The 56,807-nt window shown below is 67.5% G+C and carries 56 protein-coding genes, 2 tRNA genes and 1 pseudogene (1 of these 59 running past the window's edge); 24 read left to right on the forward strand and 35 right to left on the reverse strand.

What is annotated here, in order from left to right:
* A partial coding sequence (locus WEE69_11620; protein MEX1145943.1) for a hypothetical protein occupies window positions 1–655 on the reverse strand: 655 nt, incomplete at its 3' end.
* A 94-nt stretch (window positions 656–749) separates the two neighbouring features.
* Window positions 750–824 (reverse strand) — tRNA-Val (locus WEE69_11625).
* Between the two features lie 74 nt (window positions 825–898).
* On the opposite strand from WEE69_11625, the gene WEE69_11630 reads away from it, so the two are divergent.
* From WEE69_11630 to WEE69_11640, 3 genes are all read left to right on the forward strand, one after another.
* Window positions 899–1,282 (forward strand): VOC family protein, encoded by a 384-nt coding sequence (locus tag WEE69_11630; GenBank protein MEX1145944.1) that lies wholly within the window; start codon window positions 899–901, stop codon window positions 1,280–1,282.
* An 86-nt stretch (window positions 1,283–1,368) separates the two neighbouring features.
* Entirely contained in the window at window positions 1,369–2,526 is a 1,158-nt protein-coding gene (locus WEE69_11635; GenBank protein MEX1145945.1) for a hypothetical protein, read from the forward strand.
* Between the two features lie 93 nt (window positions 2,527–2,619).
* Window positions 2,620–2,835: a hypothetical protein gene (locus tag WEE69_11640; protein ID MEX1145946.1), complete on the forward strand. Its 216-nt coding sequence runs from the start codon at window positions 2,620–2,622 to the stop codon at window positions 2,833–2,835.
* 76 nt (window positions 2,836–2,911) lie between these two features.
* Here the strand turns inward: WEE69_11640 and aceE are convergent, their stop codons facing one another.
* Complete coding sequence (aceE, locus tag WEE69_11645; GenBank protein ID MEX1145947.1) at window positions 2,912–5,602, reverse strand: pyruvate dehydrogenase (acetyl-transferring), homodimeric type; 2,691 nt, start codon at window positions 5,600–5,602, stop codon at window positions 2,912–2,914.
* 565 nt (window positions 5,603–6,167) lie between these two features.
* Between aceE and WEE69_11650 the strand changes: the two genes are divergently transcribed.
* Window positions 6,168–7,922, forward strand: coding sequence for a DUF5979 domain-containing protein (locus tag WEE69_11650; GenBank protein ID MEX1145948.1), 1,755 nt, complete (start codon window positions 6,168–6,170; stop codon window positions 7,920–7,922).
* 101 nt (window positions 7,923–8,023) lie between these two features.
* On the opposite strand, the gene WEE69_11655 is transcribed toward WEE69_11650, so the two are convergent.
* The 6 genes from WEE69_11655 to WEE69_11680 all read right to left on the reverse strand — a co-directional run bounded on the left by WEE69_11655 (window position 8,024) and on the right by WEE69_11680 (window position 12,930).
* Window positions 8,024–9,181: an MFS transporter gene (locus WEE69_11655; GenBank protein ID MEX1145949.1), complete on the reverse strand. Its 1,158-nt coding sequence runs from the start codon at window positions 9,179–9,181 to the stop codon at window positions 8,024–8,026.
* Window positions 9,182–9,209: 28 nt separating this feature from the next.
* Window positions 9,210–9,452 carry a hypothetical protein gene (locus WEE69_11660; GenBank protein MEX1145950.1) on the reverse strand — a complete coding sequence of 81 codons (243 nt, stop codon included), beginning with the start codon at window positions 9,450–9,452 and terminating at the stop codon, window positions 9,210–9,212.
* 10 nt (window positions 9,453–9,462) lie between these two features.
* Window positions 9,463–9,864, reverse strand: a complete 402-nt coding sequence (locus WEE69_11665) for an SDR family NAD(P)-dependent oxidoreductase (protein MEX1145951.1) — start codon at window positions 9,862–9,864, stop codon at window positions 9,463–9,465.
* Between the two features lie 3 nt (window positions 9,865–9,867).
* Window positions 9,868–9,941 (reverse strand) — tRNA-Val (locus WEE69_11670).
* Window positions 9,942–9,992: 51 nt separating this feature from the next.
* Window positions 9,993–10,358 (reverse strand): hypothetical protein, encoded by a 366-nt coding sequence (locus WEE69_11675; GenBank protein ID MEX1145952.1) that lies wholly within the window; start codon window positions 10,356–10,358, stop codon window positions 9,993–9,995.
* Window positions 10,359–10,368: 10 nt separating this feature from the next.
* Window positions 10,369–12,930, reverse strand: coding sequence for an ABC transporter permease (locus WEE69_11680; GenBank protein ID MEX1145953.1), 2,562 nt, complete (start codon window positions 12,928–12,930; stop codon window positions 10,369–10,371).
* Here WEE69_11680 and WEE69_11685 point away from each other — a divergent pair.
* Window positions 12,911–13,834 (forward strand): glucose 1-dehydrogenase, encoded by a 924-nt coding sequence (locus tag WEE69_11685; GenBank protein MEX1145954.1) that lies wholly within the window; start codon window positions 12,911–12,913, stop codon window positions 13,832–13,834. The genes WEE69_11680 and WEE69_11685 overlap by 20 nt on opposite strands.
* Window positions 13,835–13,971: 137 nt before the next feature.
* The gene (locus WEE69_11690) at window positions 13,972–14,475 is read left to right on the forward strand and encodes a CAP domain-containing protein (protein MEX1145955.1); all 504 of its coding nucleotides are present in this window, start codon (window positions 13,972–13,974) and stop codon (window positions 14,473–14,475) included.
* A 129-nt stretch (window positions 14,476–14,604) separates the two neighbouring features.
* On the opposite strand, the gene cysC is transcribed toward WEE69_11690, so the two are convergent.
* The 3 genes from cysC to cysD all read right to left on the reverse strand — a co-directional run bounded on the left by cysC (window position 14,605) and on the right by cysD (window position 17,469).
* Window positions 14,605–15,234 (reverse strand): adenylyl-sulfate kinase, encoded by a 630-nt coding sequence (gene cysC / locus WEE69_11695; GenBank protein ID MEX1145956.1) that lies wholly within the window; start codon window positions 15,232–15,234, stop codon window positions 14,605–14,607.
* Window positions 15,231–16,487: a GTP-binding protein gene (locus tag WEE69_11700; GenBank protein ID MEX1145957.1), complete on the reverse strand. Its 1,257-nt coding sequence runs from the start codon at window positions 16,485–16,487 to the stop codon at window positions 15,231–15,233. The genes cysC and WEE69_11700 overlap by 4 nt, the downstream gene beginning before the upstream one ends.
* A gap of 76 nt (window positions 16,488–16,563) precedes the next feature.
* Complete coding sequence (cysD, locus tag WEE69_11705; GenBank protein ID MEX1145958.1) at window positions 16,564–17,469, reverse strand: sulfate adenylyltransferase subunit CysD; 906 nt, start codon at window positions 17,467–17,469, stop codon at window positions 16,564–16,566.
* Between the two features lie 93 nt (window positions 17,470–17,562).
* Between cysD and WEE69_11710 the strand changes: the two genes are divergently transcribed.
* Window positions 17,563–18,702, forward strand: a complete 1,140-nt coding sequence (locus WEE69_11710) for a hypothetical protein (protein MEX1145959.1) — start codon at window positions 17,563–17,565, stop codon at window positions 18,700–18,702.
* Here WEE69_11710 and WEE69_11715 read toward each other — a convergent pair.
* On the reverse strand, window positions 18,688–19,281 hold the full coding sequence (locus WEE69_11715) for a DUF4202 domain-containing protein (protein MEX1145960.1): 594 nt from the start codon (window positions 19,279–19,281) through the stop codon (window positions 18,688–18,690). The genes WEE69_11710 and WEE69_11715 overlap by 15 nt on opposite strands.
* Window positions 19,282–19,552: 271 nt before the next feature.
* Complete coding sequence (locus tag WEE69_11720; protein ID MEX1145961.1) at window positions 19,553–20,212, reverse strand: DUF5317 family protein; 660 nt, start codon at window positions 20,210–20,212, stop codon at window positions 19,553–19,555.
* A gap of 144 nt (window positions 20,213–20,356) precedes the next feature.
* On the opposite strand from WEE69_11720, the gene WEE69_11725 reads away from it, so the two are divergent.
* The gene (locus WEE69_11725; protein ID MEX1145962.1) at window positions 20,357–22,384 is read left to right on the forward strand and encodes an EAL domain-containing protein; all 2,028 of its coding nucleotides are present in this window, start codon (window positions 20,357–20,359) and stop codon (window positions 22,382–22,384) included.
* Here the strand turns inward: WEE69_11725 and WEE69_11730 are convergent.
* On the reverse strand, window positions 22,371–24,029 hold the full coding sequence (locus WEE69_11730; GenBank protein MEX1145963.1) for an acyl-CoA synthetase: 1,659 nt from the start codon (window positions 24,027–24,029) through the stop codon (window positions 22,371–22,373). The genes WEE69_11725 and WEE69_11730 overlap by 14 nt on opposite strands.
* 27 nt (window positions 24,030–24,056) lie before the next feature.
* Between WEE69_11730 and WEE69_11735 the strand changes: the two genes are divergently transcribed.
* The 3 genes from WEE69_11735 to WEE69_11745 are packed head-to-tail and all read left to right on the forward strand — an operon-like array spanning window position 24,057 to window position 26,946.
* Window positions 24,057–25,340, forward strand: a complete 1,284-nt coding sequence (locus WEE69_11735; protein MEX1145964.1) for an aromatic ring-hydroxylating dioxygenase subunit alpha — start codon at window positions 24,057–24,059, stop codon at window positions 25,338–25,340.
* Between the two features lie 34 nt (window positions 25,341–25,374).
* Window positions 25,375–26,103 carry an endonuclease/exonuclease/phosphatase family protein gene (locus WEE69_11740; protein MEX1145965.1) on the forward strand — a complete coding sequence of 243 codons (729 nt, stop codon included), beginning with the start codon at window positions 25,375–25,377 and terminating at the stop codon, window positions 26,101–26,103.
* Between the two features lie 30 nt (window positions 26,104–26,133).
* Entirely contained in the window at window positions 26,134–26,946 is an 813-nt protein-coding gene (locus tag WEE69_11745) for a hypothetical protein (GenBank protein ID MEX1145966.1), read from the forward strand.
* A gap of 3 nt (window positions 26,947–26,949) precedes the next feature.
* Here the strand turns inward: WEE69_11745 and WEE69_11750 are convergent, their stop codons facing one another.
* Genes WEE69_11750 through WEE69_11765 form a run of 4 tightly spaced genes read right to left on the reverse strand, consistent with a single transcriptional unit; the run spans window position 26,950 to window position 29,750 of the window.
* Window positions 26,950–27,201 carry a hypothetical protein gene (locus WEE69_11750; GenBank protein ID MEX1145967.1) on the reverse strand — a complete coding sequence of 84 codons (252 nt, stop codon included), beginning with the start codon at window positions 27,199–27,201 and terminating at the stop codon, window positions 26,950–26,952.
* A complete protein-coding gene (locus WEE69_11755; GenBank protein ID MEX1145968.1) occupies window positions 27,198–28,265 on the reverse strand; it encodes a hypothetical protein in 1,068 nt (355 codons plus the stop codon). Before WEE69_11755 ends, WEE69_11750 begins: the two co-directional genes overlap by 4 nt.
* Window positions 28,262–28,825 carry a hypothetical protein gene (locus WEE69_11760; protein MEX1145969.1) on the reverse strand — a complete coding sequence of 188 codons (564 nt, stop codon included), beginning with the start codon at window positions 28,823–28,825 and terminating at the stop codon, window positions 28,262–28,264. The genes WEE69_11755 and WEE69_11760 overlap by 4 nt, the downstream gene beginning before the upstream one ends.
* A gap of 1 nt (window position 28,826) precedes the next feature.
* Window positions 28,827–29,750 (reverse strand): helix-turn-helix domain-containing protein, encoded by a 924-nt coding sequence (locus tag WEE69_11765; GenBank protein MEX1145970.1) that lies wholly within the window; start codon window positions 29,748–29,750, stop codon window positions 28,827–28,829.
* Window positions 29,751–29,829: 79 nt separating this feature from the next.
* Here WEE69_11765 and WEE69_11770 point away from each other — a divergent pair, with 79 nt between their 5' ends.
* Genes WEE69_11770 through WEE69_11780 form a run of 3 tightly spaced genes read left to right on the forward strand, consistent with a single transcriptional unit; the run spans window position 29,830 to window position 31,922 of the window.
* Window positions 29,830–30,903, forward strand: a complete 1,074-nt coding sequence (locus WEE69_11770; protein ID MEX1145971.1) for a hypothetical protein — start codon at window positions 29,830–29,832, stop codon at window positions 30,901–30,903.
* 1 nt (window position 30,904) lies between these two features.
* Entirely contained in the window at window positions 30,905–31,441 is a 537-nt protein-coding gene (locus WEE69_11775) for a hypothetical protein (protein ID MEX1145972.1), read from the forward strand.
* A gap of 31 nt (window positions 31,442–31,472) precedes the next feature.
* Window positions 31,473–31,922, forward strand: a complete 450-nt coding sequence (locus WEE69_11780) for a DUF6328 family protein (protein MEX1145973.1) — start codon at window positions 31,473–31,475, stop codon at window positions 31,920–31,922.
* A gap of 55 nt (window positions 31,923–31,977) precedes the next feature.
* On the opposite strand, the pseudogene WEE69_11785 reads toward WEE69_11780, so the two are convergent.
* From WEE69_11785 to WEE69_11795, 3 genes and pseudogenes are all read right to left on the reverse strand, one after another.
* Window positions 31,978–32,723, reverse strand: a pseudogene (locus tag WEE69_11785) (metalloregulator ArsR/SmtB family transcription factor).
* 27 nt (window positions 32,724–32,750) lie between these two features.
* The gene (locus tag WEE69_11790; GenBank protein ID MEX1145974.1) at window positions 32,751–33,518 is read right to left on the reverse strand and encodes a class I SAM-dependent methyltransferase; all 768 of its coding nucleotides are present in this window, start codon (window positions 33,516–33,518) and stop codon (window positions 32,751–32,753) included.
* A 35-nt stretch (window positions 33,519–33,553) separates the two neighbouring features.
* Window positions 33,554–34,120, reverse strand: coding sequence for a DUF2231 domain-containing protein (locus WEE69_11795; GenBank protein MEX1145975.1), 567 nt, complete (start codon window positions 34,118–34,120; stop codon window positions 33,554–33,556).
* 132 nt (window positions 34,121–34,252) lie between these two features.
* Here WEE69_11795 and WEE69_11800 point away from each other — a divergent pair, with 132 nt between their 5' ends.
* Both WEE69_11800 and dinB read left to right on the forward strand, forming a co-directional pair.
* Window positions 34,253–34,624, forward strand: a complete 372-nt coding sequence (locus WEE69_11800) for an ATP-binding protein (protein MEX1145976.1) — start codon at window positions 34,253–34,255, stop codon at window positions 34,622–34,624.
* Window positions 34,625–34,660: 36 nt separating this feature from the next.
* Window positions 34,661–35,941, forward strand: a complete 1,281-nt coding sequence (dinB, locus tag WEE69_11805) for a DNA polymerase IV (protein ID MEX1145977.1) — start codon at window positions 34,661–34,663, stop codon at window positions 35,939–35,941.
* On the opposite strand, the gene WEE69_11810 is transcribed toward dinB, so the two are convergent.
* The 4 genes from WEE69_11810 to add form a co-directional block, all read right to left on the reverse strand.
* Complete coding sequence (locus tag WEE69_11810; GenBank protein MEX1145978.1) at window positions 35,883–36,743, reverse strand: ABC transporter permease; 861 nt, start codon at window positions 36,741–36,743, stop codon at window positions 35,883–35,885. The genes dinB and WEE69_11810 overlap by 59 nt on opposite strands.
* Window positions 36,724–37,665 carry an ABC transporter permease gene (locus tag WEE69_11815; GenBank protein ID MEX1145979.1) on the reverse strand — a complete coding sequence of 314 codons (942 nt, stop codon included), beginning with the start codon at window positions 37,663–37,665 and terminating at the stop codon, window positions 36,724–36,726. The genes WEE69_11810 and WEE69_11815 overlap by 20 nt, the downstream gene beginning before the upstream one ends.
* 37 nt (window positions 37,666–37,702) lie before the next feature.
* Window positions 37,703–39,322, reverse strand: coding sequence for an ABC transporter substrate-binding protein (locus tag WEE69_11820; GenBank protein MEX1145980.1), 1,620 nt, complete (start codon window positions 39,320–39,322; stop codon window positions 37,703–37,705).
* Window positions 39,323–39,399: 77 nt separating this feature from the next.
* Window positions 39,400–40,428, reverse strand: coding sequence for an adenosine deaminase (gene add, locus WEE69_11825; protein MEX1145981.1), 1,029 nt, complete (start codon window positions 40,426–40,428; stop codon window positions 39,400–39,402).
* An 83-nt stretch (window positions 40,429–40,511) separates the two neighbouring features.
* On the opposite strand from add, the gene WEE69_11830 reads away from it, so the two are divergent.
* Complete coding sequence (locus WEE69_11830) at window positions 40,512–41,567, forward strand: zinc-binding dehydrogenase (GenBank protein MEX1145982.1); 1,056 nt, start codon at window positions 40,512–40,514, stop codon at window positions 41,565–41,567.
* Window positions 41,568–41,574: 7 nt separating this feature from the next.
* Here the strand turns inward: WEE69_11830 and WEE69_11835 are convergent, their stop codons facing one another.
* The 4 genes from WEE69_11835 to WEE69_11850 all read right to left on the reverse strand — a co-directional run bounded on the left by WEE69_11835 (window position 41,575) and on the right by WEE69_11850 (window position 43,822).
* Entirely contained in the window at window positions 41,575–42,120 is a 546-nt protein-coding gene (locus WEE69_11835; GenBank protein MEX1145983.1) for a hypothetical protein, read from the reverse strand.
* An 85-nt stretch (window positions 42,121–42,205) separates the two neighbouring features.
* The gene (locus WEE69_11840) at window positions 42,206–42,697 is read right to left on the reverse strand and encodes an SRPBCC domain-containing protein (protein MEX1145984.1); all 492 of its coding nucleotides are present in this window, start codon (window positions 42,695–42,697) and stop codon (window positions 42,206–42,208) included.
* Window positions 42,694–43,047, reverse strand: a complete 354-nt coding sequence (locus tag WEE69_11845; protein MEX1145985.1) for a metalloregulator ArsR/SmtB family transcription factor — start codon at window positions 43,045–43,047, stop codon at window positions 42,694–42,696. The genes WEE69_11840 and WEE69_11845 overlap by 4 nt, the downstream gene beginning before the upstream one ends.
* Before the next feature lie 118 nt (window positions 43,048–43,165).
* Complete coding sequence (locus tag WEE69_11850) at window positions 43,166–43,822, reverse strand: class I SAM-dependent methyltransferase (protein MEX1145986.1); 657 nt, start codon at window positions 43,820–43,822, stop codon at window positions 43,166–43,168.
* A 238-nt stretch (window positions 43,823–44,060) separates the two neighbouring features.
* Here WEE69_11850 and WEE69_11855 point away from each other — a divergent pair, with 238 nt between their 5' ends.
* Window positions 44,061–44,723: a GDSL-type esterase/lipase family protein gene (locus tag WEE69_11855; GenBank protein ID MEX1145987.1), complete on the forward strand. Its 663-nt coding sequence runs from the start codon at window positions 44,061–44,063 to the stop codon at window positions 44,721–44,723.
* 180 nt (window positions 44,724–44,903) lie between these two features.
* On the forward strand, window positions 44,904–48,782 hold the full coding sequence (locus WEE69_11860) for a glycosyltransferase (protein ID MEX1145988.1): 3,879 nt from the start codon (window positions 44,904–44,906) through the stop codon (window positions 48,780–48,782).
* A gap of 94 nt (window positions 48,783–48,876) precedes the next feature.
* On the opposite strand, the gene WEE69_11865 is transcribed toward WEE69_11860, so the two are convergent.
* From WEE69_11865 to WEE69_11880, 4 genes are all read right to left on the reverse strand, one after another.
* Window positions 48,877–49,479 carry a hypothetical protein gene (locus WEE69_11865; protein ID MEX1145989.1) on the reverse strand — a complete coding sequence of 201 codons (603 nt, stop codon included), beginning with the start codon at window positions 49,477–49,479 and terminating at the stop codon, window positions 48,877–48,879.
* Window positions 49,480–49,613: 134 nt separating this feature from the next.
* Window positions 49,614–50,009, reverse strand: a complete 396-nt coding sequence (locus WEE69_11870; protein ID MEX1145990.1) for a hypothetical protein — start codon at window positions 50,007–50,009, stop codon at window positions 49,614–49,616.
* A 107-nt stretch (window positions 50,010–50,116) separates the two neighbouring features.
* Window positions 50,117–51,262 carry a GAF domain-containing protein gene (locus WEE69_11875; protein MEX1145991.1) on the reverse strand — a complete coding sequence of 382 codons (1,146 nt, stop codon included), beginning with the start codon at window positions 51,260–51,262 and terminating at the stop codon, window positions 50,117–50,119.
* 14 nt (window positions 51,263–51,276) lie between these two features.
* Window positions 51,277–51,930, reverse strand: coding sequence for a response regulator transcription factor (locus WEE69_11880; GenBank protein MEX1145992.1), 654 nt, complete (start codon window positions 51,928–51,930; stop codon window positions 51,277–51,279).
* A 488-nt stretch (window positions 51,931–52,418) separates the two neighbouring features.
* On the opposite strand from WEE69_11880, the gene WEE69_11885 reads away from it, so the two are divergent.
* Both WEE69_11885 and WEE69_11890 read left to right on the forward strand, forming a co-directional pair.
* Complete coding sequence (locus tag WEE69_11885) at window positions 52,419–52,865, forward strand: pyridoxamine 5'-phosphate oxidase family protein (protein MEX1145993.1); 447 nt, start codon at window positions 52,419–52,421, stop codon at window positions 52,863–52,865.
* 21 nt (window positions 52,866–52,886) lie between these two features.
* Window positions 52,887–53,435: a flavodoxin domain-containing protein gene (locus tag WEE69_11890; GenBank protein ID MEX1145994.1), complete on the forward strand. Its 549-nt coding sequence runs from the start codon at window positions 52,887–52,889 to the stop codon at window positions 53,433–53,435.
* A gap of 113 nt (window positions 53,436–53,548) precedes the next feature.
* Here WEE69_11890 and WEE69_11895 read toward each other — a convergent pair whose 3' ends face one another.
* On the reverse strand, window positions 53,549–53,950 hold the full coding sequence (locus WEE69_11895; protein MEX1145995.1) for a CopD family protein: 402 nt from the start codon (window positions 53,948–53,950) through the stop codon (window positions 53,549–53,551).
* Between the two features lie 347 nt (window positions 53,951–54,297).
* Between WEE69_11895 and WEE69_11900 the strand changes: the two genes are divergently transcribed.
* The 3 genes in view from WEE69_11900 to WEE69_11910 are tightly spaced (at most 10 nt apart) and all read left to right on the forward strand, a layout consistent with a single transcriptional unit that may run on beyond the window.
* Entirely contained in the window at window positions 54,298–55,530 is a 1,233-nt protein-coding gene (locus tag WEE69_11900) for a CoA transferase (protein ID MEX1145996.1), read from the forward strand.
* A 10-nt stretch (window positions 55,531–55,540) separates the two neighbouring features.
* A complete protein-coding gene (locus WEE69_11905) occupies window positions 55,541–56,740 on the forward strand; it encodes a hypothetical protein (GenBank protein MEX1145997.1) in 1,200 nt (399 codons plus the stop codon).
* Window positions 56,733–56,807 carry the 5' portion of an OB-fold domain-containing protein gene (locus tag WEE69_11910; protein MEX1145998.1) on the forward strand. 360 nt of this gene lie beyond the right edge of the window, so the window shows 75 of its 435 coding nt (coding positions 1–75); the start codon lies at window positions 56,733–56,735; its stop codon lies off the right edge, out of view. Before WEE69_11905 ends, WEE69_11910 begins: the two co-directional genes overlap by 8 nt.

The raw sequence follows: 56,807 nt of genomic DNA on the forward strand, positions 1-56,807 counted from the left end.
GCAGTCCGCACAGCTCGCCGCGGCGGGCACCAGTCGCGGCCCCGAGGCGCAGCACTACCGCGAACACCGGATCGGTCGTCTCCGCGAGTGTGACCAGCCGGGTCAACTCCGCGGTCGTCGGCGGATGGACCGAGGCGCGACGCGCCTTGGGCACTTCCGCGAACCGTGCCGGGTTGCGCTCGAGCCACTCCCACCGCACCGCGGTGTCCAGCGCCGAACGCGCCACTAAGTGGTTCTTGAGCACCGTGGCCGGCGCGAGCGTGCGCAGCAGCTCGCGGTAGAGGTCGTCGAACGACTTGGGCGTCAGCCGGCCGATCGGGACGTGACCCAATGCCGGGACCAAGTGCTGGTCGATGCACTGCCGATACCGGGTGATGGTGGTCGGCGACCGCTCACCGGTGTCCTTGTGCTCGATCCACTGCTCCAGCAGCTCCCCGAACGTCACCCGCGCCTCGGGCACCGCCGCGGCCGATGTCGGGACCGCCGCAGCTTCGACCTCTTCGATGAGCCCGCGCAGGACCCGTTGGGCCTCTGTCCTGGAACCCCGCACGCTCACGGACTTCTGGCGGTAGCGCCCGGTCAGCGGGTCGCGCCCCAGCGCGACCCGGACCTCGTAACGCTTGCCCTTCTCGATGACTCGGATGCTTCCTCGCACGTCCCCTCCCGACACTTGTGGGATTTTTCTGGGACGCGAAGGACGTGCCTTTTCTGGCGCTCACGCGCAGGCCACCTGACCTGCCCAAACAGGGTGGGCGATACTGGATTTGAACCAGTGACCTCCGCTGTGTGAGAGCGGCGCTCTAACCAGGCTGAGCCAATCGCCCGAACGACGCGGTGGGTTCCGCGAACCGCTGATCGTAGCGCCGGTCCTGTACGCGGCCACCCGACATGGAGCACGATGGCCGATCCAAACCCACAAAGCCCAATAACCACGATCAGTGCGATCACGCTCGCGGTGTCCGACGTGGCTCAGTCGGTCCGCTTTTACCGCGCGCTTGGGTTCGAGCTCTTCGCCGGTGACGAGCACTCAGCCTTCGCGACGTTCCGCGCCGGCACTGGCTTCCTCAACGTGCAACGCGACCCCGACCACGCGCCGCTTCGCTCGATCTGGGGGCGCGTGATCTTCTGGGTCGACGACGTTGACGGGGTCTACCGCCGGGCGCTCGACGCCGGGTACTCACCCGACATGGAACCGAGCGATGCCCCGTGGGGTGAGCGGTACTTCCACATCCATGACCCCGACGGTCACGAGCTCAGCATCGCCAAGCCGCTCGAAACCTGATCTGGGGTCGCGCCGCTCCCCCTGGCTTCACCATCCCCTCACACAGCGCGGGTGGTGCGATCACGGGGAGCGGCGACGCTTCCAGCATGACCAACGACATCCAGCAGCCCTCCCCCACCGTCCGACCCACCGTCTCGACTGCGCTAGCGACAGCCGCTGTCGCCTCGGCCGGAGCGGGCCTCGTGCACGCCGCCGCCGCGGGCACACACAACGGCGCCGCCACGCTTGCGTGGCTCTTCGCGGCGACAGCCGTAGCGCAGCTTGCGTGGGCCTACGTGGCAATCCTCAGACCACACCGCGCGCTCATCGCAGCCGGCATTGCGCTCAACGCTGGCGCGGTGCTCGCCTGGGTGCTCTCGCGCACGGTCGGCTTGGTTGGCCCGCTCGCCGAGGTCGAAGCCGTCGGCACGCAAGACCTGCTCGCCGCCGTGCTCGGCGGAATCGCGGTCGCCGCCGCGACCGTTGCGCTTACTCGGCGGAATGTGCTCGCGCGTCCGAACGTCATGGGCGCGGGTCTTGCCGCCGTAATGGTCCTAGCGTTGGCGATGCCCGCGATGGCCGCCGAGCACACGCACAGCGCGAGCCACGACGATGACTACGGCGAAAGCACCGCCGCGCACGAACATGGCAGCGAGGGGACCCACGACCACGCGGAAGCCGGCGCAGGTCATGCCCACGGCACCGAATCCGAGCCCGAGGGTGGACCCTTTGTGTCGGTCGACGACCCCCGCCTCACCGACGCCGAGCGCGAGCGGGCGCTCGAGCTGATCGACGAGACCCGCGCCGCGCTCGCGGACTTCCCCGATGAGACGTCGCTGGTCGACGCCGGCTATGTCTCGATCGGCGACGGTCGCCAGGCTGGCAAGTTCGAGCACTTCGTGAACCACACCTACATGGCCGACGGGCGGGAGCTCGACGCCGACGCCATCGAGTCGATCGTGATGCAGGTGCACGCCGACGGCTCGAAGCAGGTCATGTCGGCGATGTACATCCTCTCCCCGGGCTCCACGATGGACGACGTTCCCGACGTCGCAGGTGAGCTCTCGATCTGGCACGACCACCAAAACCTCTGCTGGGACCCGACCGGCACCCGGCTGGCCGGAGTCCTGGTGGACGGCACCTGCCGACCCGGAGGCGTGCTGCGGGCGACCGCCCCGATGTTGCACGTGTGGCTAGAGAACACGCCGTGCGGTCCCTTCGCCGGCATCGAGGGCCATGGCGGGAGCTGCGACCACTCACACTGACCGCCTGAGAGCCTCCGCGATCAAGGGATGCGCGCGGCCCCCGCCCCGCGTGGGAGAATGGCTCCCTTGGATGCCTGAGAGGTAGGTGACGCCGTGGCCAGGAAGGGAAGGGCCCGCCGGTTCCGCGAGGCGCGTGAGCTGAAGCAGGGCTTTGACGACGGCTTGTTCACCGAAGGCGAGAAATCGCTCGCCGACAGCGGCGAAGAAGAGGATCAGCCCACGTGGCGCGACTCCGACGAGGACGAAGCGCTCGACTGGGACGAAGACGATCCCCTCCGCATCGACGAAGGCGGCCGCCAGGCTTCGTAACCCACGTTTTGGCGTCGCTGACTGTCGTATACCGACAGCTATCGACGCCAGAACCAGATCTTGGGCGGGCCGCGAGTCAGGCAGTGCGGGGGTCGACGCGCTCAGGGTCGATGTCGTAGCGGCGGATGGCCTCGGCCACCGCTTCTACCTTCAAGTCATCGGTGCGCGCGAGGCCCTCGAGCACACCCACCACCACGTGCGGCGCGTCGACCTCGAAGTGACGGCGCAACGCAGCGCGCGTGTCGGAGAACCCAAAGCCGTCGGTGCCCAGTGGAATGAACGGTTGGTGCACGAACCGGCCGATCTGGTCGGGCACGGCCTTCATGAAGTCCGTGACGGCGACAATCGGTCCCTCTGCGTCGGTCAGGCACTCCGACACGTAGGACACCTTCGGTGCTTCCTCCGGATGCAGCCGGTTCCACCGCTCGACCGAGAGCGCGTCTTCGCGCAGGAGCTTGTAGCTCGTGGCGCTCCACACGTCGGCAGCAACGTCGTGGTCATCGAAGAGCATCTGCTGCGCCTCGAGCGCGGCCCGCATGGCCGTCCCGCTGGCCAGGATCTGGGCCCGATGCTTCCGCTCCCCCAATGATTCCTTGTAGCGGTAGAGACCCTGCACGATGCCGTCCTGCACGCCGATGGGCATCGCGGGCATCGGGTACGTCTCGTTGTAGAGCGTGACGTAATAGAAGACGTCCTCGGGCTCCTCGCCGTACATGCGCTCGATGCCATCGCGCACGATGACCGCCACCTCGTACGCGAACGCGGGGTCGTACGAGCGGCACGACGGCACCGTTGACGCCAACACATGGCTCTGCCCGTCGCAGTGCTGAAGGCCCTCGCCCGTGAGCGTGGTACGGCCGGCCGTCGCGCCCAGCAGGAAACCGCGCCCCCGCTGGTCGCCGAACGACCAGATCAGGTCGCCCACGCGCTGGAACCCGAACATCGAATAGAAGATGAAGAACGGGATCATGGGTTGGCCCCACGTGGCGTAGGCCGTGCCCGCGGCCGTGAGGGATGCCATCGAACCGGCTTCGGTGATGCCTTCCTCGAGCAACCGCCCGGTGCGGTCCTCCTGGTACGACAGCAGGAGGCTGGCGTCGACGGGTTCGTACTTCTGTCCGAACGGCGCGTAGATCTTCACGTCACGGAACAACGCGTCCAGTCCGAAGGTGCGCGCCTCGTCGGGGATGATCGGCACCACGCGCTTTCCGATGCCCTCGTCCCGCAGCAGGTTACGCAACAAACGGGCGAACGCGCTCGTGGTCGACGCCTGCATCTTGTCGCCGGTGCCGGCGAGGAATTCGGCGTACGCATCGGGCGGAGGAACCCGCACGGGCTTTGATCGCGCCACGCGCTCGGGCAACGGACCGTTGAGCACGTTGCGGCGCGCCATCAGGTACTCGTACTCCGGCGAGTCCTTCCCCGGGTGCCAGTACGGCGGGTCGCCGTCTTCGAGCTCGTGGTCGGGGATCGGCAGGAAGAGCCGGTCGCGGAACACCTTGAGCTCTTCCGCGTCGAGCTTCTTGATTTGGTGCGTCGCGTTCCGGGCTTCGAGGCCGGCGCCGAGCGTCCAACCTTTGACCGTCTTGGCAAGGATCACCGTGGGGCTGCCCTTGTGCTCCACGGCCATCTTGTACGCCGAGTACAGCTTTCGGTAGTCGTGACCGCCGCGCGGCAGTCGGCGCAGATCGTCATCGGTGAGGTGCGAGACCATCTGTTGGAGTCGCGGGTCGGGCCCGAAGAAGTGCTCGCGGATGTACGCGCCGCTCTCGACCGCGTACTTCTGGAACTCGCCGTCGACGGTGGTGTTCATCTTGTTCACCAGCGCACCGTCGACGTCGCGGGCCAGGAGCTCGTCCCACCCTTGACCCCAGATCACCTTGACCACGTTCCAGCCGGCGCCGCGGAAGATCGCCTCGAGCTCCTGGATGATCTTGCCGTTGCCCCGCACGGGGCCGTCGAGTCGTTGCAGGTTGCAGTTCACGACAAAGATCAGGTTGTCGAGCTGCTCGCGGGCCGCGATCGAGAGGCCGGCCATCGCCTCGGGCTCGTCCATCTCGCCGTCGCCGACGAAGCACCAGACCTTGGCCCGGCTCGTGTCGACGATCTCGTGGTGGAGGAGGTAGCGGTTGAAGCGGGCCTGGTAGATCGCGTTCAGCGGACCGAGGCCCATCGACACCGTCGGGAACTCCCAGAACTCGGGGAGCCGCCGAGGGTGCGGATAGCTCGGCAGACCGCCGCCGAACACCTCGCGCCGGAAGCGGTCGAGGTGGTCCTCGGTGAGCCGACCCTCGAGGAACGCTCGGGCGTAGATGCCCGGCGCCGCATGACCCTGGAAGAAGATCTGGTCGCCGAACCCGCCGTCGGTCTTGCCGTGGAAGAAGTGGTTGAAGCCCACGTCGTAAAGCGCGGCCGCGGAGGCGAAGGTGGACAAGTGGCCACCGAGGCCGTCGAAGCGATGGTTGGCGCGATCCACCATCGCCATCGCGTTCCACCGGATGTAGGCGCGGATGCGCTGCTCGATGAGCTCGTCGCCCGGGAACCACGGCTCTTGCTCGGTCGGGATCGTGTTGATGTAATCGGTGGTGACCATCGCAGGAACGCCGACGCCCTGCTCACGCGCGCGCTCCATGAGCCGAGCGAGAAGGTATCGAGCCCGAGAGCGCCCACCACGGCCATTGACGATCGCGTCGAGCGAGTCGAGCCATTCCGACGTCTCGGTGGGGTCGATGTCGGGCAGTTGGTGCACGAACCCGTCGATGAACATCGGGGTCCAGGGTAGGCCGTCGCTTCCAGGGTGCTCCCCTCCTTCCCTGGCCGCGTCATCGGCCCGAAAGGAGGGGAGGCGTTCGAAGAACGAAGCACTGCGGGCGGGTTCGAAACCCTCGGGCTGGTGGGCGCCAGCCCCAGGGCGAGTGATGGTCTGACCTGTTGACCCCGGTACTTATCTGGGAGCGAGCAAGGGAGTCCGAATGGCCGATCACGTGGGACGCCGACAGCGCGGTCGCCGCACGTCACCGGCTTCTGGTGGCTGCGGCCCGCCAACGGCGAGGTCGGGATTTGTCAGTGGCCCGAACATCACATAGAGTGACCCCCGCTACCACCCTTGGTGGTAGCGGGGCGAATGGGAGCGTTGAATCCCGACCGCGTGATCGGTCACTGGTTGGTCGGGGCGAGCAATGGTGAGACCGGCCCATTCTCAGAGTCTCGGCGCGCATGCGCTGAGGAGGAGAAGCGGGCACGTGTCCCAGAGAATTCGTTCAACAGCACGACGTCACCGCGCCGTATCGCTCGTCGGAGTCCTCTCCGTCATTGCGGCCACGTCGCTGGGTATGGCGACGTACGTGGGTGCCGAGGAACCCGCACCCGCGGAGGCGACCGCTCAGGAGTCGACTACGACGACGACCCAGGAACCCACCACGACGACCCAGGCGCCGACTACCACCCAGCCGACAACGGCCGCGGTGCAGTCGTTGGGCCTGACGATCGGCCCGCTCGGTCACACGAACCCGCCCCAGTTCGAGGAGTGCAAGCCGACGGGCTCCGTCAACCCCTGGGAGTCCGACGAGCGTGCCGACCCGAGCGGGGACTGCACCGACGGCAACATCGGCCAAGGCAACGATGCCGCGGTGCTCGCCCAGTGCACGGGGGTGTTCGGTAGCAGCGTGACCAACTTCTACAACTCGGGGACCGCGGCCGGGACCGGAAACGAGGACGTGTCCGGAGTAATCAGCGACCACAGCCCGGCAGGCACACAGGTCAACGTCACCCCGGACCCCGGAGTCGTGATCGACGGCGTCTTCGTGAAGGCCGGCGGCGGCTACAACGCCTACATCGGCAACGAGACCAACATGATCGGGCCCATGGTCGGCAACTGGGATTCCAACGACAACCAGCCATCGCCGAACTTCGCCGACATCAGCCACTACGTCGTCTGCTACCACTTCAGCGAGGTCCTCGAAGAGACCGGTGGTCTGGACGTGACCAAGTCGATCGTGGGCGACGCGCCGGCCAACACCACGTTCACGGTCAACATCGACTGTGAGACCGACGACACCGGTGACGGGACGCTGGTGTTCGACGAGGACGGCACCCTGACCAACGCCGGCACCATCGACTCGCTGCCGATCACCGGACTCCCGGTGGGCACGAGCTGCACCATCACCGAGCCCGACAACGGCGGCGCCGACAGCGTCAACATCACCGGCAGCCCGGCGGTCATCACCGCCGACACCAACCAAGAGGTCGACGTCGAGAACACCTTCCAGGAGGAGGAGCCCGACACCGGTGGCCTCGACGTGACCAAGTCGATCGTGGGCGACGCGCCGGCCAACACCACGTTCACGGTCAACATCGACTGTGAGACCGACGACACCGGTGACGGGACGCTGGTGTTCGACGAGGACGGCACCCTGACCAACGCCGGCACCATCGACTCGCTGCCGATCACCGGACTCCCGGTGGGCACGAGCTGCACCATCACCGAGCCCGACAACGGCGGCGCCGACAGCGTCAACATCACCGGCAGCCCGGCGGTCATCACCGCCGACACCAACCAGGACGTCGACGTCGAGAACACCTTCATCGAGGTCGGCGGTGACTTCACCGTGCGACTCGACGTCGACAAGCAGGTCGTCGGCAGCGTTGCGCCTGCCATTGGGACGCAGTTCGTCGTGCACGTGTCCTGCACCGGCGATGCGACGGTCGAGGAGGACCTCACGTTCACGTACCCGAACGGACTCGGCGTGCAGTCGATCACGGAGCAGATCCCGTCGCTCGGCGACCTGACGTGCACGGTCACCGAGACCGACCCGGGCGGCGTGATCCTCCAGGGCTACAAGATCGACGGCGGCGCCCTTCAGCAGGGTGCACCGACGATCGTGCTCGACCTGAACCGCACGAACGCCGGCGTCACCGTCGTGAACGACCCGAGCAAGGGGACCGAAGTCGGCGGAAGCAGCGTCACCGTCCTGCCCTTCACCGGATCCACGACCGAGATCCTCCTGAAGAGCGCGGTGTGGCTGCTGATCATCGGCGCCGTCGCATGGCTGGTGACACGGCGTCGCCGGGTGACGATGCTCGGCTAGCCCGCCACCGGCGCGCACCGATCAGCCGAGAGGCCCCGGGCATACGCCCGGGGCCTCTTTCGTATTCACTCCCGTTGGTGAGCAGGGTGGCTCCGCCACCCTCACCATTCGTCGGCCTCCGAGGCCCTGCGGGACGCCGTCGCCCCGAATGCCAGGGCCACGACCACGAGCGTGAGGCCCGCGGCGCCGGCCGCGGCAGCCGTCGACGTAACGCTCGCCACCGCGCCGAAGCCGAGGAACGTGGCAATCGCGGCGAGCTCGGTCACGAACCCCTGCACGGACGTCACTGTCGCTCGGGCGCGCGAGGTGATCATCGTCTGGAGGCGGGCGTCGAACGCCACGTACTGGATCGCGTAGACGCCTTGGAAGAGCACCAACGTGATCGGGACCGCTGAGGCCGACACCCGCGCCGTGGTGATCAGCGCGATGCCCATCGCCGCCGACATCGCGGCGAGTCGGAGCCATGAGACGTCTGACACACGGTGTGCGAGCAGGTTCCCAGCGATCGCGACGAGGAAGAAGCCCGCATGCCACAAGCTGATTCCCGCCCGACTGATGTCGACGTCGCGGAGGATCAAGGCGTAGAACTCCTCCACCGCGCCCAGCCCGACGACCGCGCCCGAGAACACGACGAAGCCCAGCAGGGCGCGGCGCCCCAACACCTCGCGAACTCCAGCGCGCAGCAGCATGAGATATCGGTGGTCGACGGCCGGCTCGGCCGGCGCCGCGGCCGGGAACGACAATGCGATCGCGCCCGTCACCAGGCACGCCGCGGAGCTCGCAACCAGGATCGCACCGAAGCCGAGTGGGATCACCGCGGCCGCGATCAGGCTGCCGACGACCGCTCCACCCGAGCTCCACGCCTCGCCAGCACCCATGATGCGGGCGTACCGGTGGTCCTCCCTCGCGGCACGCAGCTCGTCGAACACCAAGGCTTGGAAGGCGCCCGACGTAATCGCACCTTGGATCCCCCAGAGCACGAATCCGGCCGCGAACCCCTCGAAGCTCGGTGCCAGCCACCACACGAGATATCCGGCTGCACGCACGAGCTGGGCGACGGCGAGCAGGTGGCGCCGCGAGAACCGGTCGGCGAGCACGCCGGTCGGGACTTCGAGCGCGAAGCTGACGACCGACCACACCACGAAGAGCAGGGAGATCTCGGCCGCCGACAAGCCGTGCCGCGCGAACAACACCGCATAGAGCGGGTAGATCAGGATGAGATCGCCGAAGAACCGGAAGGCGTAGACCTTGCTGGTCAGAGTGCGAGGTCAGCGCATGCGATGGATGTTACGACATGCCTGAGAAGTCGACCTGACCAGTTGTCATCGCGGCGGTGAACCCGGCGTCGACGAGAAGGTTGACGCCGTTGACGTAGTTCGTCCGCACACCTCGTCGGATCGTCGGGCGGGACGACCGCATCGTGAACACCGACACGAGCTCCTTCGAAAAGCAGTACGGCAACACGCCGAGATCGGCCAACCGCGCGTCGATCCAGTCGAGTGTCTTCTCCCAGTCATCAAGATCGAGCACCTCGGTAATCTCAGCGAGGTGGGACTGCCACTGGCTCCCGGCGGTCGATGCCGTGTTGAACGATCGCGCCACCGGCGGGCACCTGGTCGAGCAAGCCTTCTGACAGCCGACGCAGCGCGAGGAAGTTGACGGCCAGCACGGCGCGCGGCGGCATGGTGTCGGCCACGCCCGCGTTGTTGAACAACGCGTGCACGTCGCCGTCGATCGCAGCAATCGCGGCATCCACCGCGGCAGAATCCGAGCGATCGGTCTCGATGAACACATCGTGCGGACCGGTCGGCGCCTTCACGTCGATGACGGTGACGTGGCTGGCCTCGAGCTCCGCGAGCAACTCGATCAACGCCGCGCCGACGCCCGTTGCCGCGCCGGTCACGACGACACGCTTGTCCGCGTCTCCGAACGGATTGGTCATGTGTGGGCGGTACAGGACTTGAACCTGTGACCCCTTGCGTGTCGAGCAAGTGCTCTACCATGCTGAGCTAACCGCCCGGTAGGACCAGCGACGTTACCAGCACGGACTACCGGACCGGCCTGTAGGAGTCAGTCCCCCTGCCAACGCACGCGACCGGCTTCCACGCGTGCTTCCTCGCTCTCGCGCTTCTCCAGCAACACCCGCCTGCGGCGGGCCACATCGCGGCGCACTTCGAGCACGTCTGTCCAGAGCGCGGGCTGCAACGCAGCGAACGCGCAGCACGCGGTCAGCCACACGGCAGCCACTCCGTCGCTCACCACGCCAGCCGCGGCGGGCGCGACACCGACGGCAACGGAGACCGCGATCCACGCGAACCAGAACCAACGCGAGTGCTCAGCCGAGTCCTGCCATACGAGGCGTGGTTGTGAGAAGACGACGAACGCGACCGTCCCGGCGACCGCGATGCCCGTGACGAGAACGATCAGCAAGCCCATCGTGTCGGTCCTAGTCCGCCGTCACCGCGCGCAGCACGTCGAGACGGGACGCCCGCCATGCTGGTGCCAGCGCAGCCACCACGCCGGCGACCATCGACAGGACAATGAACGCCGCGAACTCCACGCCGGGAATCCGGACCTCGGAGATCCCCTGCGTCTCGAGCGCAGTGCTGAATGCCCAACCCCACAGCACGCCGATGCCGGCACCGAGAAGACCGCCGATCACGGCGATCAGCACTGATTCCCCGCGCACCATCCGCCGCACCTGGCGGCGTGACATCCCGACGGCGCGGAGCAGGCCGAGCTCGCGCGTGCGCTCGTAGACCGAGAGGGCGAGGGTGTTCACGATCCCGAGCACGGCGATGATCTCCGAGAGCAGAAGGAGGGCGATCGTCACCGCGAGAAACCGGTCGATCTGGGCTTCCTGGTCGGCGCGGTACTCACTGCGCGAGAGCACCTCGATGTTCGGGAAGTCACGCCCGAGCGCGGCCTCGATCGCCGAGCGAGCGGCGCGCCGATCTCCCGCAGCCTCGGCGTAGATGAGCGCATCCTGTTCATCGTCGCCGAAGCCCTGGTCGTACGCGCGCTTGGCGACGATGAAGTCGATCGGGAAGAGCCCGAGGAAGTCGGCCTGGTCATAGATCCCCGCGACCCGCAGCGACTGGAAGCCGAGCGGGAACTGGATCGTGATGGCGTCGCCCACGCCCACCGCGTACTCCTTGGCCGCGTCGGCATGGAGGAGCACGCCGTCGCGAGCCATCGCCGCCGTACTCCCCTCCCGCACCGAGAGGTCGACGACGCGGGCAAGCGCGCGCGCCGATACTCCGGTCACGACCTCTTCGATGACGTTGACACGCACGTTGCCGAACCGAAAGGCAGCGACCGCGTCGAGCTCGGGCAGCGGATCGAGGCGTTCCGCCACTTGAGGAGAGAAGCCGGAGAACTGCTGAGCCTTGAGGATGAAGTCGGCCCGGATCCCCGCATCGACCGCCGCCCGGACCGATGCCTTGGCGGAAGCGCCAAAGATCGAGACCAGACCCACCAGTGCGAGACCGATCACCAGCGCGGACGCGGTGGCTGCGGTGCGACGCGGATTACGCATGGCATTGCCCCGCGCGAGGACACCGGTGACATCGACCGCGCGGAGCGGGAAGCCGAGGATCCCCGCGAGTGGCCGTGCCAGCGCCGCGAGGAGGACTACCGCACCGAAGAACACGAGCAGCGCGCCGAGCGCCAGGAGCCAGATCTCGTTGACGACGTCGGTGGCCTCCTGCGTGCGCTGGAGACCGATCACCAGCGCGGGGATCCCGCCCACGAGGAGTGCAGTCCCGACCAAGACGCGCCAGCGCATCGGTCGCACTCGCCCCGGCAGCACATTGCTGATGGCGGCGACTGGAGGCACACGGGCCGCGCGTAGCGCGGGCCAGACCGATGCCGCGACGGTCACTCCGACGCCCACGACGAGTGAGGCCACGATCGTTCGTTGCTCGAGCACCAGGCTTCCATCAGGGATGTCGCGCCCAAGCGCGCTTACCAACGCCAGCAAGCCCGCGGCCAGGCCGAGGCCAACGACCACTCCCGCGACCGCGGCGATCGCGCCGACGACGGTCGCTTCGATGATGACGGAGGCGATCACCTGCCGACCGCTCGCGCCCATCGCACGCAGCAACCCGAGCTCTTGCGTCCGTTGCGCGACGAGGATCGTGAAGGTGTTGAAAATGATGAACGCGCCCACGACGAGCCCGATGAGGGCGAAGCCGAGCAGCAGCTGCGTGAGCAGCTCGAGAAAGTCGAGCACTTCGTCGCCGCGGTCAGCAGCAAACGCCTGGCCGGTCTCCACGTCGTAGGTCGGGCCGATGACAGCCGTGATGCTTGAACGCAGCTCGCGCTCGGAGACCCCGGGCTGGGCCGTCACCGAGACCCAGTCGACGAGATCAGGCGCATCGAAGACGCTCTGCGCAGTCTCGAGATCGAAGGCGGCGAACGTGACCGCGCCCAACTCGCGCTGGTCGCCGAACGTGAACAGCCCCACGATCCGGAACGTCTCGGCCGGACCCTCGAGCAAGACGCGCACGCGGTCACCGATGTGGAAGTCGTGCTCACGAGCGGTGCTCGAGTCCATGGCGATCTCATGTCGCCCGTTCGGTGGGTGCCCGCGCCGGTCCCCGTCACGCACGAGGCGCAGCGGTCCCTCGTTGCCCGGTTGCGACCAGGTGATGCCGTTGGTCGGCGCGCCACCCGTCTGGATGTTCTCGCCGTTGCGATCGACGAACTGCGCGTAGTCGATGAGCACGCCGTTGGCGGTGCTGACTCCGTCGACCGTGCGCACTTGGTCGAGCAGGGCACTCGAGAAGCGTTGACGGCCGCTGTCGCCTCCGAACGGTGCCTGCTGGCGGACCACGAGGTCGATGCCCGAGCCGAACTGGCGGAACAAACCCTCGAAGGAGCGATCGAGCGTGTCGGTGAGCACGAACGTGCCGCTCACGAAGCTCACGCCGAGGAGCACGGCAAACGCCGTGAGCAGTAGGCGGACCTTCCGGGCCAGGATGCCCTTGACCGTCGCCTTCCACATCGGGGCCTGCGCGCTCCTCGGCGGCGCCAACCAGTGGAGCCGGCGCCCGAGGGACCATCATGGTCGCCCCGGCCCATCGATCGGGGGCACGCTCATGGGGGAGGCGAAGATGGGATTGCTCGACGGACGGTGTGCGGTGATCACCGGCGGTGGTTCGGGGATCGGCGCGGCAACGGCTCGCCGCATGGCCGCTGAAGGCGCGGCCGTGACCGTAATCGACCTCGACGGCGACGCGGCGGCGATCGTTGCGCGCGAGGTGAACGGTCATGCCCACAAGGCCGACGTCACCGACTACGACGCGCTCGAAGCGGCCATCCGCGATGCGCATGTGCAGATGGGCGGGCTCACAACGCTGTTCAACAACGCCGGCAACTCGAACATGGCACAGATCCACGAGTGGGACCTCGCCGAGTGGGATCGCGTGGTACGTCTCAACCTGACTGGTGTGTTCCATGGCTTCCGCGCCGCGGTTCCGCTCATGCTCGAGGGTGGCGGCGGGAGCATCGTGAGCACGTCGTCGATCAGCGGCACGCGTCCTGCGGCCGGTGAAGCGCCGTACGCGGCCGCGAAGGCCGCCGTTGCCGCGCTGACCGCGACCGCCGCGCTGGAGTACGCACCCACCGTCCGCGTCAACGCGATCGCGCCGGGGATGATCCACACCGGCCTCACCGACATCCTCCTCACTGGCTTCGACTGGACCGTGCCGTTCATGACCGACAAGACCCCGCTCGCGCGCATCGGGGCGCCCGAAGACATCGCCGATGTGGTGTTGTTCCTGGCCTCCGACCTCGCCCGGTTCGTCACCGGCCAGAACCTCGTGGTGGACGGCGGGATGACCCTCCACGGCTCCGGTGTCGACGGCCTCTACGACCGCTTCAAGGCGATGATCCCGCCCCGCGAGTAGCCCTCTGACCGGGCCCGAGACAGGCCCTGGAGCCTCACCCACCACCCATTGTGGCGGTCTTGTCTCAAGATCGCGCTCAAAGTGGTCGATTGCCTACCCGTCAAGCACTCAGTGTGGCGGAATGCGGGAGGCAGGACATGCGAGCGATCTGGAACCGGCGAGTCAAGACCTTGGTGGGCGGCCTTGCCGTCGCCGCCCTGGTCAGCGCCTGCGGACCAAAGGCCGCACAAGGGCCTGCGCCCTGCGCAGCACCGTCGGCTCCGGCCAATCCGACCGCGTCCGCGGTCTACAACCTGGCGAACAGCGACCGCGCCGCCAACGGGCTCCCCGCGCTCGCATGGAACCGCCAGCTCACCTGCCTCGCGAGCGAGTGGAGCGCAGTGATGGGGGCGTCCGGCTACCTGAGGCATCGTGACCTCAACGTCACGATCCGCTCGGCCGGCTACGCGTCCTATCGCACACTCGGAGAGAACATCCTCCGCGGTGCCAGCTCGATGACCGGCGCCCAGATGGAGGCGGCCTGGATGGCGTCGGCGCCACACCGGGCCAACATCCTCTCCAGCTCGTTCACGTCGATCGGATTCGGCTTCGCCATGGGATCCGACGGCCGCGTCTACGCAACCCAGAACTTCGGCGGCTGATGCGTTGGCGAGCGGGCCCGAAGGGGCGGGGCCGGGTACCCCGGCCCCGAGCGAGCACGATCAACAGGTAGGGGCGCACCGCGGCGGCCGGGGCGCGCGCAGAGCGCGCCCCGCTGCTGCTCTCTCACCTCACCCTTCGGGTGAGGCTCCGTCGTCGAGACGGTTCGCGATCCGCGCCGCGGCATCGTCCGGCGACTCGCGGTCGGTAGCCACCACAAGGTCAGGGTGCTCGGGTGGCTCGTACGGGTCGTCGACGCCGGTGAAGCCACTGAGCTCACCGGCGCGGGCCTTTGCATAGAGGCCCTTCGGGTCACGCGCCTCGCACACCTCGATGGGAGCGTCGACGAACACCTCGAGGAACGCGAGACCGGCGGCCTCGTGGAGCAGACGGGCCTGCGCGCGTCCGGCGCGATACGGGCTGATCAAGGGGACCACGGCAACGACGCCAGCGTCGGCGAACAGCCGGGCGACCTCGGCGACGCGGCGAACGTTCTCGGTCCGGTCATGCGCCGAGAAGCCCAGATCGCCGTTGAGCCCGTGCCGCAGGTTGTCTCCGTCGAGGGTGTACGTCGCGACGCCCCGGCCGACGAGCAGGCGAGTCAGCGCGGCCGCAACCGTCGACTTGCCCGAGCCCGAGAGCCCAGTGAGCCACACGGTCGCGCCGCGAAGACCGGCTGCCGTCCAACGCTCGGCGCGGGGCACGCCTTCTTCGTGCCAGACGACGTCGGGACTGCGTGGCGCGTCTGGTGTGCTGCTCATCCCGCCGACGCGGCGAGGATCATCCCTGCGCCGACGGTCTCGAACGTGCTCTCGTCGACCAGGATGAAGCTGCCGGTGGCGCGGTTACGGCGGTATTCGTCGACGAAGAGCGGCACGGTCGATCGCATCGAGATCCGCCCGATGTCGTTCATCGCGAGCGACTGCTGCTCGTCCTCGCGGTGGAGTGTGTTGACGTCGAGTCGGTAGTTCAGCTCCTGGATCCGCGCGCGTGCCGTGCGAGTCGTGTGCTTCACGGCGTAGATCTGCCCGGCTTGGAGTGGCCGTTCGCTGAACCAGCAGATCATGGCGTCCACGTCCTGGGTGACCGTGGGCGCGTTATGTGGCCGGGCGAACATGTCACCTCGGCTCACGTCGAGATTGTCGGCGAGCCGGATGTTCACCGACATCGGCGGATAGGCCTGGTCGACCGGGCCGCCGAACTCGTCGATCCCGGCGATGGTCGTCGTGAACCCGCTCGGGAGCACGAGGACCTCGTCTCCTGGCCGGAACATGCCGCTCGCGACCTGCCCGGCGTAGCCGCGGTAGTCGTGGTGTTCGTGTGACATCGGGCGCACCACGTACTGCACGGGGAAACGTGCGTCGATGAGGTTGCGGTCGGACCCGATGTAGACGTGTTCGAGATGATGCAACAGGGTCGGGCCCTCGTACCACGGCGTGTTCGGCGAGTGCTGCACCACGTTGTCGCCGTGCAGCGCGGACACCGGGATGAATGTGAGGTCGTCGATGTCGAGCTTCGCCGCGAAGTCGGAGAAGTCCTCGCAGATCTCGTCGAAGCGCTGCTCGTCGTAGTCGACAAGGTCCATCTTGTTCACACAGAGCACGAGGTGCTTCACCTGAAGCAAGGAGGCGATCACGGAATGACGCTTTGACTGCTCCAGGACTCCCTTGCGCGCGTCGACGAGCACGAGCGCGAGGTCGGCAGTTGATGCGCCGGTCACCATGTTGCGGGTGTACTGAGTGTGGCCGGGGGTATCGGCGATGATGAACTTGCGCCGCGGCGTGGCGAAGTAGCGGTAGGCCACGTCGATCGTGATGCCCTGCTCGCGCTCGGCGCGCAGACCATCGGTGAGTAGCGCGAGGTTCGTGTAGTCGAAGCCCTTGTCCCGGCTCGTGCGCTCCACGGCTTCGAGCTGGTCCTCGAAGATCTGCTTGGTCTCCAGGAGAAGCCGGCCGATCAGCGTCGACTTGCCGTCGTCGACCGACCCCGCCGTCGCAAACCGCAGCAGCTCCATCAGCCCGCAACCCCGCTTTTGGCGTCGATAGTGCTCGCTCTGCGATGTTCTTCGACGCCAAAACGCGCTCTGGGCATCAGAAGTAGCCCTCTTTCTTGCGGTCTTCCATGCCGGCCTCGGAGATGCGGTCGTCGGCGCGGGTCTCCCCCCGTTCGGTGAGTCGGGAGGCGGCCACCTCGGCGATCACTTCCTCCACCGTGGTTGCGGTCGATTCGACCGCACCGGTGCACGACGCGTCGCCAACCGTGCGGAAGCGCACCATCAGATCTTCGGGATCTTCACCGTCCAGAAGCGTCACGTACGGCGAAACGGCGAGGAGCATGCCGTCGCGCCGGAACACCGGTCGACGATGCGCGTAGTAGATGGACGGGAGCTCCACGCCGTCGTCGGCGACGTACTGCCACACATCGAGCTCGGTCCAGTTCGACAGCGGGAACACTCGGATGTGCTCGCCCTTGCGATGGCGGCCGTTGTAGAGGTTCCACAGCTCGGGACGCTGGTTCTTCGGGTCCCACTGCCCGAACTCGTCACGGAACGAGTACACCCGTTCCTTGGCGCGCGCCTTCTCTTCGTCGCGACGGCCACCACCGAACACGGCATCGAACCCGTTCTCGGTGATCGCGTCGAGCAGCGTGACCGTCTGGAGGCGGTTGCGGCTGGCCCGCGGTCCTGTCTCCTCGACGACCCGACCGGCGTCGATCGACGCCTGCACCGATGCGACGACCAGCGTGACGCCAAGCTCGGCGACGCGGCGATCGCGGAAGTCGATGGCCTCCTCGAAGTTGTGCCCGGTGTCGATGTGCATGACCGGAAACGGGACCCGGGCGGGCCAGAACGCCTTCTCGGCCAGCCGGAGCATGACCGCGGAGTCCTTCCCGCCCGAGAACAGCAGCACCGGCTTCTCGAACTCGGCCGCGACCTCCCGAAAGATGTGAATGGCCTCGGCTTCGAGGGCCCGGAGGTGCGAGAGCTGGGTGGTCATGGCCCACCAAGGGTAGGCGCCCCGCCACGAGACGGTCCGCACGCGTCGGGCCGATGCGTCATGCTGGAGGGGCACTGCGCGAAGGGAGACACGATGACGGCCATCATCGACTGCGACCAGCACCTGTACGAGTCACGCACGCTGTGGCGCGACCACTGCGACCCGGCGTTACGAGACGAGGCGCTCAGCATCGACGATGACGAGCTCGGTTACCCGTGGATCAACTGGCGCGGCAAGCGCCTGGGGATGGCCGACGTGCAGCTTCCCGGGGAGACCGAGGTGCTGGGCGAGCGCCGCAATCGTCGCCTCGCCGGGGAGCCGCCCGACTACGCGTACGACGAAGCGCTCCCACCCGACTACTGGGACCCCACGGCGCGCCTCGAGCGCATCCAGGAGATGGGCATCGACCAAGCGATGCTGTTCCCGAACTTCGGACTTCTCTGGGAGCGGCGTCTCTCGGGATCGCTGCAGGCGCTGAAAGCGAACATGGGAGCCTGGAACCGGTGGTGCTCGACCGTCGTGACCGAGGGCGACGGCGCGCTGCACCCCGTCGCCCACCTGACGCTCCGGGACCCGGATTGGCTCGACGCACAGCTGCGCGACCTCGCGGCTGGTGGCGTGCAGCTCGCGATGATCGCCCCCGCGCTCGTCGACGGGAAGCCGCTCTCGCACCCAGACCACGACCGCATGTGGTCCGCATTCGTCGAGCACGGCGTGACCCCGTGCTTCCACGTGGCCGACCAGCCCCGCATCTTCGACGACGCCTGGTACACCGACGACGAAGAGATCGGCCTCGTCAACGTGGTCGAGTCGGTGTTCCTCTACACGCCCGTCGCGCTGGCCATCACGGACCTCATCGTGAACGGGACGCTGGAGAGGCACGCCGACCTTCGCCTCGGCGTGGTCGAGCTCTCCGCGATCTGGGTGCCGCTGTACTTGATGATGCTCGACGGCTCGATCCGCTTCGTGTCGAAGCTCAACGGCAAGACCATCGCGCCGCTCTCGATGGAGCCAAGCGAGTACTTCCGCCGTCAGGTGCGCGTGGCCGCCTTCTCGTACGAACAGCCGCACAAGCTGATGCACCAGTCAGGCGACCTCTTCATGGCGTGCAGCGACTACCCGCACTCCGAGGGCACCGCGACCATCCTCCAGGACTACGAGCAGCAGCGCTGCGACCCAGCCGACCAGCCGAACCTGTACGGCGGCAACGTCGAGGTGTTACTCGGGAGCTAGCGCGCGGGCGAGGAGAGCGCGGGACTCCTCCGAGAGGTCCAGCTCCTTCGTGAGATCGATCGCGCGGGGGCTCATCTTGACGAGCGTCTTGCGGATCACGTCCACCATCTTCTCTGGCTCGACGCGCTGCGCGAGGTCGTGAAGCTGGGTCTCGGCGAACACCAGACACAGCGCGTCCTCGAGCACCTGGACCTCGTCGTCCTTGCCCAGTCGGCGCTTGCGTACGAGGTCCTGGACACGGGCGATCGGCGCGTCGTCGTAGCCCACCCCCACGAGGATCTCGGCCACCTCCTTGGCGTGCTGCTCGTGGAGGGCCTTGCGCCAGCGCAGGTAGCCGGAGCGCCCCTCCGGGTACGTGGCCCTCGGGATGGTCCACCGCCGGAGGTGATGGGCCCGGGCCGCCAGCAGGAGCGCCTCCCCCGCTTCTGGCTCGAGGCGCCGCACCCACTCCGTCACGAGCTCGGCGTGGGCCAGCTCCTTGGGTCGCTCCTCGCCCCGCACCATGATCCGGGCCGGGTCGGCGCCATTGGCCGCATCGATAGCCGCGAAGGCCTGGGCCAACCGCCGCTCCTCAGCCACGCTGCCGAGGGTAGGCCGCCCCGGCCCTGGGGTCCCGGACCACGCGGAGTGACCACTCAAGTCACGCACCGTGGCAACCGAGAACATCAGGGACCCCCGCCCGGGTGGTCAATGAGAGGGGTACCCCATGAAGGCCCGTCTTGTGAGGCTCAGCATCGCGCTGACCAGCCTCATCGCGCTCGTCGCCGCTCTTGGCGCCGGGCGGAAGTGGCACTGATCGGACACTGAGGTGCCCCGGGCCCCTTGGGCTCGGGGCCCTCGTCCGTTCCCCTCAGCTCACCGCCATGGCGTCGCCACGCTGGGTGGGCACGGTCCGGCGCCGATGGCCGCGCACGCCGTCCCCGAGGCGGGCGAGCCGGTACGCCAGGTAGGACTCGCACTGCCGGTGGACCACCAGAAAGATGCCCAGGACGAGGAGGGCGTCCCCGACGCTGAAGACGTTGGCCAACGGCAGGTCCGCCGGGATGGCGAACACGTCACCCAGGAAGCCCAGATTCGGGTGGGCGACGGCCGCCGAGTTCTCGAATCCCTGCCGTCCGACGAGGCCAGCCGCGACCCGGGCCGCCCGTGACGCCGGCATCACGCCGTCGTTGGCGACGATCACCACGAAGTTCAGCGCGCCACCGATGACGATCGGCCAGCGCCAGAGCAGGCCGTGGTTCAGCACGACCCACACCAGGACCGCCACGTAGGTCGCCAGGTGGAGGACGCGGTGCAGATCGACGTCGCCGCTCGGCAGGACCGAGATGATGAGGACCTGCACCACGAGTGCGAGCGCCAGCGCCCACACGGCGCGCAGCCTGAGGTCGGCGAGCCGGCTCAGCCGCCCGCCCGCGAGCGGGACCGTCGCGATCACCAGCACCGCGAGCGCTGCGAGGAGCATGTCGGTCGACTCCCGGAGACGGAGGTGCGTCTCCGCCGGAATCGGCACTCCGAACCCCCCGCTTGAGGTTCTGTCCGCTTTGTCCGATTCATGGGGGCGGCTTGCCCAGGTCCTCCCTTCAGGAGGGCGGGGAGCGCGCCGAAACCTCCAGCGGGCCAACCCCGGGCGCGCTCCGGTCATGGGAGGAACGGCGTGGCGAAGCGGCGGAACGACCGCAACCTCGTGCTCTACGTCGGAGGTGTCGTCGTCGCGGGCATCGCCACCCTGATCGGCGTCCTCATCGCCAACCGAGGCCTCGCCGACACCGAGCTCGGCACCTACGCCATGCTCACCGCGATCATCGTGATCGGTGAGCTGTTCCCGGTCACGGTGACGTTCCGCAACGAGAAGCAAGACGTGACGACGTCGACGACGTTCGTCTTCGCGGTGCTCCTCATGTTCGGCCCTGCCGCCGCGCTCGTGTCACAAGCATTGGCCTCGATCACCTCGGATGTGATCGGACGCAAGGTGTGGTGGAAGGCCGCGTTCAACGTGTCGCAGTACACGATCTCGTGGGCCGTGGCGGCGCTCGTGTTCACTGTGTCGGAGACACGAGCAGGTGACTTCGAGCACGCGGCCGACTTCGCCGGGAGCTCGCTCCCCTTCATCATCCTCAGTGCAATCGCGTTCTTCCTCGTCAACTCGTTCCTCATCGGTGCTGCCGTCGCGCTCGCCCAGGATCTTCCGGTGTTGCGCAACCTGCGGCACCACATCGGCTTCTACGCATGGTCATCGACGGTGCTCTTCTCACTCTCCCCCATCGTCGTGGTCGTGGCGACCCAGGACCCGCTCCTCGTGCCGCTGCTGCTCGCGCCCATCGGCGCCGCGTACCACAGCGCGCAGGTCTCGATGGAGAAGGAGCATCAAGCTGCGCACGACCCGCTGACCGACTTGCCCAACCGCGCGTACTTCCGTGAGCGCGTGACGCAAGCGGTCGCCGAGCACCCCGAGCGAGCGCTCGCGGTGCTGATCATCGACCTCGACCACTTCAAGGAGGTCAATGACACCCTCGGTCACCAGATCGGCGACCAGCTGCTCCAGGACATCGGCCGCCGGCTCCGCGGTGCGATCCGCACCGACGACATGGTTGCGCGACTCGGCGGGGACGAGTTCGCCGTGCTCGCCCGCGTACACGGATCGGAAACCCCACGGGCCGTCGCCAGCTCGATCCACACCGCGCTGGAAGCGCCCTTCGAGCTCGGCGACCTGACCTTCGAGATCGGCGCGAGCATCGGCGCAGCCCTCTACCCCGAGCACGGCGACGACGTGGGCAGCCTCATCCGCAAGGCCGACGTCGCCATGTACGCGGCGAAGGAACAACGAGGCGGCTACGAGCCGTACGAGCCGGAGCGCGACCGCCACGACGCGCGCCGGCTCACACTGCTGTCGGAGCTGCGCCATGCGATCGAGGCGCACCACCTCGTGCTGCACTACCAGCCCAAGGCCGACCTCGCGACTGGCCGCGTGCTCGGCGTCGAAGCCCTCGTGCGTTGGCAGCACGAGGAGCACGGTCTCCTCCCGCCCGACGACTTCATCCCGCTCGCCGAACCGACCGGTCTCATCGGCCCGCTCACCCTCGCCGTGCTCACCGAGGCGTTGCGCCAATGCCGGGCCTGGGAAGACGCCGGCCTCGACCTACGGGTCGCCGTCAACGTGTCGGTACGGAACCTGTACGACGAGCGGTTCGTGCACGACGTGGACCGTCTGCTGCGTCGATTCGGTGTCGCGCCCGGCAACCTCACGCTCGAGATCACCGAGAGCACGATGATGGCCGACCCGACGAGACCGGTCGCCGCACTGTCACAGCTCAGTATGCGGGGCGTGCACCTCTCCATCGACGACTTCGGTACCGGGTACTCGTCGCTGGCATACCTGAAGCGCCTCCCGGTGACGGAGATCAAGATCGACAAGTCATTCGTGCTGGGGATGATCGACGACGCCGATGACGCGACCATCGTCCGCTCGACGATCGAGCTCGCCCGCAACCTCGGACTCCAGGTTGTCGCCGAAGGTGTGGAGCACGAGGACGTATGGCAAACCCTCGCCGCCCAGGGGTGTCACCGTGCCCAAGGCTTCTACCTGAGCCCGGCGCTCCCGGCCGGCGAGTTCGAAGCCTGGCTCGAGAAGTACGAAGGCCGGATCACCGACCCCGCCGAGCGCGCCACCCTCAAGGTCGTCTGACCGCTACTTCCTTGGCCCAGCGGTAGTCGGGTTTGCCCGCGGGCGTGCGCTGCACCTCGTCGACGACGCAGAGCTCGCGCGGCACCTTGTACCCGGCGAGGTGACCGCGACAGTGCGCGTCGATGTCGTCGAGCCCGGGCACGTCACTCGGCGCGAGTGGGGCGACGACCGCGACGACACGCTCACCCCAGCGCTCGTCGCGCACGCCAACGACCACCGCGTCGGCGACCTTCGGGTGCACCTTCAGCACCGCTTCGACCTCTTCGGGGTAGACCTTCTCCCCACCCGTGTTGATGCACATCGATCCACGCCCGAGCAGGTGGATCGTGCCGTCGGCATCGACAGTCGCCATGTCGCCCGGCAGCGCCCAGCGCCGGCCGTCGATCTCCACGAACGTGCGCGCGCTGCGTTCGACGTCGTTGTGGTAGCGGAGCGGGACGCGGCCGGTCGTCGCGAGGCACCCAGCCTGACCCGAACCAGGCGCGATCGGCATGAGCGAGTCATCGACCACCATCGTCTCCGGCTTCGGCGCGAACGTGAGTGACGCCGACGCCGGGCCTTCTCGCGTCGCGAGGGCGACGGCCTGTGCCGGTGACTCCGATGAGCCGATCGCTTCGAGGATCGCTTGCACGCTCGGCAATGCGGCCAGCAAACGGTCCTTCACGTCACCCGACAGGATGCTCCCACCCGAACCGAGCAGAAGCAGCGACGACGTGTCGTGCGCGCCCGAGTCGGCGTCGAGCGCGTCGAGCAGTGGTCGGGCGCTCGCGTCGCCCACGAGGGTGAGCATCCCGATGCGCTCACGTTCGACGAGGTCGAGCACTCGCACCATGTCCATGTGGCGTTCGGGATAGAGCACGAGCCGGCCGCCGCCGAGGAGCGTGCCGAACGCACCCCATTGTCCGCTCGCGTGCACGAGCGGTCCGAGTGACATCGTGACGAACTCGCCCGGTCCTGGGTCCGCCGGCGCGAGGAACGGCGCGAGGCGTTGATTCGGGTTCTCGAGGATGCGATCACGAAGCTCCTCCGGCTCTGCGATCGGGGGCCCACCCGGGTTCCCGCCACCGACTGCCGCGAAGAAGATGTCCTCCTGGCGCCACACCACGCCCTTCGGCAGGCCGGTCGTTCCCCCGGTGTAGAGGACGTAGAGGTCGTCGCCGGAGCGAGGCGAGAAGTCGCGTTCCACCGATCCGCCGGCGCGCACCTCGTCGAACGAGTGCTTGTCGACGACGGGTGCAACGGCGTCGGTGCTGTCGTCGACTTCCACAAACCACCGCAGACGGTCAGGGTGGACCGCGGCGGCCACCTCGCCACCGAGAGCGCGGTCGTAGCAGAGCACCACGAGATCCGCGTCGCGGAGGACAAGTCCGAGCTCGCCGGCGACATACCGGTAGTTCACGTTCACCGGCACCGCACGGATCTTGTAGCAGCCGAACATCGCCTCGACGTACTCGATGGAGTTGTGCAGATAGCACCCAACGTGATCGCCGGGTCCGACACCGAGCGCGACAAGACCGTGCGCCACCTGGTTCGAGCGTTCGTCGAGCTCGCGATATGTGAAGCGGTGTTCGCCGCACACCAACGCCTTGCGGTCAGGGACTGTGTCCACGACCGACTCGAAGAGATCGGCGAGGTTGAACTCCATGTTGGACATGGACGCTACATTGCATACATGTACGTGCGCGACGACGGGTTCATCCCGAAGGAGCGCTACACGTCCCGCGAGTTTCTCGACCTTGAGATGGAGCGACTGTGGTCGCGCGTCTGGCAGGTCGCCTGTCGCGACGAAGAGCTCGCCGACGTCGGCGACTACGTGGAGTACGTGATCGGCGACCAGTCGATCCTCCTCATTCGGTCAACACCTGACACCGTCTCCGCCTCGTACAACTGCTGCTTGCACCGGGGCACGCGGCTCGCCGAAGGTCACGGTCACTTCGAGGACGGCACGATCCAGTGCCGCTTCCACGCGTGGTGCTATTCGCTCGACGGGCACCTCACACGTGTCGTTGACCGCGAGGAGTTCCCTCCGATGCCCGAAGGTCTCCGCCTGCCCGAGGTGCGCGTCGATCGGTGGGGCGGGTTCGTGTTCGTGAGCCTGGATCCCGACGCGGAACCGCTGCTCGACTTCCTCGATCCGCTCCCCGCGTTGCTCGCGCCGTACCGCATGGATGACATGCGCCTGCGCTCGTATCTGACCACGGTCTTGCCGGCCAACTGGAAGGTCGTCGTCGACGCGTTCAACGAGGCGTATCACGTGCAGGGCACGCACGCCCAGATCCTTCCGTGGACCGACGACACGACCATCGAGTACGAGCAGCTCGGGAAGCACTCGCACTACGGACGACTCCCGAACGCGCGGCGCGTGCTGCGACCGAGCCCGAGGCTTGGCCTTCCCGACGACGAATGGGACGAGGGACAGATCCTCGCCGGGATGGTGGAGGGTCTCGGCGGCGCGTTCCTCGCCGACGAGCGCGCGGCCGTGAAGGAGTTGAGAGCTGCGGACCTGCCGCAGGGAGAGCTGCTGGCGCGGTATCAGGAACGCCGCATGGAGTTGCTTCGGTCACGCGGCTTCGACGTGTCGGGCTTCGACGTGGAGCAGATGACGAGCGCCGACGACGTCCACTGGTTCCCGAACGTCGTCGGCCCGGTGTATCCCGGGAGCGCGATCCTGTTCCGCGTCCGACCGAACGGGCTCGACCCCGACAGCGCGATCAAGGACACCTGGGTGCTCGAGTGGCCGCGCTCAGGCGAACCGTGGCAGATGCCTGAGCAGCGCGTGTTCGACGACTGGCACGACCGCGATTGGGGTCTGATCACGAATCAGGACTACGCCAACATGAGCGAGGTGCAGACCGGCATGAAGGCACGCGGGTTTGCCGGTCTGCGGCTCAACCCCCGCCAAGAGTCCAACGTGCTGCACATGCACCGCGTGATCGACGACTACCTCCAGCGCTGAGCCCCTCGAGCGCGCGCATGCTAGGGAGGACTCTGTGCGCATCGCCAGCTTCAACATCCGCGGCGCGCGGCTGACCCCTCGAGCCGGTCTACCCCCTCTCGTGGACGCGTGCGTGGCGCTCGATGCCGACATCCTCGGACTCGAGGAAGTCCACCGCCACAAACGACGCTCGGGCTTTGCGGATCAGGCCGCGTTCGTCGCCCGCGGGTTGGGCTGTGACCACATCTTCGGGCCGACCCGTCGGCGCGTGATCCGAGGTCAATACGGCAATGCGTTGATCACACGCGGCCTCATCAAGGAGTCCGAGGTTCGCTTGCTTCCGGGCACCGGGACGCAGCAGCCGCGCGCGGCGATCTTGGCGGTGGTCGAGGTGCAAGGCACCGCGGTCTCCGTCGGCGTCACGCACCTTCAGCACCACCCGAAGCGACTGCGCCACCTGCCCAACGAAGCACCCGACCAGCTGCGGGCCGTGCTCGCTTGGCTCAAGGAGCTCCCGACGCCGCGGGTGCTCATCGGCGACCTCAACCTGCAACCGAAGCGGGCCGTGCCGATGATCACCGATGCCGGCTTCGAGGTTGCCATCACCGGCCCCGCGTATCCCGCCGAGCAACCCACCGTGCAGCTCGACTACATCGCCGTCGACGGCTTCGTGATCGAGTCGGCATCCGTCCTGCCGATGGCGGATGTCAGTGACCACCGCCCGATCGTCGCCGACGTGCGATTGCCAAAAAAGCGATCGAGCGCTTCTCCTCGAATACGCTGAGCGGGTCCGACGGCTTCTGAGGTAGTGAGAATGAACGAGACCATCGCGTTGCTCGGCGTCGTCATCGCCATCGCCGCGGCCGCCCGATCCACCTGGTCGCCGTGCGGACAGTCGATGTTGTCGCAGATCACCCCGATCGCCGAAGCCGGTCGACGCCAGCGATTTGGCCGAACGGCGTGTTGGTTCATCGGCGGAGCTGTCGTCGGCGGCTTGACACTCGGCGGTCTGGTTGCGGGCTTCGCCGCCGTCGTCGCGGCCACGGACCTCGGGCAATCCACCGCCCTCGGCATCGTCGCGGCGTGTGCGTTCGCGGGCGCCGCAGTGGACGCACGAATCCTCGGTTTCGGACCCCCGTTCTTCCGGCGCCAGGTGAACGAGTACTGGCTGTCGACGTACCGCGCGTGGTTGTACGGCAGCGGGTTCGGCTGGCAGATCGGAGTCGGCTTCGCGACCTACATCATGACGGCGGCGGTCCCGCTGATCATCGTGCTCGCGGCGCTGAGCGCCAGCCCGTGGGCTGCCCTCGGGATCGGCGCGGTGTTCGGACTGGCCCGCGGCCTCGCGGTGCTGCTCGGTGCGCCCGTGCGCACGCTCCCCGCGCTCCACTCGTTCCACCGTCGCTTCGACGCCGCGGGCGAGCCGGTGCGCCAAGTCGTGATCGCAGTGCAGCTCGCAGTTGCGATCGGCACGGTCTGGGCGGTGGCACCTGCTGCAGTGGCGACGGTGGTGACGGTCGGTGCCGTCGCGATCTTCGCCTGGGCGCGCTATCGGACGTCCGGCGCCGACGCGCCGATGGTCGAACGCGCTGACGTGGACACCACCCAACGCCAGGCGGTGGCCTGAGCCTCAGGCCCGGCGGGGGTCGCGCAGCACCAGCTCGAACTCTCCCTGCACTCGGCGAGCCACCGCGTCGTTGATCATCTGCTCGAGCATCTCGGGCGGCATCACGCAGTCCTCGCACTCGACGCCGGACATGTCGAGCGCGACCTCGATGCGGGCGGTCTTGGGGTCGGCGCCGACCATCTGGAGATCGGCACCGTCCAAACGCAGCAGCGCGCCCATCTCCTCGACCGCAGCCTCGACGTCGTCGACCTTCACGCGGATGTCCCGGTGACCACGGCCGCGCTCTGCATCTGACTCTCACCGAAGCTCGGGAGCGCGATCGTGTGCAAGCTTCCGAGACCTCCGCACACGATCGGCACGATCTGATCGGGTCGGCGCACCAAGTGCACGCGACCCTGATCGTCCACGCGCTCCTTGGCCCGCAGGATCTTCTGGTTGCCCTCGGGCCAGAGCTCGATCGGCTGCCACGCGTGCTCCCAGAGGAACTCCTGAACCGACTCCATCGCTGGGAACGGGACCGCGAACCGGTCAGCCCAGATCGGGTTGAACGCGACGATCACTTCCCCGTTCACCCCCGTCCCGCCGAGGAACATGTTGCTCAATGGGTAGGCGAGGCTCTTGGCGATCAGGTACAGCAGGTCGCGGGGATCGTCGTTGTTGATGTCGGCCATCGGGAAGGTTCCCTTGCCCCCGTGGGCGGTCACGACGTTCTGGTCAGCGCGGAACCCTCGCCGGCGCGCGAGCGACGGCCACGGCGAACGCTCCTCCCACTCGCCGAAGCACATCCCGAACCGAGCGGGCTGCCCGAACACGCACCGCGAGGTCTCTCCCGCGCGCTGCCCGCCGATATTGCGCAGACACAACGCCAGCGACCGACCGATGGTCATCGAACCCCGACCACCAGCGCCGCCCATGCATCCGGCGCGGTAGTCGATCTGAAGGTCGTCACGCGCGGGACCGTTCACGATCAGCATCGGGAACACGCTGGACGTCGTCGTCGTGAGCCCGAACGCGTTCCACTCCGGCGTGAGGATCGCTTCCAACGCCGCGAGCACGTGGGGGAAGGCGGCTGGCTCGCACCCGGCCATCGCCGCGTTCACCGCCGCGAGCTCCACGGTGGCGAGCCCGTATTGCGGCGGGAGCGCGCCGATCACATGGTCGGCCTCGTAGGGCGTGGCCGCGAGCAATGCGAGCACCCGATCGTCGGTGGCCGCGAGGAGCGGCACGCCATCCCCCCAGCGGCCCTCGAGCGACAGCTCGTAGAGGGCCGCTCCATCGGCCGCGACCTCGACTTGCTCGCTCGTGAGCACCTGCGTCATGCCTGCACCCCCAAGAGGTCGAGCGCTTGCGGGTAGTACTCCTCGGCGATCTGGAGCAGCTCGTCCTCCGGCAGTGCCTCGAGCGGGTACGGCAGCACGAGCACCTTCAGGTTGGAGTGCCCGATGAACCGCGCCATGTTGCGCGCGTGGGTCTCGAACTCCGAGCACACAACGACCAGCGACGGCTTCTCGTGGTCCTCGAGGGTGACCGCGTCGTACACGCTGAACGATGTGCACGATCCACACGTCCCCAGACCGACGATGCCGAAGTCGACCTGCTCCGACCACTCGTTCACGGTCACGCGGTCGTCGTGACCTTCCTTGCCGACCTGCGCACCGGTCTCGATCTCCAGCGTCGTCGCGCCGGCGGCGTGGATCTTCTCGGCCCACTTGCTGGCGATGAGCTTCCAGGACCGCCAGGCAAGGTCGGTCCGCAAGCCAACGACCTTGCCCGCGATCGGCGCATCCAACGTGAACGCCGGTGCACCTTCGGTGTCGGGCGGGCGGGTCGTCGGCAGCCGGATCGCGATCGTTGACTGGCTGGTGTCGGTGCTGGTCATCTCAACTCCCCACGGGTTCAGGTTCAAGGACGGAGTGCGACATGTTCGGAATACGGCCGCCGATCGCATCGGTCATCCGATCGGCCGCGCCAACGAGCGCGTGCGAGAGCCGTTCGACGGCCGAGGCGGCGAGCGCTGGCTCTGCGACATGGAGCCCCACCGCAAAAGCGACCTTGGCGTGGTGGTCGAACACCGCTGCGGTGATCGTGTTGACCGACAGCGGTTCGTCGGTGTGCAGATCGTCGCTCGTGTAGTCGAGTCGATCGATGGCGCTAAGCAGCTCGACCGTGCGGGCGCGCACGTGATCGGGCACCCCGTCGGAGGCGAGCTCGCCCAGCAGCTCGCGCAGTCGGGCTGACGCGGGCGTGTATGGCGCAACCGCGCACCGTGTGCGGCGATGGTCTTCGACCACCTCACGGAGCCGAGCAGCGGCGAACACACGGCTTGGCGCGTGGCGGATCCACTGCTCGATGTCGTGCACGCTCGACCACGCCACATGAATCGCACCGAACGGCGGCACGAACGGCACGCGCGTGCCCGGACGGATCGGATCCTCGGCCGCGGCCGCGCCGGCTACGGCAACCACGGTGATCGCATCGTCCACGACCTTCGCAACATGGCATCGCAAGCCCGTCTCGGTCGCGAGCGCGTCGAGCTCGGCGCGGGCGAGTCGGATCTCGGGGAACGAGCGCGCGGCCGCGTCGCCGAGACCGAGCAGCGCCGGTCCGAGGGAGTACGTCTTCGACGACGGGTCGCGCACCACGTACCCCGCATCGGTCAGCGTGGCGAGGATGGCGTGGCACGTGGCCTGGCTCACGTCGGCGGCCTGCGCGAGCTCGGCGTAGCGCAGACCCTCGTGGGCGTGGAGACGCAGCGCTTCGAGCACGCGCAGCACGCGCGCCGTGGGCGCCGAGCTTTGGGCCATCTCCATCCCTCCGGGATTCGGGCGGGCCTGGTGGACCCTGGACCCCGCGATATCGAGATACTAGAGTGATCTTCTCGATATGTCGATAACATTCGGAACCGGCGCCGGCACCCGCAGTCCTGAGCCCGAGCTGCTCGAGCTGCCCGAGGCCTCACCCGACGCGCTGCTCGAGCTCTACGAGGCGCGCGGCTGGGGCGATGGCCTTCCGCTCGTTCCCCCCACTCCCGAGCGGGTCGAGGCGATGCTCGCCCAGACCACCGGCGATCCTGACGAGGTTCTCGGGGTGCTCCCCCCGAGGTTCGGACAGGCGACGCGGCGACTGGTCGCGATCAACGCGGTGCTCGCCGGCTGCCGGCCCGACGTGATGCCCGTGCTCGTCACCGCGGTGCGCGCGCTTGCCCGTCCGGAGCTCAACCTGCGAGGCGTGAACGCGACCACCCACCCGGTGGCGCCGCTGCTGATCGTGCACGGCGAGGCGGTCGACCGTTGCCGGTTCAATGCCGGCATCGGCGTGTTCGGTCCGGGCACTCGCGCGAACGCCACCGTCGGACGCGCCGTGCGTCTCGTCCTCCTGCACGTGGCTGGCGCACGACCCGGTGACGGCGACGCCGCCCAGCACGGCCAACCATCGAAGTTCTCGTACTGCATCGCCGAGAACCTGCCGGCGAGCCCGTGGGAGGCGTACCCGCGCGCTCGCGGTGTCGACACGGAGTCTGCGATCACGATCCATTGCGGCGAGAACCCACACAACGTGCACGACATGGAGAGTGGCACGCCGGGCCCCATCCTGGACAAGTGCGCGACTGCGATGACCTCGTTCGGTCAGAACAACGCGCCGATCGCCCACGGCGAGTACTTCGTGCTGCTGGGCCCCGAGCACGCCGCGACGATTGCCGCCGCAGGCTGGAGCCGAAAGGACGTCGCGCTGTACCTCTACCAACGCGCTCGTCGTCCGGCAGGCGAGTTCCGCGCCCATTTCGAGAGCCGCGCGTGGATGCCCTGGATGGAGTCGGTGCCCGACCACGACCTCTTGCCGATGACGGGTCATCCCGACAACATCCGGGTCGTGGTCACGGGTGGTCCGGGCAAGCACAGCTGCATCGTGCCGAGTTGGGGCATGACCACCTCGGTCACCTTGCCGGTGGAGGGCTGAGGTGCCCGCCGTCTACGCGCCCGACGGGGCGGTTGGCCCGGCACCCGTCTCGCTCGCGACTTCACCCAACGTCTTGACCGGCATCCGTATCGGAGTGCTCGACAACGGGAAGCCGAACGCAGGGCTGCTGCTCACCCGTGTGGGCGAGCAGCTCGCCGCGCGCACGGGCGCCACGCTCTCGCTCGTGACCGACAAGGGACCGGGCGGCAACGCGGCAACGCCATGCACCGAGGCCGTGATGGAACGGCTCGCCGCGGAGTGCGACGTTGCGCTCACCGGCTCCGCCGACTGCGGGAGCTGCACGTCGTGGAGCGTCCACGACACGATCCAGCTCGAGGACCTGGGTGTCCCAACGGTGGTCGCGACCACGACGGGGTTCGTCGACCTGACCCGCCAGGTGGCGGCTGGCTTCGGTCTGCCCGAGGCGCGGATCGCGGTCTTCCCGCACCCACTCGGCGGCACACCCGACGACACCATCCTGATGTGGGCCGACGCCGCGGTCGACGAGGTGATCGCGCTCCTGACGCACATTGGGTGATCCCGAGTGCGATCCCGGGTAGAACCCCTGCATGAGTCAGAAGGCGCCGAACCGTGAGGAGCAACGCGAGCGGTACCGGGAGCTGCTCGAAGAGCTCCGAACGGTCATGCCCGGGGCTCAGGTCCTCCTCGCGTTCCTCCTCACGGTCCCCTTCGCCACGAAGTTCCACCGCCTCGATGATGTCGGGCGAAACACGTACGCAGGGGTGGTCTTCTGCGCCGCATTGGCGACCATCTTGTTCATGACGCCGGCGGCGTACCACCGAGTGGCCCGCCGCCAGGACCGGGCCGAGCGGTTGGACTTCGCGATTCGCATCGTCATCCTGGGGATGGCGCTCCTCGCTCTCGCGATCGGCGGGGCCATCTTCGTGGTCGTTCGCTTCGTGTTCGACGACACCGCGCTCGGACTGGCCTTCGGCGGGATCGCTTCGCTCACGGCGGCAACGCTCTGGTACGTGCTGCCGTCTCTGCACCGAAACTGAATGGGTCCGGCATCCCCGATCCAAGGGGACGCCGGACCCACCACGAGTGCCTGGTTCAGCTGTACATGAGCGAGCCGGGCGTGGTCAGCAGCTCCCCGGTCTCGAGCCACGTCTTCAAGCCCGAGAGGATCATCGGCCAACCGCCGAAGAGCTGCTCGTTGGCGCCGTCGCGCAACTGGTCGTGGAGGACGATCAATCGACACGAGTCGGCGATCGGCTCGATCTCCCACGTGACCCGTGACGAGCCTTCCGCCTTCACGTCGTCGTCCCACAGCGCGGCCATCGTGTGCACCAGCCGGAGCGGAGGATCGGCTTCGAGCACTTCCCCGTTCCCGAGCAGTCCGCCGGGGCTGGTCATCTCGAAGCGCGACCCGGCTTTCCAGTCCGTCTCGATCCGCGCACCGAAGTTGTACTTGGACCGCTGCTCGGGGTCGGTGATGGCCGCCCAGAGGCGCTCCGGCGTGGTCTTGATGAAGATCTCGAACACCTTTTCCATGGCTACTCCAGTCGTTGCTTGAGGCCGCTGAGCGCTGCGGCCCAAGGCTCCGCGTACTTGCTCACCCACCGGTCGTGGACAAGCCGGATCGGGACCGGGTTCAAGAAGTGGAGCTTCTCGCGCCCCCGCCGCCGAGTGACCACGAGGCCGGCTTCCTCGAGCTGCTTCAGGTGCTTCATCACACCGAAGCGACTCATCTCGAAGCGCGTCACGAGCGCACCCAACGTCTGCCCGTCCTGCCGGAACAGCTCGTCGAGCAGCTCGCGTCGGGTCGGATCGGCAAGGGCCTTGAACACCGCGTCCACACCGCGTGATGATATGTGACTAATAGGTCACATGTCAAGGGAAGCCGCGCGGCGCATCGGGCGAAGCACGAACACCCCCCAACCGAGGTACCGGCGGCCGTAGCGGAGATAGCTCCGCCGCGCGTCGTCCCGGATGGCCCGGACGTCGTCGGCATCCGGGTCGTCGGCGTGCTCGTCGAGCCAGGTCGACACGTTCAGCCACTGGCTCGTGGCATAGCGGTCCCAGGTCTCGGGGGTCGCCAGCACCATCTCGACCAGGTCGAGACCGGCGTCCTCGAAGCGGCCGAGGTTCCCGCTGAGGTCGGTGAACTCGTCGCCGAGGTGCAAGGCCGCCTTGGCCGCGTCGGGTGGCTGATCATTCCAGTACGCCTCGCCGACGAGCAGCCATCCCGTGGCGTGCAGCGGTGCACGCATCAGCTCGAGCGTGCCGCTGAGCCCCCCTCCGATCCAGGTCGCGCCGATGCAGCTGACCACGTCGAACGAGCCGGGTTCGGCTTCGTGGAGCGCCGCGTCGCCCTCGATGAAGTGCACGAGGTGATCGACGCCGAGCTCGACCGCGCGCGCGTTCGCCATCGACGTGTACGGCGGGAACACATCGATGCCGAGACCCGTCGTGCCATGACGATGGGCGTACTGACAGAGCATCTCGCCTTTGCCCGACGCGAGATCCAAGTGGCGCTGCGCGGGCTGCAGCTTGCAGATGTCGCCGAGCAACAACAGCTGCTCGAGCGACAGCGGGTTGAGGATCCGATGGTCGACTTCGGAGATCTGGTGAAACCGGTGAACACTGACCACGACTGTTTCCTAGCCGCGGGCTCCGCGGCAGGCCGTCACTTTTCCTCCCCGGGCAGCACGTCACGTTCGGACTCGTGATACGCCGGGTGGTCCCCCGCGGTCTCCACGTTGAACCCGTAGCCGTAGACGAGCGAACCGCCGATGGTCCCGCCGAGCACCGTGAGCACGGCCGCGACGATCGAGAGCGCAACGACGACGGCCCCACTGTGCGAGTCACCGCCGTATGCCAGGGTGCGCAACCCGATGTTCGTCAAGACCAACACGGTGACGGTGGTCATCGTCACGGCGTGTGCATTCGCCTCGCGCCGCACCTGCGTGCCCGGCTGGGTGGACCGTAGCCAGTCCCAGAAACCGGTGAGCGCGGTCAACAGCGAAACCGACGCGCCCGCGATCAAGACGAACGTGGCAGCGCGGAAGAAGTCGCGCGCCCACTCCTCGTCTTGTGCCACCTGGGAGATCACGTCGAGCCCCGCAACGATCATGTAGGCACCCACCGGGATGTCGGTGAGCGGTGGATGCAGCGGCTTGCCGGCCCAGCCGCGCAAGCCCTTGAACGTGCGCCCCCGGAACGTGACCGCCGGTCGAAATGACAATCTCCTCATGCCGCGACCTCTCTTCGAGCGCTGTCATGGCCTGTCGTACCCATCTCGGCGCTCACACTCAACTCGCTCCTCTGTGTCTGGCGCCAGAGCACAGGGGGTTGGACTGCCCCATCTTGGGGTACCTCTCCCACGATGAGACGAGCCCAGCAGCGCTACGAGGCATCAACCGCGGCCGCCCAGAAGGCCCGGCGGTTCGTCAACCGGGTGTTGACGCACTGGGACCGTGGCGACGTCCGGGAGGACGCCAACCTGCTCACCTCGGAGATCGTCGCCGACGCGGTACGTCAACAGTCGAGCCAGGTGACACTGCTGATCGAGCAAGCCGACGGCGTCGTCCGCGTCGAGGTGAGCGACGATCCGGGCCTCATCATGGATCCCAAGGCCGCCGCGTTCGAGCGCCGCACGGGTCGCCGGCTCGTGCACGCACTCGCGCGCCGATGGGGCTCCGATACCGATCTCTACCGCACGACGACCTGGTTCGAGCTCCCCCGCCGCCGCGACTAGGAGCGTCGCCGGTGCGGTCCCGCGGTGTGCGAACATGTGTTCGTGTCCGATGGGGCGACGATCCTGCACGCCGACCTCGACTCGTTCTACGCGTCGGTCGAGCAACGTGACGATCCCCGCCTGAGGGGCCGGCCGGTCCTCGTCGGCTCTGGCGTCGTGCTCGCGGCGAGCTACGAGGCGAAGGCGTGCGGCGTGCGCACGCCGATGAACTGCCGCCAGGCACTCCGACTCTGCCCGCACGCGGTCGTGGTTGATCCGCGGATGTGGGTGTATGCCGACGCGAGCCGGGCAGTGTTCGATGTCTTCGAGCACACCACGCCGCTCGTCGAAGGGCTCTCGATCGACGAAGCGTTCCTCGACGTCGGAGGGCTGCGGCGTGTCTCCGGCACCCCTGTGGAGATCGCGCAACAGCTGCGGCGCGACGTGCTGGAGGAGGTCGGGCTGCCGATCACAGTGGGAGTCGCGCGCACGAAGTTCCTCGCGAAGGTCGCGAGCGGTGTTGCCAAGCCCGACGGTCTTCTCGTCGTCTCCCCCGACGCTGAGCTGGCGTTCCTCCACCCGCTTCCAGTCGAGCGACTCTGGGGGGTCGGGCCCATCACCGCACAGAAGCTACGAGACCGCGCCATCACGACGGTCGGCGAGGTTGCGCAGCTCTCCGAGGACGCCCTGGTCGCGTGGCTCGGCCGGGCGTCGGGTCGGCAAATGTACGCACTCGCGCACAACCGCGATCCCCGGCCCGTGCAGGTGGGTCGCCGCCGCAAGTCGATCGGAGCGCAACGCGCGCTCGGCCGATCATTCAAGGCCCCCGGCGCCGTCGACGCCGCGGTCGTCGAGCTCGTTGATCGGGTGACCCAGCGCATGCGGGCGGCCGACCGGGTGGGTCGCACCATCACCCTTCGCCTCCGATTCGACGACTTCACACGCGCCACGCGATCACACACGCTCGATCGGGCGACGGCCCACACGGTGACGATTCTCGAGGCCGTGCGGGGTCTGCTGGCGGCTGCTCAGCCGATGATCGACGAGCAAGGGCTGACGCTCGTGGGCATCGCGGTCGGCAATCTTGACGACGACGCCGTGCAGCTCCCGCTTCCGTTCGATCGTCAAAGTGGAAATGCATTCGACACGACGCTCGACGAGGTGCGCCATCGCTTCGGCGCGTCGGCCATCACGCGCGCGGTACAGCTCGGCCGGGAGCAGGGCATCTCGGTCCCGGTGCTGCCGGACGAAGCCTCCGGCCGGATTCGCGGCGTCGCACCTACGACGCGCCGAACACCTCCCGCACCTGGAAGTGTGCGCGGAGCCGATCCCCGATGAAGTTGATCGCGAAGATCGTGAGCAACAGCGCCGTGATCGGCACGAACGCCATGAGCGGCGTGTCGCGCAGGGTCGTGCCCGACGAGGCGGTCGAGATCAGCTTGCCCCAGGTGATCGTGTCGCCCCCCACGCTCAACCCGAGGTATGCGAGTCCGCCTTCAGCGACGATGGCCAACGCGGCGCCGAGCAGCGCGAGACCGGTCAGCGCCGTGATCACGTTCGGCAGGATCTCGCGCCAGAGGGTACGGGCTTCGGTTGCGCCGAGACCCTTGGCCGCGATCACGAACTCCCGGTTGGCGAACGCAATCGTGTTGGCACGTGCCAGCCGTCCGATCGGGGCGATCGCGAGGACACCGATGACAAGCAGCACCCACTGAAGCTCCTTGCCGAGGAAGGTCAACAGCAGGACGGCGAGCACGACGGCCGGGAACGCGAGCTCGACGTCATAGACGGCCGAGGCGATGCGATCGAACCACCCGCGGCGGTAGCCCGCGACGATACCGGTGAGGCCGCCGACGAGGAGGCCGAGCGTGATCGACGCGAAGCCGACGAGCAACGAGACGCGCGACCCCCAGATCGTTCGCGAGAGCAGATCCCGACCTGCGTCGTCCGTGCCGAGAAGGTTGTGCCCGGAGAACAGCCCTTGGCTCAGATCCCCGTTGAAGACCTCGTTTGGGTCGGCAAGCGGCAGGATCGGCGCCAACACCGCGAGCGCGACGATCAACACCACCCACCCGACTGCGATCCAGAACGGAACGCCCAGCCGTCGCCGAGCGGCCCGGTCAGCGGGAGCGCGCGCCACGGACTCGCGGGTCGAGCACGGCATAGAGCGCATCGACGAGGAAGTTCACCAGGACGTAGATCAGGGCAAGGACCACGACGATCGACTGCACGACGACGTAATCGTGTTGGAGCACCGACCGAACGATCTGGAAGCCGAGGCCCGGGAGCGAGAAGATCGTCTCCGCGACGAGCGCACCCCCGAGCAGCGCGCCAACCTGGATCGCGAGCACGGTGACCAGCGAGAAGGACGATGGTCGCAACGCATGGCGCACGAGGATGCGCCACGTCGACAGGCCCTTGCTCCGGGCGAACACGATGAACTCTTCCTGGAGCGTGCGGATCATGTCGTTGCGCAGCACCCGCATGTACACCGCTCCGAGTGGCAACGCGATGCTGAAGGCGGGAAGGAACATGGAGTAGAGACGATCGAGAAACGAACCGTCGAGATATCGGGCCGGGAAGATGTCGTTCTTGACCGAGAGGAAGTACAGCAGGATCACCCCGAGCGCGAACGGTGGCATGGCGATGGCCCCGAAGGAGACGGCGGTCGACGCCCGATCGAAGAGCCGATCGGCGCGATACGCACTCATGACTGCAATCGGTATCGCGAGCACCAAGGCAAGAATCTGCGCGTAGGCCATCAACATCAGCGACACGGGGATTCGTTCGCCGATCACGGCGCTGACCGATTCGCCAGTGTTGTAGGACCGCCCGAAGTCGCCCTGGATCGCATCGCCGAGCCACGAGGCGTACCTGCTCGGGATCGACCCTTCGAGGTGCAGGTCCTCGCGCGCCTGCTCCCGCACTTCCTTGTCGGCGTACGCGGGCCCCAGGTTCGCCTTGAGCGGATCGCCCAACAAGTTCATCGAGAGGAAGGTCAGGAACGTGACCGCGAACATGACCGCGACGAGATGCCCGGCCCGCCGGATCAGGTAGCGCATCGTCGCTCGCCTTCGCCCTCGGCTGCGCGCGAGGCGTTCAGCCCTTCAGCGAGATCTGCCAGAGGGAGTGGATTCCGTTGCCGAGCACGCTCTTTCCCTTGCCATCTGCCTGCTTCGTGAACACGGGGTTCTTCACGTTGTCACTGGCCGCGACCTGCCAGATCGTATGGCTCAGGAAGATGTACACGTAGTTTTCGTTCAGCAACGCGCTGATCCTCTGCCAGCTCTCGGCTTGGAGGTCGGGATCGTCGGACGCCCGCTGCTCGAGGCCGAGCTCTTGGATCTCGTCGTTGCAGTAGCGCGACCACGTGATCGACAGCGAACCGGGCCCGCCCGCGTTCCTGCAGTCGATCCACGTGAAGTCACCGTCTGGGTCCTCGGCCCCGAACTGGCGCCACGCCACCACCTGGTAGTCACCGGTTGCCACGTGAAGGACGTAGTCGTCCTGGAGCTCCTGCGCGCGGTCGACGACGAATGCCGACTTCCAGCCGTCGATGAGCACGTCAGCCGTCAGCTCGAGCACGGCGCTCGGTCCCGTGTATTTGAACGTGAACTTGATCTTGTCGCCCTCACACTGGTCCGGGCTTTCGGCGCAGTACTCCTCCGCGACTCTTTTGGCGGCAGCCGGCTTGTCGGCCTCCTGCTTGACCTTCGGGTTCGCAGACGGCAGCGATGGGTGGAACATGCTGTCGGCCGGCTCGGCAATCCCCTTGCCGATGATCTGGAGGTAGTTCTCCCTCGGCGTGGCGAGCGCCAGCGCCTTCCGGGCACGCACGTCGTCGAACGGTGGCTGCTGGGTGTTGATGAGCGCGAACCCGTCTTCGGCCGTTCCCTGCTCGATCGTCTGAACGTCCTCGGCGCGGAGGAGCTTGATCGTGCCGAAGTCGCTCGTGTGCATCATGTCGAGCTCGTCCGCGAGGAGCTGGTCGGCGCGTCGCGCCGGATCGGTCTGGATCACGAACTCGATCCCATCGAGCTTGACCTCGCCGCGCCAGTAGTCGTCGTTGCGCACGAACGTGGTCGTCGAGTCCTGGGTGCGGCTCTCGAAGACGAATGGTCCAGTCCCAACCGGCTCCTGGTTGAGGTCGGGGTTCTCCTCCGCAGCCGCGATGTACGTGGGGGACGCGATGTAGCCGATCTGCGCGACGAAGTACTGCGCGATGTGCGCATTGGGGCCTGCCATGTGGAGGCGCGCGGTGAGGTCGTCGACGATCTCAACGGGGTTGTCAGGATCGAAGAAGTCGTTGATGGCGAGGCCGATGAGGGGGTCGGCGAGCTCAGCCTCGAGGTTGGCCTTGATCGCCTCGGAGGTCAGCGGAGTGCCGTCGTGGAACTTGATGTTCGGGCGGAGCTTGATGTCCCACGCGGTGAAGTCGGCGTTCGGTGTGGCCGACTCGGCCAACCACGGGTGGAACTTCCGGTCGGTCCCGAGCCGGAACAGAGGGTCGTACACCGCGTTGGCCATCACGAAGCCGGGGGCCACGAAGCGGTTGGCCGTGGGGTTCAGCCCGTCGGCTTCGGCTTCGAGGCCGTAGCGCAGCGTGCCCCCGCCTCCCGAGCTCCCGGCGCCCACGGGACTCGCGGCACCGACCATGGTTGCCCCCGAGACCAGGACCGCGAACGTCACTGCGAGCGCGAGCTGACGGCGTTGACGCATCGGTTCCCCCTCGTACCCGAAAGATCGCGGCACCGAACCGCGGGAAAACCTACCCCGCTGCCGCCTCGCCGGGATCGTCAGGCGTACGCCGGTTCGAGCTCCGTGGCGAGTGCGTCGAACTCGGCTGCCCACGCCCGGCGCCATTCGCGCTTGGTGGGCTCGTCGGTCCAGGTTCCGTCGATCGCGTTCATGAGGAACTGCTTGAAGTCGGCGGGGGTGAAACCCATGTGGTCGGCTGCGACGATGTAGTCGGTCGTGGGATCCGTCTTGAACATCGGGGGGTCGTCACAGTCGATCATGATCTTGAGGCCCCGGCGTGCCATCTCGCGTATCGGATGCTTGCTGTAGTCGGGTCCGAAGTACACCCATGCCGTCGAAACCGGCGTGCAGGTGAACACGACACCCTCGTCGCGGCAACGGCCAAGGATCGCGTCGTCCTCGATCACGTGGTATCCGTGGTCGATGCGCTCACAGCCCAGGAGGTCGAGGCACGTTTCGATGTTGCGCGGCGGAGCATCCTCGGACGAGTGGGCGGTGACGTGCAGTCCGGCACGACTCGCCATCCGATACGCCTTCCAGAAGCGTTCGGGTGGGAAGTCCGCCTCGGCGTAGTCCATCCCGATCCCGATGACCTCGTCGCGTGGGTGCTCGAGCATGGTCTCGACCATCGAGACCGCGAGCTCCGGGCTCTCCATCCGGTTCACTGCCGCGATCAACCGACACTCGATGCCATGGTCGGTACGAGCGTCGTTGATGCCGTCGATCAAGCCGTCGACGCACGTGTCGTAGCTGGGCCCGGCCGCCATGTGCGTCGTGGGGTTGAAGAACATCTCGCGGTAACGGACGTTGTGCTCCGCGGCCTCGGTCAGCGTCTCGTAGGCGATGCGCCGGAAGTCGGCGCGCTCCTGTGCAGCGAGCGCGCTGTTGTCGTACATGTGCAGGAACTTGTAGATGTCGGGATAGTCGTAGAGGTCCTCCGGCTCGTCGAACTCCGGCAGCGGGACACCATGCTTGGCCGCCAGCTCGACGACGGTGCGGGCCTGGATCGACCCCATGAGGTGTACATGGAGGCTCACCTTCGGTATCGCGCGCAGGAAGGCGTGCATCTCCACCGTGGCTCCGTTCCGTCGTCCCGTCCGCTCCGGCCTGCATTCTGCAACGCCGCGCCACGGCGCGCCATGATCTAGCCGTGCCCGACAGCGATGGAATGCGTGCCTGGCGCGTGCACCGCTACGGACAGCCGCTCGAGGTGCTGCAGCTGGACCAGACGGCGCTCCCGGACCCAGGGCCGGACGAGGTGCGGGTGCGCGTCCAGGGCATCCCGTTGAACCTCAACGATCTCGAGCGCATCACTGGCGGCAACATGATGGCGCGACCCGAGTTTCCCTACAGCCCGGGCATGGAGGTCATGGGCGTGGTCGATGCCTGCGGCACGGGTGCCGAGGTGTGGGCGGGCAAGCGGGTCGTTGCCACCACCAAAGGCGCATTCGGTGGCTTCGCCGAGTTCGCCGCATGCCCCACGGCCGCGACGTTCGACATGCCCGATGACATCCCACTCCCGGGCGCCGCGGCGCTGTACTTCCCCTTTCATCTCGCCTGGTTGGGACTGTTCGACCGCGCCGAGCTCGCCGCCGGCGAGAGCGTGCTCATCCACGCGGCTGCCGGAGGTTCGGGTTCCGCCGCGATCCAGCTCGCGCGCAACGCGGGGGCGCGGGTTTTCGCTACGGCGGGCACCGACGAGAAGGTGCAGCTGTGTCGCGAGCTCGGCGCCGACATCGCCATCAACTACACGACCGAAGACTTCGCGGAGGTGGTCCTCGCCGAGACCGGCAACGCGGGCGTCAGCGTCATCTTCGACAACGTCGGCGAAGCGGTTGTGGAGAAGTCCATGCACTGTCTCGGGTACAACGGTCGGTACTTGATGATGGGATTCGCCTCCAACAAGGTCGTGGCCGACGAGAAGTTCGTGGTCCCGCGCCGCGTCGCCCTCGGCAACTTCAAGTTGTGTGGCGTGCTCCTCAACTACCAGAGTGCCGCCATCGTGCCGACGATCAAGCAGGCCATGGGCTGGAACGTCGCACCGCGCGAGCTGGGTGAGCGCATCAGCGGCCAGATCGTCGACCTCGTGCGCAGTAAGGCCGTACGACCAGTGGTCGGCCAGACCGTGCCGTTCGACCAGCTGCCAGCTGCGATGGAGGCGATGGCCGATCGGGCGACGACCGGCCGCACAATCGTCATGGTGTGAGGACGGATTAGAGGTTCGCGACCGCGACCTTGCCCAAGGCGGTCATCACGTCAACGCCTTTGAGCTGGAGCGTGGCATCGGGCCCGAACGCCACGAGCCGCAAGAACACGAGCGTCTTGCCCTGCCGGAACTTGAACATGTCGCCGAACACGGTTGCGTACTTCGCCCGGTTGCCGACACCCTTGACGATGGCGCCGTTGTTTCGAAATCGCTTGAGGTCGAGCTTGGCGGCCTTCACCGTCTCTGTCTGCGACACCTCGATGCTGAAGACGGTGGTCGGCGAGAGCTGGGTGTACTCGCAGAAGGCACTGCCTTCAGCTGGTCCTCTGATCGTTCCACCGCCATGGTCACTCCATTCCCTCTTGATTTCCTCCGGGAAGGCGATGCCTAGTGTGGCCTGGAGGTCCGGCTCGGTCACGAGTGTGCAGGCATCGATGGTGACCGGGACTTGTGCGTGTGCCGGTGCACCGAGCGCGCCGAAGCCGAGCCCGCCGGCCACGAGCGTGACTACGAGGAGATGGCGAAGCGAATTCTTGCGTGCCGTACGCAACATGGCGTCCTCTCGACCAAGTCAGGAGAAACGTCGAACCTGCTGCGGGATCCCGGCCCAAGCGAGGCGTGTCTACCGAGCGAAACCGTCACCCTACTCGCAACAGCTCGTCGATCTGTCCGATCGCCAACGTCATGCCTTCCTCCATCCCCATCGAGATGATCTGCTCCATGGCATCGGGCGAGGGGAAGGTGGTCTCGACGGCCATGCTCGTGCCGCCGTCGGGCTGCTCGCTCAGCTCGACGCGGATGGTCATGACCGGCATGTCCGCGTTCGGGTGGCCCGCGTCGTCGGCGAACCCATCCTCGAACTCGAGACGGTGCGGAGCATCGACCGCGAGCACGCGCCACCAGCCGCGTGCCTTGTCGCCTGCGGGACCGGTCATGAAGTAGTTGATGCTCCCGCCAGGAGATAGGTCGTGATCAACGACGGTCGCCGGGTACGTGGGTGGGCCCCACCACCGCTCGAGTTGACGCGGGTCCTCCCAGAGCTGCCACACGCGCTCGATCGGCGCATCGAACTCCGAAGTGATCGTCATGGTCATCGCCTTGGGGTCCTTGTGAACATTCGTGACCGTCATTGAGCAACTCCCTCGCTTCGGTCGTCGGCGAGAACCTCGCCGAATCGGTCGATGCGGCTTCGCCACATCGCTTCGAACTGTTCGAGCAGGCCGTGCGCGCGGCGCACGGTGTGGACGTTGCCGCGAACGAGCTGTTCGCGCCCGTGCCTTCGCTTGGTCACGAGGTCGGCGCCTTCCAGCACGGCGACGTGCTTCTGGACCGCGGCGAAGCTCATCGGGTAGCTGCGCGCGAGCGCGGAGACGGAATGCTCGCCCTGCAGGGTGCGCATGACGATGTCTCGTCGGGTGGCATCCGCGAGCGCATGAAACAGCCGATCTGCCTTCGCCCGAGGGCGCGTATCTACAACCATATGGTTGTAGATTATCCTCGCTTGCTCTGAGTTGCAAGCCTCACTCGCTGGTACCCACCCGGTGCTGGGCGGCAGTCAGCAGAACGCCTAGGCGCTCAAGGACTCGAGCGTGAGGGCATCACGTCTTCCTTGCCAGGAGCACCTTGGCGGGGCGGCCCGCCAGCTCGGTCTTGGCGGCTTTCTGCACATCGAAACCATGCGCCGCCAGCTTCTCGCCCACCACCGCCGGATCGATCTCGGGGAACGCCAGATGTTGCTTGTGTCGCCGAGCGTCAACGCGGTCGTGGTCCACGTGAGCCGGGTCGTCGAAGTCCTCGTCGACGAGGAGCACGCGCCCGCCGCGGCGCAGCACCCGCTCAAGCTCAGCAACCGCGGCGTCGAGGTCGCTCCAGTGGTGCATCGTATTGACAGCCCAGGCTGCATCGACACTCGCGTCGGGCAGCGGGAGGTGCTCGGCCGCGCCGTCGAGGACTTCGATCCGGTTCCGGGAGCGCTGCGCGAGCCGCCGGGCCGCGAGCACCCGCCTCAAGAACGGCGTCGGCTCGACCGCGATCACGTGGGCACCCGCCTTCGCTGCGACGACGGCGCCGGCTCCCATCCCCGCGCCCACGTCGAGGACCCACTCACTCGCGCGGACGTCGAGCAGACCGATCACGGCACGGTTGATCGGCGATGTCCACATCCTTCGGGAGAGGCGCACGTAACGGACGACGGCGCGCCATCCCCGGTCGTGGTGGTGCCCATGAACACTCGAGTGCTCGACATGCTCACTCATCCGCGCATCCTTGCTCAGGCGTCGACCGTCCACCGGAGATTGGGGCGGCAGCTTGCAGGCCGACTCCTGGCACTCCTGCTGGTGCCCCAGTTGACCCAGTGGTCGCGAGACGTGTTCGCGTGAACCGTACCTGGCGATCGACACCACGCCGACGAAGCGACCTGTTGCTCGACATGCGCGTCTACCCAACCTGATCGAGCACGAGAGGCTCAGGGTGAAGCCGTAGAGTCTCGAACCCGTGGCGTCAAAGAGACGTGGGATTCTCTCCTGGCTCGCTGGTGCATTCCCTGCCACGCGGCAGCGCAGAAGGCGGATCGTCGACTACGCCCGCGCGTGGGAAGCAGCGAACGAACGCGTCGGCACCGAGACCGGGCCCTTGTGGGTGGTCCTTGGCGACTCCACCGCACAGGCCATCGGTGCTGACAGCTACGACCACGGATACGTCGGGCAGGTACTGGACGCCCTCCGCCGCCACGATGGGCGCGTCTGGCGCGCGGTGAACTTGTCGCAGAGCGGGGCGTTGGCCATCGACGTGGTGGAGGAGCAGCTTCCTGGCCTCGATCAGATCGGTGCTCCAGACCTCGTGTCGTGCGCGGTCGGGAGCAACGACCTCCTCCGGCGCACGACGACCTTCGAAGCAGCGCTGGCAGAGATCGCGCGGGCCTTGCCCGTGGGAGCTCTGTTGGCCAACCTTCCCCGCGGGCTTCGGGAACGGCGCGCGCAACAAGTCAACGGCTACATCGAGCGCGTCGCCCGTGAACACCGCCTCCGGCTCGTCGACCTCTGGTCGACCACTGGCCCACCGTGGGGCGACAAGTTCTCGGCCGACCGGTTTCATCCCAACGAAGTCGGCTATCGAGATTGGACAACGGCATTCTGCGCCGCGCTGGGGATCAAGTAGCGGTGCGTTTGCCGGCTCGGTAGATGGCGAAAGTGGCGAGTGGATGGACAAAGTTCAGACGTCGTATCAATGAACAGATCGAATCCCGCACGAGGGCACGACTCCCCCTGTCGCCGCCACGGTGACAGGGTTCGCTGCGTAGCATGGAGGCCGCTTCCGACGCCTCGAGGTGCCTACGTCGTGCCCGCGCTCCCTCTCGTCCTCTGCATCGACGTCGAGCCGGATCGTCGCGTCACCGAGCGTGGTGACCGGCAGCGGCCGCGTGGGGCCGACCTCCTCCTCCCACTCGTGCCGCGACTCCGTGACCACCTGGCCGCGCTCTCGGGTGGCGACGCGCACCTGACCTGGTGCCTGCGGATGGATCCGCAAATCCGCGACACGTACGGATCGGCCGACTGGCTCGCAACGGCGTACGAGCGCGAGCTCGAGGCGCAGCAGCGGGCGGGCGACGAGCTCGGGCTTCACCCCCACAGCTGGCGGTGGCGCGACGGCGACTGGGTGTCCGACCAAGCTGATGAGTCATGGGTCGCGCACTGCGTGGACGTCGGCCTCGAGACGTTCCGATCGACCTTCGGCCGTGACACTCAGGTGTACCGCCACGGCGACGGGTACATGTCGAATGCGATCGCGCGCCAGATCGAGCATGCCGGTGTCCGGGTGGACCACACACTCGAGCCGGGAAAAGTCGCGCGGCCCGGCATCACGGCAAGCGAAGCCTCCACCGGCATGCTGCCCGACACCCGCGCGGTGCCGCACCATGCGTATCGGCCGTCGCATGCTGACTTCCGCGTGGCCGACACTGGGAAGCAGTCGGGGACGCTGTTCCTACCGCTGACCGCCGGGATGATCGTGAAGACCGGACATCGCGGCGGACGCTTGGTGCCGACCGGCAGCTACGAGATACTCGAGCTCTGGAGCGACCCGACCCGGTTCGCGCGCATGCTGCGGGTGACGCTGCGCGATCCTGAGCTCACGCACCTGGCGTTCGGCCTGCGCACCGACATCGGGTTGCTGCCGTCGGCCTTCGCCAACGTGGAGCGCAACGTCGAGGCGATCAGCCGCCAGCTCGATGGCAACGAGCACCAATGGTGCACGGCAGCGGCCGCGGCCGTGCACATCGAGTCCGCGGGCGTGGCGCCGGCTCCGCTGCGTGCCGAGCCAGACCGAGCACGCGCCACGCTCTGGCTCGAGGGCACGGCCGATGCCGGATACCGAGCGGGTGCGGAAGCCGAAGCGCTCGAGACGCTGATGGATGACGGGGGGGCCCTTGGCGAGCGCCTGCGCTCGCTGGGCGCGGACGCGCCGAGCGACGCGCTCGCGGCACCGAGGCCCGGCGCCGCCCTCCACGGAGAGCCCGTAAAGCACGAACGACCCGCCGTGCGATGGGTCGACGAACCCGGGGCGGTGTCGTGTCCGCTGTGCGGCCATGCGGGGCGAGCCCGGCGGATGGCGATGGCGCGCTGGGGTCACGAGGAGATCGGCGTGGTGCGGTGCCCGGCATGCCGCGCGGTGGTGCCCGAGCGGGTCGGCGCGATGGTCGACATGCCGGACGAGATGATCGACGGCCACCTGGAGTTCACGGCCGGTGTCGACGCGGTGCTCGTCACCATGAGTCGCGTCGAGCCGCGCCGAGACCTGCACTTCCTCGACGTCGGCTGCGGTTACGGCTTCGCCCTCGATCTCGCGCGCTTCGCTTGGGGATGGCGTGGCGTGGGCGTCGACCCCTCCAACTGGGCGCTACGCGGTCAACGCGAGCTCGGCGTGGACATCCGCGCCGGGCAGTTCGACGCGTCGCTCGACGTCGGCGACGAGCCGTTCGATGTCGCGATCGCGTCGGAGGCCCTCGAGCACATCCATCAGCCGTTGGCCATGCTCGAAACCATCCGACTCCGCCTCGCGGACGACGGCGTGCTCGTGCTGTCGACACCGAACGCCGACTTCATCCGTCCCGGCAACTCGCTCCGCGACGTCGCCGCCGCGCTCGGCAGCGGCGGTCACGTGTTCCTCGCATCGGCTGATGGTCTCAAGCAGGTCCTGCGCCGCGCCGGCTTCGGAGCCGTGATCGTCGATGAGGACGTGCAGACGCTTCGGGCCATTGCCTCGCCGACGCAGGCCGGCCTTGACGCGTGCCGCGACGCGCCGAAGCCACTAGACCTCGGCCTCCTCGCGCGCTATTGCGACGAGCGCGCGTCGTCGGCGGCACCCGACTCCGCGCTGCGTCTGGGCATGGCCGCGCGGAACGTGCAATACGCGCTGCACGCCAACGACCTTGCCGCGGCCGAATCCGGGTACCCACGCTTGCGCCAGGCGTTGCTCGACCGGCACGGGATCGACGTCGAGACGCCCTCAGAGACGATCGAGCGCGCAGTGGACGGCGCCCTTCCTGCCGTCGCCGCCAGTGCGCACTTCAGCACCGGGTTCCTCGACCTGGTCGCGCGCGGTCAGCCGGCGCGTGCGGCGGAGCAGTTCGCCGCCGCGGCGGTGGCCGCTGGTTCAGCGTCGGCGGGGCGCGATCCCGGGATCGTCTGGCTCCAGCTCCGCGCCATCGGTCATGAAGCGCTCGCCCATGCTCGGATCACGCCGGAACGCGTTCCCGACGCGCTCGTCCGGCTCCGGAACGCGAGCCGCGATCTGATCGGAGCCGAAGCGCGCGAGGTGGACGAGCTCTGCGCACAGGCGTTCCGCGAGCTCGTCGTTGGCGAGCAGTTCGACGCGGCCGACGCGGCTCGGATGCTCGTGAGCCTGCCCGACGCCTGGATCCATGAGGAGTCGGCTGATGGCCGCACCGCGCTCGACACCGTGTACTCGCTGGGGATGCTCGCCCTGCAGCGCGAGCGGGCCGCGGAAGCCGCGGCGTACTTCGGGCTGTGCGCACGCCTCGCCGCTGACTTCGATGCCGACGCCGACCGCGACCTCGCCACGCGTGCGAGGGCCCACGAGATCATGGCGCTCGAGATGCTCCGGCACGTCCCGGTCGCGGAAGCGGATCCGCTCGTCCCACGCCAGGCGTCGGTCGCCACGTCGACGGTTCGGCCGCCGACGCGTGCCGCGAGAGCAGGCATGAAGCTCGGCGTGAGCGTGGTCATCCCGCTCTTCAACGGAAAGGGGTTCCTCCGCGAGGCGGTCGAGAGCGTCGTGGCCCAGACCGTGACGCCCGACGAACTCGTCGTCGTCGACGACGGCTCCTCCGACGACGGCCACGAATCGATCGACGACATCGACGCGCCGTTCCCCATCCGCGTCATACGGCAGATCCATGGCGGGCAGTCGGTGGCGCGCAACCGCGGGGTGGCGGCGACGAGCGGTGAGCTCGTCGCTTTCCTCGACCAGGACGACACGTGGCACCCCGAGCATCTCGCCCGGCTGACCGCGCCGCTCATCGATGACCCCATGGTCGGCTGGGTCTACAGCGACTTCGACGAGATCGACGCCGAGGGCCGGACCGTGATCCGTTCGTTCCTGGCCGAGCACGGAGTCGCGCACCCCCGCACCACCCTCGCCGGATGCATTGCCGAGGACCTCATGGTGATCCCGTCGGCGAGCGTCGTGCGCCGTTCCATGTTCGAGACCATCGGCGGCTTCGATGTGCTGCTCCAGGGCTTCGAGGACGACGACCTCTACGTTCGTGCCTTCCGCGCCGGATGGCGGCTGGAGTTCCTTGCACGATCGCTCACGCGGTTCCGCGTGCACGCGACGAGCTCGTCCGCCCAGAGCCGATTCAACGAGAGCCGTCGCTACTTCAGCCAGAAGCTGTGCACGACCGTCGCGGACGACCGCCGTCTCAACCGCTACTACTCGCGAGACGTCATCGCGCCGCGCTTCCTGCGTGCCGCCCTCAACGACTATGTGCGAGCGGTCTCAGAAAAGGATTGGACCAATGCCAAGCGCATTGCTGACGACATGAGGTACTTCGCGAGCTTCCATCGTGATCGCGGGTCCCTGCGCTGGAGGCTGCTGTTGCTCCGCGGCCCGCGCATGGCACGGCGGCTTCTCCGGCTGAACGCGCTTGTACCCATCCGGTCTCGCCGCATGCGCGACCCGGTGCTCCGCCTCCGCTAAGTGGTATGTCAAGTCTCGTGACGAGAGTGCGATCGCTTACCTTGGCAAGGAGGCGAAACCCGTCTCGTTTGCGTCCCACCGCGGGCTCGACGCGCTACGGCGTCGCGTTGCGACGAGTGCGCATCGCGTGCACCACTCCGAACCCAACCAGCGCCAACAGGATGGCGGAGGCGGCGAAGCTCACATACATCGCGAGCTGCGCCTCTTGGCCGAATTGCCAGAAGCCGTAGGTCGTCAGCAGGACGCCGCGCAGCGTCTCACCCTTGAAGAGCGTGTCGCGCTGTCCGGTGATCTCGTCCAGCTGCGCCTGGAGCTCGGGAAGCGCAGGGTCGTTGGTCTCCTGCGCCTTCGTCACCTGATCGCGCAGCGCGAACTGCGGACCGCCCAGTTCGGCGTAGGTCTTGCCGTCCGCGATCTCCTCGAGGTGGAGGCCGATGTACTCGTCGGCGTAGACCCGTGCCTTCTCGCCGTCGTCCACCAGCTGACCGGCGTACTTCACGACACCCGGCTGCTGAAGCTCTTCTTCGGAGAGCTGGCCCTTCTCCGTGAAGAAGATCCTTTGCTCGCTCAACTGGTCGCGTACGTTGTTGTCCGCGAACTGGTACCGGTCGTTGAAGTAGACGCCGAACACGATCAGGACGACGGCCAGCATCAGGCCGGCGCCGCTGACCATCAAGTCGATGGTGCGTCGTTGCATCTTGATGTCTCCTCAAGTCATCAACGACGCCGTGTCGTTGCCATTCACATCGTCAACGTGAACTCGCTCGCAGAGGAGGGCCAAAGGACCCAAGGTTGAGTGCCGAAGGTCGGCAAGCGCATCGGCGCTGCGGGTCACCAGCCATCGTCCATGTGCAGGGCCCTGCCAAGGCACGACAGAAAGACCCGCACGGACCCCGCAACCGCCTGCTCGGTGCCGAGGCCGCTGCGAATGCCCTCGTCGCGGAGGGTATACGTCGCTTCAAACGTCACCGCCGAACGCGAGACGCTGATCGGGGCGATCGCCAAGTCGCCTTCGAGTGACCACGACGCGGCGGTGCTCTCCAGCGCCCAGCGGATCGGGACGACGAGCGAGTCGGCCCGGCGTCGGGCGGTGCCGCGCTGGCATCGCGCCATGCCGTCTCCCGCCGCAGACGAGAGGAGTGGTTCGAGCCAGGCGGGATCCCGAAGGAAGCGGGGTGCGACCGCTTCGAAGGGGCGATCGATCTGGACGACGTCTCGGATGAACATGGTGCATCGAGTGTCGGCGGTCCCGTGCGACGCGACGAGGGACGAAGGTCCCAACTTCCATAGGTCTCCGGACCGATGCGCGCGGTGGTCTCGATTCGACGACCCGGTTAGCCCAGGAGCGGCACTCGCCACTCGAGCACGGTCCCGCCCGGTTCGCTCGGCCCGATCGAGAACGTGCCACCGCGCGCCTGGGCTCGGGAAGTCAGATTGGCCAACCCGTGTCCGTGCCCGCGCGCGGCGGGATCGGCAAGACCGTGACCGTCGTCCCGCACGACTACGGCGAGGTCGCGGTCGGCGCTCACCGTGACATCGATATGACGGGCTCCCGAATGACGCACCGCGTTCGCCAGCGCTTCTCGGAGCACCGCGAGCAGCTCTTCGCCGAGCTCGGGGGTTACGAGGTTGTTGAGCGCGCCGTCGATTCGCACCGCGGGCTCGATGCCGGCAGCCCGCGTGGTGTGGTCCACCAGGTCCAGGACCACCGCGCTGATGTTGGGGCGATCGGCGGGACGCGCCTCGAGGGCGAAGATTGTGCTGCGGACCTCGGCGATGATCGCATCGAGCTCGTCCACGGCCCCGACGATTCGATCTGCCACCTCCGGCGCGGCGAGCCGCGCCGTTGCTTGCAGCGCCATCCCGGCCGCGAACACTCGCTGGATGACCTTGTCGTGCAGATCGCGCGCGATCCGTTCGCGATCCTGGAGCACCGCGAGATCCTGGAAACGCTCATGAAGCCGGACATTCTCGATGGCAACGGCCGCGACGCCGGCGACGGACACGGCCAGCCGTTCGTCCTCTTCGTCGAACTCCTCCGCCCCCTGCTTCTCACAGAGATAGAGGTTGCCGAACACGTCGTCACCAATCACGATGGGGACACCGAGAAACGAGTGCATCGGCGGGTGGCCCTCGGGGAAGCCGTACGACGCGGGGTGCTGCGTCAGGTCGCGCACGCGCAGCGGCTTGGGTTCGACGATGAGCAATCCCAGGATGCCGAGCCCCTCGGGATAGTGGCCCACCTGGTCGAGCATGTCGTCGGGTGCGCCATGGGCGACGAACTCGATCAAGCGTTGGTCGTCACCGATGACGCCGAGTGCGCCATAGCGGGCGTCAACGAGTCGGCATGTGGACTCGACGATGTGGCGCAACACGGTTGGAAGGCTGACACCGGCCGCGACTTCGGCCAATGCCTCGACAATCTGTTCGAAACGCTCCTCGGCGCCGGTGGCCGGCGTCGCGCGGTCGCCGCTGCCCAAAGGGTCCTCTTCCTTTAGCCGTCAGTCGCGATGCCGTCGCGCAGCCGCGCCGCGTAGACCGCGGCTTGCGTTCGGCGCTCCATCCCGAGCTTGGCCAAGAGGTTCGAGACGTAGTTCTTCACGGTCTTCTCGGCGAGATGGATCCGCTCCGCGATCTGGCGGTTGGTCAAACCTTCGGCGATCAGGTCGAGGATCTTGCGTTCCTGCTCGGTCAACGTGTCGAGACGCTCGTCGGTCTTGGGACCGGCCCGCAAGCGTTCAAGCACTTGAGCGGTGATTGCCGGATCCAGGAGCGACTGGCCGCCCGCAACGCGTCGGACGGCATCGACGAGGTCGTTGCCCTTGATCTGCTTGAGGAGATACCCGGCCGCGCCGGCCATGATCGCTTGGAACAGGGCTTCATCATCCGAGAACGACGTCAGGATCAGGCACTGGATCTCGGGGTGCTGCGACCGCACCTCCCGACACACCTCGACGCCATCTCCATCGGGAAGGCGAATGTCGAGGACCGCGACATCCGGGCGAGTCGGTGGGATGCGCGCCAGCGCCTCCTGGGCCGTGCCGGCTTCACCGACGACTTCGAGATCGTCCTCTGACTCGAGTAGCTCACGCAGGCCGCGGCGGACCACCTCGTGGTCGTCGAGCAGGAAGATACGAACGGCCTTGATGGACCGAGTCTACGAACCCGTCCCTAGCTCACGGTTTTCGACGCCTCGGTTCGCCACCGCGGCGATGCACTCCAGCTTCTGTGGACAGTCGATGCAGGAGCGGGGATCGATCAACTCGCGCCAGCCCAACGTCTCATGCCAGCACCGCATGCAGTTCTCGCAGCGGAAGTTCGTGCCCGCGCCATCACCCACCGCCACCAGCCGCGTCGAGCGGCACACCGGGCAGGACACCTCACCCGCGGAACCAACTCGATCGTCCATAGCCTCATGCGTGCCGATCGCTCTGCCGTGCAGCCAATTCCTCATGCGGAGCCTTCCCTCTCGGCCGGGGCGGTCATTCGCAGTTCCAGCAGACCACCCGAAGCGGCGCCGCCATAGAGCCGAACGCCCTCGTGGATATGACCTTTGGCCCTGCTCTTGCGGTCGTAGCCTGTGCGACCGTCGAGGCAAGCGAAGTGGTTCGGATCCCAGCTCGGCGGAGGCAGCAAATGAGCGAGCAGTCCTGGTTGGAGGAGCTCTCCACCGAGAAATGTCTGCACCTCTTGCGTCAAAGTTCGGTTGGTCGCATCGCAGTGGTCGTCGACCACTTTCCCATCATCCTGCCGATCAACTACCGCCTCGCCGAATCGAGCGGCCGCACGTGGATCGCACTGCGCACGAGACCGGGTAACGTCATCGACCAGGCGGCGATGAACGTGGCCTTCGAGGTCGACGGACTGGACCCGGCGCATCGGGAGGGCTGGTCAGTGCTCGTGCGCGGCACGCTGCACCGAGTGGACGCCGACGCCGCAGACTTCAGCGAGCGGTTCGATCCCGAACCCTGGATGCTCACGGAACGAGACGCCTGGCTCGTGATCGAGCCATTCGCGATCACCGGCCGACGCTTGCATGCAGCCGAGCGCGAGTGGGCATTCCACGTCGCCGCGTACCTCTGAGTCCCGATGAACGGAGTTCCCATGAAAGCTGTCGTGGTGTACGAGTCGATGTATGGCAATACGCATGCGATCGCTGACGCCATCGGGCGCGGCCTGGAACACACCGCCGACGTGACGGTCGTGGCGGTGCACGACGTCGACGCCGCGCTGATGCAGGGCGCAGATCTGGTCGTCGTGGGCGGGCCGACCCACGTGCACGGGATGAGCCGCGCCAGCACGCGCGAGGCAGCTGTCGACGCCGCGGAGAAGCCCGAGAGCGGACTGATCATGGATCCCGGTGCAGACGGAGACGGAGTACGCGAATGGCTCGACTCGATCGGCCGGCTCGATACGCGGGCCGCCGCCTTCGACACGCGCCTCGACGCACCCGCGCCCCTCACTGGCCGCGCCTCCAAGGGCATCGCACACAAGCTTCGCCAGCACGGATGCGAGTTGGTCGCCGACCCCGAGAGCTTCCTGGTCACCAAGGAGACGCACCTCGAGCCCGACGAGGAGGCGCACGCGCGTCGGTGGGGCGCGACGCTCGCGGCCAAGCTGCGGGAGGACGCGTCCGCCACTCGCCGGTCATGACCCCGGGTCGCAGAGTGACCGCGCGACGGACGGCGGCCCTCAGCATGGCCGCGACCCCGAGTCGCTAACGGCGAAGTCGAGATCCGGAAGATCGACGTTCAGGCCCGTGACGGTCAGCCGTGAAGCAGGACCCCAAGGAACAGCGCGCCGATCGCCGAGAGGCCGGCGACGCTGCCCCAGATCGCGAGGCCCAGCGTCGATTTGCTCACGGAATGGAGCCCAGCGGCGACGCCGGAAAGCCCGACCACCACGAGCTTGACGATCAAAGTGGTCCCGTACGGCCCGCTCCACGGTGCGTTCAGGGCAAGGATGTTCCACACGCCGGTGGCGATCAACACGCCGTATGCGGGCCACGCCAGCTGTGCGAATCGCCGGGCGGTCGCCTTCGGGGCATCCGGGCTCACTCCGCGCAATCCGGGGACGAGCCCGGCGAGCGTGATCTGGCCGCCAACCCAGATGGTTGTGGCCAGGACGTGGAGAAACAGGCGGATCGTCCGCTCGGTGACGTCAAGCACGGCGCCTCCTTGCTGGGGATTCAACACCCGTGTGCGAACTACTGCACGCAACCCGCCGCGAGTAGAGCGCGTCCTTTTCGCCTCCTGGCCGACCAAGGTAGGGAGTGCCCGCTAGCAGCGGTCGCCGCGGAGCACGAGGTGATCTGCTCGCTGTACAGCTCACACCTCTGCGTGCCGGTCACGACCGGACGGACTCCTGAGCCGATCGCGATCGGTTGACTGGCAATCACGAGCATGCCACGGCCGCGCTGCACGGTTGCGAGCAGTTGCCAGGGGTGAGGTTCACTGACCAGCTCGGCCGACGCGCGCGGGGTGACCGGCGTCGCACAGGTCTTTAGGATTGGCGCTTGATCGTCAGAAGGGACCGCGTCGTGGATCTACTCAAGGGTTTCCGCGTCTTGGACGTGTCGACGCACGGCGTGGTCCCGATCGCGGGGAGCATCTTGGCGTCGTGGGGTGCCGACGTCATCAAGGTCGAGGACCCTGAACACGGCGACCTCATGCGGGGCGGGACCGTGTGGGGCGTGCCACCACCCAAGGGCGGCTCGGGTCACCTGTACCACATCTTCAACCATGGGAAGCGGTGCGCCGCGATCAATCTGAAGCACGAGCGCGGTCGGGAAGCGCTGCTCAAGATCGTCGAGACCAGTGACGTCTTTCTGACCAGCTACCTGCCCGGCGTGCGCCAGCGTCTCGGCATCGATGTGGACGACATCAGGGCGCGCCGACCGGACATCGTCTACGGCCGCAACACCGGGCGCGGAACCAAGGGGCCGTTCGCCGAGCTGGGCGGGTTCGACGCAACCTCGTTCTGGTCCCGGGCCGGGCTGGCGACGGCGACGTCGGCCCCGAACCAGACCAGCCCGACCTCGATGCCCGCGCCCGCCTTCGGCGACAGCCAGACCGGCTTTGCCCTCGCCTCGGGCATCGTCGCTGCCCTGCTGCACCGGGAACGCACGGGCGAGGGCATGGTGATCGACACATCGCTACTCAACTCCGGCATGTGGGCGATGCAGACCGCGATCGTGACCACCACGCTCTTGGGCACGGACGAGCACCGCCGCCCCCCGCGCGGCGCCGCCGCGCCGCTCGTCAACTCCTACCGGACGAAGGACGGCCGGTTCATCCACCTGTGCATGGACCAACAGCACTACTGGCCCTCCTTCTGTGACGCCGTGGGCCGACCGGAGTGGAAGGACGACCCATCGCTCGCCACCCACGAAGCGCGAGAAGAGAACGCGGACCGCTGCGTCAAGCTTGTCGAGGAGCTCTTCGCCGAGCGGACCTACGCCGAGTGGAACAAGATCCTCGCCGGTCAACGAGGCCCGTTCGATCCCGTGCAGAAGGTCGGTGAGCTGGCCTCGGATCCGCAGGTCGTCGCGAACGGCTACATGACCGACATCGAAGATGAGGTGGGCCGCACGCTCAGTCTCGTGACTCCCCCGGTGCAGTTCGACGGTGCCCAGTACGAGACGCACGCAGCGCCCGAACACGGGGCCCATACCGACGAGGTGCTCGTCGAGGTCGGGTACGACATGGGCGAGGTCATCCAGCTCAAGATCGACGGCGCGATCCATTAGTAGGACGCTGATGTCAAGCAACGTCCGGAACGCCGCGAGCATCGCGGGCATCGGCGAGACCGAGTACTGGAAGGTCGGTCGGGCCACGAGAGGCGAGTTCGAGCTGGCGTGCAGCGCCGTGATGCGCGCCGTCGAGGACGCCGGGCTGGAACTGTCCGACGTGGACGGGCTGTGCACGTATTCGAGCGAGCGCTCCGCGCCGATCGCGCTCGCGCCGGCGTTGGGCATGAACGACCTTCAGTTCGTGAACCTGTACCCGGGCGGAGGCAACGCGGCCGGCGGTGTCGTCCACAACGCGGCGCTCGCAGTCGCTGCCAGCACGGCGACGACGATCGTGTGCTACCGGTCGTTGTGCCAGGGGCAGTTTCAGCGGTTCGGCCGGGCCCGGGCCGGTACCGGGCTGTCGGCGCAGCCGATGAGCACCTCCATCGGCGGGCCGCAGGCGTTCACCGCGCCGTTCGGGTTGATGTCACCGGCTCAGATGTACGCGCTCGACGCCCGGCGGCACATGCACGAGTTCGGGACCACGAGCGCGCAGTTCGGCGCGGTGGCGGTGACGGCATACGCCAATGCGCAGAGGAACCCCCGAGCAGTCATGTACGGGCGGCCTTTGACGTTGGGACAACATCAGGAATCTCGCCTGATCGCGGACCCGTACCGTCTCTTCGACTGCTGCCAGGAGAGTGACGGCGCCTGCGCTGTGGTCGTCACGTCGTCCGATCGGGCTGCTGGGCTTCGCCACCCGCGCGTGCTCATCACGGCCGGCGCGCAGGGCTTGGTTGCGGGTGACGGAATCGAACGGCAGTCACGGCCAGCGGACCTCTGGACGAGCGCGGGCATGACGTCGATCGCTCGCCAGCTCTACAACGAGGCCGGCATCGGGCCCCAAGACATCGATGTCGCCCAGGTCTACGAGAACTTCACGGGCCAGGTCATCATGGCGCTCGAGGACTTCGGCTTCTGCGCGCGCGGCGAAGGCGGTCCCTTCGTCGAGTCCGGAGCCATCGACTGGCCCGATGGTGACCTGCCGATGAACACCTCGGGCGGGAATCTCGCCGAGGCCTACATCCACGGGTTGAGCCTCGTGATCGAAGCCGTCCGCCAGCTGCGGGGGACGTCAACCTCGCAGGTCGACGGCGCGGCCCACTGCCTGGTCGTGAGCGGGCCGAGCGCGCCACCGTCGAGCGCGCTCGTGTTGTCCCGTGGCTGAGCCCCGGTACTTCCCCGGCGGAATGCCCATGCCGCTGCCGGAACCGGCGACGGCGGGCTTCTGGGAG

The organism is Acidimicrobiia bacterium, from assembly GCA_040881685.1.
In the GTDB taxonomy this organism is placed as follows: domain Bacteria; phylum Actinomycetota; class Acidimicrobiia; order IMCC26256; family PALSA-555; genus SHVJ01.

What these genes read in the sequence shown, in the direction of transcription:
- WEE69_11630 (MEX1145944.1), top strand. Translation starts at nt 899, where the DNA reads ATGGCCGATCCAAACCCACAAAGCCCAATAACCACGATCAGTGCGATC.
- WEE69_11635 (MEX1145945.1), top strand. Translation starts at nt 1,369, where the DNA reads ATGACCAACGACATCCAGCAGCCCTCCCCCACCGTCCGACCCACCGTC.
- aceE (MEX1145947.1), bottom strand. Translation starts at nt 5,602, where the DNA reads ATGTTCATCGACGGGTTCGTGCACCAACTGCCCGACATCGACCCCACC.
- WEE69_11650 (MEX1145948.1), top strand. Translation starts at nt 6,168, where the DNA reads ATGGCGACGTACGTGGGTGCCGAGGAACCCGCACCCGCGGAGGCGACC.
- WEE69_11665 (MEX1145951.1), bottom strand. Translation starts at nt 9,864, where the DNA reads ATGACCAATCCGTTCGGAGACGCGGACAAGCGTGTCGTCGTGACCGGC.
- WEE69_11675 (MEX1145952.1), bottom strand. Translation starts at nt 10,358, where the DNA reads ATGGGCTTGCTGATCGTTCTCGTCACGGGCATCGCGGTCGCCGGGACG.
- WEE69_11680 (MEX1145953.1), bottom strand. Translation starts at nt 12,930, where the DNA reads ATGTGGAAGGCGACGGTCAAGGGCATCCTGGCCCGGAAGGTCCGCCTA.
- WEE69_11690 (MEX1145955.1), top strand. Translation starts at nt 13,972, where the DNA reads ATGCGAGCGATCTGGAACCGGCGAGTCAAGACCTTGGTGGGCGGCCTT.
- cysC (MEX1145956.1), bottom strand. Translation starts at nt 15,234, where the DNA reads ATGAGCAGCACACCAGACGCGCCACGCAGTCCCGACGTCGTCTGGCAC.
- WEE69_11700 (MEX1145957.1), bottom strand. Translation starts at nt 16,487, where the DNA reads ATGGAGCTGCTGCGGTTTGCGACGGCGGGGTCGGTCGACGACGGCAAG.
- cysD (MEX1145958.1), bottom strand. Translation starts at nt 17,469, where the DNA reads ATGACCACCCAGCTCTCGCACCTCCGGGCCCTCGAAGCCGAGGCCATT.
- WEE69_11710 (MEX1145959.1), top strand. Translation starts at nt 17,563, where the DNA reads ATGACGGCCATCATCGACTGCGACCAGCACCTGTACGAGTCACGCACG.
- WEE69_11730 (MEX1145963.1), bottom strand. Translation starts at nt 24,029, where the DNA reads ATGGAGTTCAACCTCGCCGATCTCTTCGAGTCGGTCGTGGACACAGTC.
- WEE69_11735 (MEX1145964.1), top strand. Translation starts at nt 24,057, where the DNA reads ATGTACGTGCGCGACGACGGGTTCATCCCGAAGGAGCGCTACACGTCC.
- WEE69_11745 (MEX1145966.1), top strand. Translation starts at nt 26,134, where the DNA reads ATGAACGAGACCATCGCGTTGCTCGGCGTCGTCATCGCCATCGCCGCG.
- WEE69_11755 (MEX1145968.1), bottom strand. Translation starts at nt 28,265, where the DNA reads ATGACGCAGGTGCTCACGAGCGAGCAAGTCGAGGTCGCGGCCGATGGA.
- WEE69_11760 (MEX1145969.1), bottom strand. Translation starts at nt 28,825, where the DNA reads ATGACCAGCACCGACACCAGCCAGTCAACGATCGCGATCCGGCTGCCG.
- WEE69_11765 (MEX1145970.1), bottom strand. Translation starts at nt 29,750, where the DNA reads ATGGCCCAAAGCTCGGCGCCCACGGCGCGCGTGCTGCGCGTGCTCGAA.
- WEE69_11770 (MEX1145971.1), top strand. Translation starts at nt 29,830, where the DNA reads ATGTCGATAACATTCGGAACCGGCGCCGGCACCCGCAGTCCTGAGCCC.
- WEE69_11780 (MEX1145973.1), top strand. Translation starts at nt 31,473, where the DNA reads ATGAGTCAGAAGGCGCCGAACCGTGAGGAGCAACGCGAGCGGTACCGG.
- WEE69_11795 (MEX1145975.1), bottom strand. Translation starts at nt 34,120, where the DNA reads ATGAGGAGATTGTCATTTCGACCGGCGGTCACGTTCCGGGGGCGCACG.
- WEE69_11800 (MEX1145976.1), top strand. Translation starts at nt 34,253, where the DNA reads ATGAGACGAGCCCAGCAGCGCTACGAGGCATCAACCGCGGCCGCCCAG.
- WEE69_11815 (MEX1145979.1), bottom strand. Translation starts at nt 37,665, where the DNA reads ATGCGCTACCTGATCCGGCGGGCCGGGCATCTCGTCGCGGTCATGTTC.
- WEE69_11820 (MEX1145980.1), bottom strand. Translation starts at nt 39,322, where the DNA reads ATGCGTCAACGCCGTCAGCTCGCGCTCGCAGTGACGTTCGCGGTCCTG.
- add (MEX1145981.1), bottom strand. Translation starts at nt 40,428, where the DNA reads ATGCACGCCTTCCTGCGCGCGATACCGAAGGTGAGCCTCCATGTACAC.
- WEE69_11835 (MEX1145983.1), bottom strand. Translation starts at nt 42,120, where the DNA reads ATGTTGCGTACGGCACGCAAGAATTCGCTTCGCCATCTCCTCGTAGTC.
- WEE69_11840 (MEX1145984.1), bottom strand. Translation starts at nt 42,697, where the DNA reads ATGACGGTCACGAATGTTCACAAGGACCCCAAGGCGATGACCATGACG.
- WEE69_11845 (MEX1145985.1), bottom strand. Translation starts at nt 43,047, where the DNA reads ATGGTTGTAGATACGCGCCCTCGGGCGAAGGCAGATCGGCTGTTTCAT.
- WEE69_11850 (MEX1145986.1), bottom strand. Translation starts at nt 43,822, where the DNA reads ATGAGTGAGCATGTCGAGCACTCGAGTGTTCATGGGCACCACCACGAC.
- WEE69_11865 (MEX1145989.1), bottom strand. Translation starts at nt 49,479, where the DNA reads ATGCAACGACGCACCATCGACTTGATGGTCAGCGGCGCCGGCCTGATG.
- WEE69_11870 (MEX1145990.1), bottom strand. Translation starts at nt 50,009, where the DNA reads ATGTTCATCCGAGACGTCGTCCAGATCGATCGCCCCTTCGAAGCGGTC.
- WEE69_11885 (MEX1145993.1), top strand. Translation starts at nt 52,419, where the DNA reads ATGAGCGAGCAGTCCTGGTTGGAGGAGCTCTCCACCGAGAAATGTCTG.
- WEE69_11890 (MEX1145994.1), top strand. Translation starts at nt 52,887, where the DNA reads ATGAAAGCTGTCGTGGTGTACGAGTCGATGTATGGCAATACGCATGCG.
- WEE69_11905 (MEX1145997.1), top strand. Translation starts at nt 55,541, where the DNA reads ATGTCAAGCAACGTCCGGAACGCCGCGAGCATCGCGGGCATCGGCGAG.